At 73.7% G+C, this 56,917-nt stretch carries 47 protein-coding genes (1 of these 47 running past the window's edge); 25 read left to right on the top strand and 22 right to left on the bottom strand.

The annotated features are described in order from the left end of the window. Positions 1 to 1,067: the 5' portion of a FecCD family ABC transporter permease gene (locus SNOUR_RS17075; RefSeq protein ID WP_067347947.1), read on the bottom strand. It extends 31 nt beyond the left edge of the window; the window shows 1,067 of its 1,098 coding nt (coding positions 1-1,067); its start codon is at positions 1,065 to 1,067; its stop codon lies beyond the left edge, outside the window. Continuing rightward, entirely contained in the window at positions 1,064 to 2,074 is a 1,011-nt protein-coding gene (locus SNOUR_RS17070; RefSeq protein ID WP_067347944.1) for a FecCD family ABC transporter permease, read from the bottom strand. Before SNOUR_RS17070 ends, SNOUR_RS17075 begins: the two co-directional genes overlap by 4 nt. Before the next feature lie 149 nt (positions 2,075 to 2,223). Here SNOUR_RS17070 and SNOUR_RS17065 point away from each other — a divergent pair, with 149 nt between their 5' ends. Then, a complete protein-coding gene (locus SNOUR_RS17065) occupies positions 2,224 to 2,898 on the top strand; it encodes an HAD family hydrolase (RefSeq protein WP_067347942.1) in 675 nt (224 codons plus the stop codon). Here SNOUR_RS17065 and SNOUR_RS17060 read toward each other — a convergent pair. Next, positions 2,847 to 3,080, bottom strand: coding sequence for a hypothetical protein (locus SNOUR_RS17060; protein WP_067347939.1), 234 nt, complete (start codon positions 3,078 to 3,080; stop codon positions 2,847 to 2,849). The genes SNOUR_RS17065 and SNOUR_RS17060 overlap by 52 nt on opposite strands. A gap of 240 nt (positions 3,081 to 3,320) precedes the next feature. Here SNOUR_RS17060 and SNOUR_RS17055 point away from each other — a divergent pair, with 240 nt between their 5' ends. Beyond that, positions 3,321 to 3,704, top strand: coding sequence for a cold-shock protein (locus tag SNOUR_RS17055; RefSeq protein WP_067347936.1), 384 nt, complete (start codon positions 3,321 to 3,323; stop codon positions 3,702 to 3,704). A 52-nt stretch (positions 3,705 to 3,756) separates the two neighbouring features. Here the strand turns inward: SNOUR_RS17055 and SNOUR_RS17050 are convergent, their stop codons facing one another. The 4 genes from SNOUR_RS17050 to SNOUR_RS17035 form a co-directional block, all read right to left on the bottom strand. Beyond that, positions 3,757 to 4,608: a 1,4-dihydroxy-6-naphtoate synthase gene (locus tag SNOUR_RS17050; RefSeq protein WP_067347934.1), complete on the bottom strand. Its 852-nt coding sequence runs from the start codon at positions 4,606 to 4,608 to the stop codon at positions 3,757 to 3,759. After that, positions 4,605 to 5,405 carry a futalosine hydrolase gene (locus SNOUR_RS17045; RefSeq protein ID WP_067347932.1) on the bottom strand — a complete coding sequence of 267 codons (801 nt, stop codon included), beginning with the start codon at positions 5,403 to 5,405 and terminating at the stop codon, positions 4,605 to 4,607. Before SNOUR_RS17045 ends, SNOUR_RS17050 begins: the two co-directional genes overlap by 4 nt. 53 nt (positions 5,406 to 5,458) lie before the next feature. Beyond that, positions 5,459 to 5,965, bottom strand: coding sequence for a hypothetical protein (locus SNOUR_RS17040; protein ID WP_039633738.1), 507 nt, complete (start codon positions 5,963 to 5,965; stop codon positions 5,459 to 5,461). 93 nt (positions 5,966 to 6,058) lie between these two features. Next, complete coding sequence (locus tag SNOUR_RS17035) at positions 6,059 to 7,438, bottom strand: MFS transporter (protein ID WP_067358413.1); 1,380 nt, start codon at positions 7,436 to 7,438, stop codon at positions 6,059 to 6,061. 404 nt (positions 7,439 to 7,842) lie between these two features. Here SNOUR_RS17035 and SNOUR_RS17030 point away from each other — a divergent pair, with 404 nt between their 5' ends. Further along, positions 7,843 to 8,748 carry a DUF3027 domain-containing protein gene (locus SNOUR_RS17030; protein ID WP_067347929.1) on the top strand — a complete coding sequence of 302 codons (906 nt, stop codon included), beginning with the start codon at positions 7,843 to 7,845 and terminating at the stop codon, positions 8,746 to 8,748. Positions 8,749 to 9,165: 417 nt separating this feature from the next. Beyond that, the gene (locus SNOUR_RS17025; RefSeq protein WP_067347927.1) at positions 9,166 to 12,408 is read left to right on the top strand and encodes a sacsin N-terminal ATP-binding-like domain-containing protein; all 3,243 of its coding nucleotides are present in this window, start codon (positions 9,166 to 9,168) and stop codon (positions 12,406 to 12,408) included. A 194-nt stretch (positions 12,409 to 12,602) separates the two neighbouring features. Here SNOUR_RS17025 and SNOUR_RS17020 read toward each other — a convergent pair whose 3' ends face one another. Further along, positions 12,603 to 13,562: a helix-turn-helix domain-containing protein gene (locus SNOUR_RS17020; protein ID WP_067358412.1), complete on the bottom strand. Its 960-nt coding sequence runs from the start codon at positions 13,560 to 13,562 to the stop codon at positions 12,603 to 12,605. 198 nt (positions 13,563 to 13,760) lie between these two features. Here SNOUR_RS17020 and SNOUR_RS17015 point away from each other — a divergent pair, with 198 nt between their 5' ends. Beyond that, a complete protein-coding gene (locus tag SNOUR_RS17015) occupies positions 13,761 to 14,663 on the top strand; it encodes an NAD(P)-dependent oxidoreductase (RefSeq protein WP_067347924.1) in 903 nt (300 codons plus the stop codon). Positions 14,664 to 14,679: 16 nt separating this feature from the next. Here SNOUR_RS17015 and SNOUR_RS17010 read toward each other — a convergent pair whose 3' ends face one another. Both SNOUR_RS17010 and SNOUR_RS17005 read right to left on the bottom strand, forming a co-directional pair. Then, positions 14,680 to 17,148 carry a cation-translocating P-type ATPase gene (locus SNOUR_RS17010; protein WP_079142732.1) on the bottom strand — a complete coding sequence of 823 codons (2,469 nt, stop codon included), beginning with the start codon at positions 17,146 to 17,148 and terminating at the stop codon, positions 14,680 to 14,682. A gap of 159 nt (positions 17,149 to 17,307) precedes the next feature. Continuing rightward, complete coding sequence (locus tag SNOUR_RS17005) at positions 17,308 to 17,571, bottom strand: DUF2530 domain-containing protein (RefSeq protein WP_067347921.1); 264 nt, start codon at positions 17,569 to 17,571, stop codon at positions 17,308 to 17,310. Between the two features lie 321 nt (positions 17,572 to 17,892). Here SNOUR_RS17005 and SNOUR_RS17000 point away from each other — a divergent pair, with 321 nt between their 5' ends. Then, complete coding sequence (locus SNOUR_RS17000; protein WP_067347918.1) at positions 17,893 to 19,365, top strand: NCS2 family permease; 1,473 nt, start codon at positions 17,893 to 17,895, stop codon at positions 19,363 to 19,365. 17 nt (positions 19,366 to 19,382) lie between these two features. Here SNOUR_RS17000 and SNOUR_RS16995 read toward each other — a convergent pair whose 3' ends face one another. Further along, positions 19,383 to 19,583: a hypothetical protein gene (locus SNOUR_RS16995; protein ID WP_067347916.1), complete on the bottom strand. Its 201-nt coding sequence runs from the start codon at positions 19,581 to 19,583 to the stop codon at positions 19,383 to 19,385. Between the two features lie 141 nt (positions 19,584 to 19,724). Between SNOUR_RS16995 and SNOUR_RS16990 the strand changes: the two genes are divergently transcribed. The 3 genes from SNOUR_RS16990 to thpR all read left to right on the top strand — a co-directional run bounded on the left by SNOUR_RS16990 (position 19,725) and on the right by thpR (position 22,278). Beyond that, complete coding sequence (locus SNOUR_RS16990) at positions 19,725 to 20,162, top strand: MarR family winged helix-turn-helix transcriptional regulator (RefSeq protein WP_067347913.1); 438 nt, start codon at positions 19,725 to 19,727, stop codon at positions 20,160 to 20,162. Between the two features lie 28 nt (positions 20,163 to 20,190). Beyond that, positions 20,191 to 21,636 carry an MFS transporter gene (locus SNOUR_RS16985; RefSeq protein WP_067347911.1) on the top strand — a complete coding sequence of 482 codons (1,446 nt, stop codon included), beginning with the start codon at positions 20,191 to 20,193 and terminating at the stop codon, positions 21,634 to 21,636. A gap of 75 nt (positions 21,637 to 21,711) precedes the next feature. Next, positions 21,712 to 22,278, top strand: a complete 567-nt coding sequence (thpR, locus tag SNOUR_RS16980; RefSeq protein WP_067347908.1) for an RNA 2',3'-cyclic phosphodiesterase — start codon at positions 21,712 to 21,714, stop codon at positions 22,276 to 22,278. Between the two features lie 189 nt (positions 22,279 to 22,467). Here the strand turns inward: thpR and SNOUR_RS16975 are convergent, their stop codons facing one another. Both SNOUR_RS16975 and SNOUR_RS16970 read right to left on the bottom strand, forming a co-directional pair. After that, positions 22,468 to 23,469: an aldo/keto reductase gene (locus tag SNOUR_RS16975; protein WP_067347907.1), complete on the bottom strand. Its 1,002-nt coding sequence runs from the start codon at positions 23,467 to 23,469 to the stop codon at positions 22,468 to 22,470. A 42-nt stretch (positions 23,470 to 23,511) separates the two neighbouring features. Next, the gene (locus SNOUR_RS16970) at positions 23,512 to 24,192 is read right to left on the bottom strand and encodes a GDSL-type esterase/lipase family protein (RefSeq protein ID WP_067347904.1); all 681 of its coding nucleotides are present in this window, start codon (positions 24,190 to 24,192) and stop codon (positions 23,512 to 23,514) included. Positions 24,193 to 24,293: 101 nt separating this feature from the next. Here SNOUR_RS16970 and SNOUR_RS16965 point away from each other — a divergent pair, with 101 nt between their 5' ends. Then, on the top strand, positions 24,294 to 25,346 hold the full coding sequence (locus tag SNOUR_RS16965; protein ID WP_067347902.1) for an esterase-like activity of phytase family protein: 1,053 nt from the start codon (positions 24,294 to 24,296) through the stop codon (positions 25,344 to 25,346). 16 nt (positions 25,347 to 25,362) lie between these two features. Here the strand turns inward: SNOUR_RS16965 and SNOUR_RS16960 are convergent, their stop codons facing one another. The 3 genes from SNOUR_RS16960 to SNOUR_RS16950 all read right to left on the bottom strand — a co-directional run bounded on the left by SNOUR_RS16960 (position 25,363) and on the right by SNOUR_RS16950 (position 28,238). Continuing rightward, a complete protein-coding gene (locus tag SNOUR_RS16960; RefSeq protein ID WP_039633716.1) occupies positions 25,363 to 25,779 on the bottom strand; it encodes a PPOX class F420-dependent oxidoreductase in 417 nt (138 codons plus the stop codon). A gap of 204 nt (positions 25,780 to 25,983) precedes the next feature. Then, positions 25,984 to 27,102, bottom strand: coding sequence for a phosphoserine transaminase (gene serC, locus SNOUR_RS16955; RefSeq protein ID WP_067347900.1), 1,119 nt, complete (start codon positions 27,100 to 27,102; stop codon positions 25,984 to 25,986). Positions 27,103 to 27,218: 116 nt separating this feature from the next. Further along, positions 27,219 to 28,238: a helix-turn-helix transcriptional regulator gene (locus SNOUR_RS16950; RefSeq protein ID WP_067347897.1), complete on the bottom strand. Its 1,020-nt coding sequence runs from the start codon at positions 28,236 to 28,238 to the stop codon at positions 27,219 to 27,221. 95 nt (positions 28,239 to 28,333) lie between these two features. Between SNOUR_RS16950 and SNOUR_RS16945 the strand changes: the two genes are divergently transcribed. Next, positions 28,334 to 29,851 carry an FAD-binding oxidoreductase gene (locus SNOUR_RS16945; RefSeq protein ID WP_174717878.1) on the top strand — a complete coding sequence of 506 codons (1,518 nt, stop codon included), beginning with the start codon at positions 28,334 to 28,336 and terminating at the stop codon, positions 29,849 to 29,851. A gap of 94 nt (positions 29,852 to 29,945) precedes the next feature. On the opposite strand, the gene SNOUR_RS16940 is transcribed toward SNOUR_RS16945, so the two are convergent. Continuing rightward, a complete protein-coding gene (locus tag SNOUR_RS16940; protein ID WP_067347894.1) occupies positions 29,946 to 30,146 on the bottom strand; it encodes a hypothetical protein in 201 nt (66 codons plus the stop codon). Between the two features lie 84 nt (positions 30,147 to 30,230). Between SNOUR_RS16940 and SNOUR_RS16935 the strand changes: the two genes are divergently transcribed. Then, on the top strand, positions 30,231 to 33,332 hold the full coding sequence (locus SNOUR_RS16935) for an FAD-binding and (Fe-S)-binding domain-containing protein (RefSeq protein WP_312632603.1): 3,102 nt from the start codon (positions 30,231 to 30,233) through the stop codon (positions 33,330 to 33,332). A gap of 19 nt (positions 33,333 to 33,351) precedes the next feature. On the opposite strand, the gene SNOUR_RS16930 is transcribed toward SNOUR_RS16935, so the two are convergent. After that, on the bottom strand, positions 33,352 to 34,203 hold the full coding sequence (locus tag SNOUR_RS16930; RefSeq protein WP_067347892.1) for a LysR family transcriptional regulator: 852 nt from the start codon (positions 34,201 to 34,203) through the stop codon (positions 33,352 to 33,354). A gap of 197 nt (positions 34,204 to 34,400) precedes the next feature. Between SNOUR_RS16930 and SNOUR_RS16925 the strand changes: the two genes are divergently transcribed. Beyond that, a complete protein-coding gene (locus SNOUR_RS16925) occupies positions 34,401 to 35,297 on the top strand; it encodes an EamA family transporter (protein WP_376738589.1) in 897 nt (298 codons plus the stop codon). A 669-nt stretch (positions 35,298 to 35,966) separates the two neighbouring features. Here the strand turns inward: SNOUR_RS16925 and SNOUR_RS16920 are convergent. Continuing rightward, on the bottom strand, positions 35,967 to 36,206 hold the full coding sequence (locus SNOUR_RS16920) for a hypothetical protein (protein ID WP_067347890.1): 240 nt from the start codon (positions 36,204 to 36,206) through the stop codon (positions 35,967 to 35,969). Between the two features lie 725 nt (positions 36,207 to 36,931). Here SNOUR_RS16920 and SNOUR_RS16910 point away from each other — a divergent pair. After that, entirely contained in the window at positions 36,932 to 38,272 is a 1,341-nt protein-coding gene (locus SNOUR_RS16910) for an NsdA family TPR-like regulatory protein (RefSeq protein ID WP_079142729.1), read from the top strand. Between the two features lie 61 nt (positions 38,273 to 38,333). On the opposite strand, the gene SNOUR_RS16905 is transcribed toward SNOUR_RS16910, so the two are convergent. Next, complete coding sequence (locus tag SNOUR_RS16905; protein ID WP_067347886.1) at positions 38,334 to 39,344, bottom strand: ETX/MTX2 family pore-forming toxin; 1,011 nt, start codon at positions 39,342 to 39,344, stop codon at positions 38,334 to 38,336. Positions 39,345 to 39,660: 316 nt separating this feature from the next. Here SNOUR_RS16905 and SNOUR_RS16900 point away from each other — a divergent pair, with 316 nt between their 5' ends. The 8 genes from SNOUR_RS16900 (at position 39,661) to SNOUR_RS16865 (ending at position 50,153) form a co-directional block, all read left to right on the top strand. Beyond that, the gene (locus SNOUR_RS16900) at positions 39,661 to 40,473 is read left to right on the top strand and encodes a TIGR03084 family metal-binding protein (RefSeq protein ID WP_067347883.1); all 813 of its coding nucleotides are present in this window, start codon (positions 39,661 to 39,663) and stop codon (positions 40,471 to 40,473) included. After that, positions 40,470 to 42,179 (top strand): acyclic terpene utilization AtuA family protein, encoded by a 1,710-nt coding sequence (locus tag SNOUR_RS16895; protein ID WP_067347881.1) that lies wholly within the window; start codon positions 40,470 to 40,472, stop codon positions 42,177 to 42,179. Before SNOUR_RS16900 ends, SNOUR_RS16895 begins: the two co-directional genes overlap by 4 nt. Next, positions 42,176 to 43,774: an acyl-CoA carboxylase subunit beta gene (locus SNOUR_RS16890; protein WP_067347879.1), complete on the top strand. Its 1,599-nt coding sequence runs from the start codon at positions 42,176 to 42,178 to the stop codon at positions 43,772 to 43,774. Before SNOUR_RS16895 ends, SNOUR_RS16890 begins: the two co-directional genes overlap by 4 nt. Positions 43,775 to 43,788: 14 nt before the next feature. Next, positions 43,789 to 45,768 carry an ATP-binding protein gene (locus tag SNOUR_RS16885; RefSeq protein ID WP_079142728.1) on the top strand — a complete coding sequence of 660 codons (1,980 nt, stop codon included), beginning with the start codon at positions 43,789 to 43,791 and terminating at the stop codon, positions 45,766 to 45,768. A gap of 81 nt (positions 45,769 to 45,849) precedes the next feature. Beyond that, on the top strand, positions 45,850 to 47,025 hold the full coding sequence (locus SNOUR_RS16880; protein WP_174717877.1) for an acyl-CoA dehydrogenase family protein: 1,176 nt from the start codon (positions 45,850 to 45,852) through the stop codon (positions 47,023 to 47,025). Between the two features lie 121 nt (positions 47,026 to 47,146). Next, entirely contained in the window at positions 47,147 to 48,793 is a 1,647-nt protein-coding gene (locus SNOUR_RS16875; protein WP_067347876.1) for a 4-coumarate--CoA ligase family protein, read from the top strand. Next, complete coding sequence (locus SNOUR_RS16870; RefSeq protein WP_067347873.1) at positions 48,790 to 49,542, top strand: enoyl-CoA hydratase family protein; 753 nt, start codon at positions 48,790 to 48,792, stop codon at positions 49,540 to 49,542. The genes SNOUR_RS16875 and SNOUR_RS16870 overlap by 4 nt, the downstream gene beginning before the upstream one ends. Continuing rightward, a complete protein-coding gene (locus tag SNOUR_RS16865) occupies positions 49,530 to 50,153 on the top strand; it encodes a TetR/AcrR family transcriptional regulator (protein ID WP_067347871.1) in 624 nt (207 codons plus the stop codon). The genes SNOUR_RS16870 and SNOUR_RS16865 overlap by 13 nt, the downstream gene beginning before the upstream one ends. A 595-nt stretch (positions 50,154 to 50,748) precedes the next feature. Here SNOUR_RS16865 and SNOUR_RS16860 read toward each other — a convergent pair. Further along, complete coding sequence (locus tag SNOUR_RS16860; protein WP_067347869.1) at positions 50,749 to 51,852, bottom strand: citrate synthase 2; 1,104 nt, start codon at positions 51,850 to 51,852, stop codon at positions 50,749 to 50,751. Positions 51,853 to 52,320: 468 nt separating this feature from the next. Here SNOUR_RS16860 and pdxH point away from each other — a divergent pair, with 468 nt between their 5' ends. Both pdxH and SNOUR_RS16850 read left to right on the top strand, forming a co-directional pair. Beyond that, a complete protein-coding gene (gene pdxH, locus SNOUR_RS16855) occupies positions 52,321 to 52,956 on the top strand; it encodes a pyridoxamine 5'-phosphate oxidase (RefSeq protein ID WP_067358398.1) in 636 nt (211 codons plus the stop codon). A gap of 494 nt (positions 52,957 to 53,450) precedes the next feature. Beyond that, positions 53,451 to 54,911: a PAS domain-containing protein gene (locus SNOUR_RS16850; RefSeq protein ID WP_067347866.1), complete on the top strand. Its 1,461-nt coding sequence runs from the start codon at positions 53,451 to 53,453 to the stop codon at positions 54,909 to 54,911. Between the two features lie 59 nt (positions 54,912 to 54,970). Here the strand turns inward: SNOUR_RS16850 and SNOUR_RS16845 are convergent, their stop codons facing one another. Next, complete coding sequence (locus SNOUR_RS16845; protein ID WP_067347863.1) at positions 54,971 to 55,738, bottom strand: SIS domain-containing protein; 768 nt, start codon at positions 55,736 to 55,738, stop codon at positions 54,971 to 54,973. Positions 55,739 to 55,995: 257 nt separating this feature from the next. Here SNOUR_RS16845 and SNOUR_RS16840 point away from each other — a divergent pair, with 257 nt between their 5' ends. Next, positions 55,996 to 56,688 (top strand): iron-dependent transcriptional repressor DtxR, encoded by a 693-nt coding sequence (locus tag SNOUR_RS16840; RefSeq protein WP_039633666.1) that lies wholly within the window; start codon positions 55,996 to 55,998, stop codon positions 56,686 to 56,688. Positions 56,689 to 56,917 lie beyond the last annotated feature (229 nt).

Raw genomic sequence — 56,917 nt, 5'->3', positions numbered from 1 at the left:
GCCCGGTGGCCCCTGACGATCAGCCAGATCAGATACGGGGCGCCGACCGCGGCGGTCAGCACGCCCACCGGCAGCTCGGTCGGCGCGAGCAGCTTGCGGGCGAGCAGGTCGCCGAGGACGACGATGACGGCGCCCAGCAGGGCGGAGTTCAGCAGCGGGATCTGCGCGGTCCGGGTCAGCCGGCGGGCGATCTGCGGGGCGAGCAGGGCGACGAAGTCCACCGGCCCGGCGGCGCCGGTCGCCATCGACGCCAGCACCACGCCGACCGCCACCAGCCCCAGCCGGGTGCGGCCCAGCCGGATGCCCAGCGCGGTCGCGGTGTCGTCGTCCAGGGACACCGTGCGCTGGGCGCGGGCCGCCCACAGGACGGCCGGCAGCAGCACCAGCAGCGCCCACCCCAGGGGCGCCGCCTCCGCCCAGCCGCGTCCGTTGAGCGAGCCGGTCATCCAGACCTGGGCCTGCTGGGCCACCAGGTAGTCGCCCTTGGTGAGGAACAGCTGGGTGACCGAGCGCAGCGCCACCGCGAAGCCGATGCCGATCAGTACGAAGCGGGTGGCGTGCAGCCCGCCGCGCCAGGCGAAGACGTAGACCAGGACGGCGGCCAGCACCCCGCCGGCGACCGAGACGTAGGGCAGGACCGCGAACGAGGTGACGCCGAAGGTCATCGCGCCGACCGTCACCGCCCCGGCGCCCTGGGTGACGCCGATGATGTCCGGGCTGGCCAGCGGATTGCGGGCGACGGTCTGGATCAGCCCGCCGGCGACCCCGAAGGCCGCGCCGACCAGCAGCCCGACCACCATCCGGGGCAGCCGCAGCGTCCCCACGACGAGTTCCTGCGCGGACGGCCGGCCCGTCAGCACCTTGAGCACCTCGGAGGGCGCCACCCAGCTCTCGCCGGCACACAGGTACGCCACGGACACCACGGCCAGGAGGACCGCGAGCACGGCGGCGACCACGGTGGCGCGCCGGTGCAGCAGGAAGGAGCCGCGGCCGGCCCGGACCAGCGCGTACCCGGCGGGGCGGACCGCGCCGGGGCGGGTGGCGGGGGAGATCCCGGGGGCCGTCATGCCGCCACCGCCCGCCGCCGGACCAGGGTCACCAGGAACGGCACGCCGATCAGCGCGGTCATCACGCCCGCCGGGACCTCCGACGGCGGGAAGAGCACCCGCCCGACGGTGTCCGAGACCAGCACGACGACCGGGCCGAGCAGTGCGGCCATCGGCAGCGCCCAGCGGTGGTCGCCGCCCACCAGGGCGCGGGCCAGGTGCGGGACGGCCAGGCCGACGAAGGCGATCGGGCCGGCCGCGGCCACCCCCGCGCCGGTCAGCACGGTCGCGCCGAGCCCGCCCACGATCCGCACCGCGGCGACGTTCTGGCCCAGTCCCCGGGCGACGTCCTCGCCGAGCGCCAGGGCGTCCAGTCCACGCGCCACCGACAGCACCAGCACCGCGCCGACCAGCAGGAACGGCCAGATCTGGGCGGCCACCGCGGCATCCCGGCCGGTGAGCGAACCCACCTGCCAGAAGCGGAACTCGTCCAGCGCCGCGGCCCTGGTGGTGAGGACCGCCATCGACACCGACACCAGCAGCGCGTTGATCGCGGCGCCGGAGAGCGCCAGCTTGACCGGGGTGGCGCCGCCCCGGCCGCGGGTGGCGACGCCGTAGACGACGACGGCGGCGATCCCCGCGCCGGCGAACGCGAACCAGACGTAGCCGGTGAGGGTGTGCACCCCGGCGAAGGCGATGGCACAGACCACGGCGGCCGCGGCGCCCTGGCTGATGCCGAGGATGCCGGGGTCGGCGATCGGGTTGCGGGTGATGCCCTGCATGACCGTGCCGGCCATCGCCAGCGCGGCGCCCACCATCAGCCCGATCAGGGTGCGCGGCAGCCGCAGGTACCGCACGACCTGCGCGGCGTCGTCGGTGCCGCCGTGGACGAGGGCGTCGAGCACCGCGGACGGCGCGAACGCGCGGCTGCCGACGGCGAGCGAGAGGACCACCGCGAGCAACAGCGCCAGCACCGCCACCGCGGTCAGGCCGAGCCGTCGGCTCCGTTTCCGTTGCGTCACGGGCATGGCATCACGGGCGTCGGGTCCATTCGCGCGGTCTGGAGCTGTCGGACGGGCGACCGCGGGCACCCGGTGGGGCCCGCGGTTAGGTAAGGCAAGGCTAACGCTACGTCCTGGTCGCCGCGGTCCGCGGGGGCGTGGGCACAATGGCAGGCATGGCTGCGCATCCCCTGACCGTCGGGTTCGACCTCGACATGACGCTGATCGACTCCCGCCCGGGCATCAAGGCCGCCTACGAGGCGCTCGCCGCCCGCACCGGTACGTACATCGACGCGGACGCCGCGGTGACCCGGCTCGGGCCGCCGCTGGAGCAGGAGATCCGCCGGTGGTTCCCCGAGGAGCGGGTGGCCGAGATCAGCGACGTCTACCGGGAGCTGTACCCCGCGCACGCCGTCGCCGGCACCCTGGCGATGCCCGGCGCGCGGGAGGCGGTCGACGCGGTGCACGCGGCCGGCGGCCGGGCCGTCGTCGTCACCGCCAAGTACGAGCCCAACGCGAAGCTGCACCTGGCCCACCTGGGCATCGCCGCGGACGCGGTCATCGGCTCACTGTGGGCGGAGGCCAAGGCCGAGGCGCTGCGCGAGCACGGCGCGCGCGTCTACGTCGGCGACCACACCGGCGACGTGCGCGGCGCGAGGGCCGCGGGCGCGCTGTCCGTCGCGGTCGCCACCGGCCCGTGCGGCGCCGACGAACTCCGCGCGGCCGGCGCCCAGGTCCTGCTCGACGACCTGACCGCTTTCCCGTCGTGGCTGGATCGTTACGTAGCGGATCCGGATCGTTACCCGGCGGGTGGCGTCGACGGGGATGGCGCGAGGGCCGCCTCCGCCTGACGGCGTTGGGCGACCACGGAACGCAGCACTCCGTAGCCCGCGATCAGGAAACCGGCGCCCATCAGCATGGACACCCAGTAGAACTCCCACGGCAACGGCTTCGTGCCGAGGAACAGCGGTAGCACCGTGACGAGAGTGGCCAGTGCGCCAACTAGGAACACGATCGCGCCGATTCGGACCATCAGATCCCCGGCCTGGGGCGTTTCATCAGACACCTGACCAGGGTAAGTCCGGGCGAGAGGCGCCGAGGATCCCCCTGGCGACGTCTTGTCACCGGGCCCCGGACCATTAGCCTTGGGGGAGGCGGGCTCGGTGGCCCGCTGCACTGTTATCCGGACCAATTTTCTCAACGCCGCGGCTCCACACGCTGCCTGCCGCGGACCAGCCCGCATTTCCCGACGAGTACGAGGACGAGGACAGACGTGCCTACCGGCAAGGTCAAGTGGTTCAACAGCGAGAAGGGCTTCGGCTTTCTCTCCCGCGACGACGGCGGTGACGTCTTCGTACATTCGTCGGTGCTGCCCGACGGCGTGGAGGCGCTCAAGCCCGGCCAGCGCGTCGAATTCGGTGTCGTCGCAGGCCAGCGCGGAGACCAGGCACTGAGCGTCATCCTCCTCGATCCGACCCCCTCGCTCGCCGCGGCCCAGCGGCGCAAGCCCGACGAGCTCGCCTCGATCGTGCAGGACCTCACCACGCTCCTGGAGAACGTCACCCAGCAGCTGGAGCGCGGGCGTTACCCCGACAAGGCGCACGGCGGCAAGATCGCCGGCATGCTGCGGGCGGTCGCCGACCAGCTCGACGTCTGAGCCGGACCGCCCGCGCTCCCGAAGCGGCCGCGGGCGGCCGCACCGACATCCTTCAGAGGAACTTCAGCGCATCGCGGCCGAGGGGCGGAACGAGCCCCTCGGCCGCGGCGCGGGTGAGCAGCCCGCGCACCGCGGCGTAGCCGTCCTCGCCGAGGTCGGCGGTGAACTCGGTGACGTACAGCCCGATGTGCTGGTCGGTCACCTTCGGGTCCATCTCCTGGGCGTGCTCCAGGACGTACGGACGGGAGACCTCCGGGTCGTCCCAGGCCATCCGGACCGACGTGCGGACCGCCTCCGCCAGCCGGCGCAGCACCGGCTCGCCCAGCGACCGCTTGGCGATGATCGCGCCCAGCGGGATCGGCAGACCGGTGGTCAGCTCCCAGTGCTCGCCCATGTCCGCCAGGCAGTGCAGCCCGTAGTCCTGGTACGTGAAACGGGCCTCGTGGATCACCAGGCCGGCATCGACCTTGCCGTCCCGCACGGCCGGCATGATCTCGTCGAACGGCAGCACCACGACCTCGCCGACCCCGCCCGGCACCGCCTCCGCCAGCCACAGCCGGAACAGCAGGTACGCGGTGGACCGCTCGCTGGGCACCGCGACCGTCTTGCCCGCCAGGTCCGCCGCCGCCCCGGGCCGACGGGTCAGCACCAGCGGGCCGCAGCCGCGCCCCAGCGCCCCGCCGCAGGGCAGCAGCGTGTACTCCTCCAGCACCCACGGCAGGACCGCGTAGGACACCTTCAGCACGTCCAGCTCGCCGCGCTCGGCCAGGCCGTTGGTGACGTCGATGTCGGCGAGGGTGACCGCCAGCTCCGGCGCGTCCGGGACCCGGCCGTGCACCAGGGCGTCGAAGACGAAGGTGTCGTTCGGGCACGGGGAGTAGGCGATGGACAGCGGCCGGGTCACGGGGTCCTCCGGAGGGTGTGGGGTGGCGATGCCGGAGCCCCGGGCGACGTCGCCGCTGGGGCGCCCGCCAGGGCTCCGGGGAACGTGCGGAAGGCGTCGGTCAGCGCGGCGAGGGCAGGACCGATCCGCCAGGCGGCGCGGTCCCGGGGGCCCACCGTGTTGGAGATCGTGCGCAGCTCCAGCACGGGCAAGCCGTGCGCGGCGGCCGCCTCGGCGACGCCGAACCCCTCCATCGCCTCGGCCAGCACCCCCGGGTGACGTGCCGCCAGCTCGGCGGCACGGGCGGCGCTGCCGGTGACCGTGGAGACCGTGACGACCGGTCCGACCGCCCCGCCGGTCGCCGCCGCGACGGCCGCGACCAGCGCCGGGTCGGGCAGGTGCACCGTGGTCCCGAAGCCGAGTTCGGTGACCGGGACGAAGCCGTCGGGGGTCTCGGCGCCCAGGTCGGCGGCGACGATCGCGTCCGCGACGACCACCGAGCCCAGGGGCGCGCCGGACGGGTGGCCGGGGGAGGAGCCGGGACCGGGGGCGAAGCCGCCGCCGATGCCGGCCGAGACGACCAGGTCGTACGGGGTGCCGGCGAGGGCGGCGGCGGTGAGCGCGGTGGCGGTGCCGGCGGCCGCGGCGGCCGGGCCGACGCCGGCCGCCAGGACGTCCGGGGCCGGCACCCCGTACGACCTGGTGGGCGCCTGGTGCAGCGTGTGGCCGCCGGGCAGCGGGCGGTGCGCGTAGCCGTCCCCGGCGGCGCACACCGCGTCGCGCTCCGCGGCCACCGCGGTGACCACCAGCGCCCGCATCAGACGCCCCGCACCGTGTGCCGCCGGTCCCCGGCCCCCGCGCGCAGCGCCGCTCAGTCCTTCAGCTTCAGGTTGACGTGCCACAGGGCCGTCGGGCCCTCGCCCTGGGCCTTGCCGGCCTCGGCGACCAGCAGGGTGACCTCGGGGAGGTAACCGCTCTGGCCGGTCATCGGGTTGGTCTGCTTGAAGATCTCGTCCACGCTGAACGAGCGGTAGGTCTCGGTGGTGGGCTGCATGAAGGGCTGCCCGCCGACGACGAACCAGCCGGACTTGGCCACCTTCGGGTCGACGCCCACCCGGATCTTCTCGCCCGGCTGCACCGTGAGGGTGTCGGCGCCCTTCTTGGAGATGCAGTCCTTGACGGTCTTCTGGTCGAGGGACTTGCCGTTGCCGTCACATCCGGGGGTCACCTCCGCCGTCACCGTCTTCGAGCCGACGGTCACGGTGGCCAGCGAGGTCGGCTGCTGGCAGGCGGAGAGGGTGAGCAGGCCCAGGGTCATGGCACCGAGGGCAGCGGCGGCGCGGCGGCCCTTGCCCCGGGAGATCAACGCAGCGGTCATACGGGGCAGGCTATCGGGCGTCCCGGCGCGCGCCACGCGCGGGTGCGGCGCGCCGCGACCCGGCCCGCCGCACGGGGTGGCCCGCGCGTCCCGTCACACCACCCGCGGGGCCGGCCGGCCGCCGCTCCGGGCCGCGTCGAGCAGCCCCCGCACGGCCAGTGCGGCGCCCAGCGCCACCAGGCCGGCGGCCGCCGTCATGCCCAGCGTGCCGATCAGCGGCAGCGCGATCCCGAGCGCGCCGCCCACCACCCACGCCAGCTGGAGCACCGTCTCGGACCGGGCGAACGCCGAGGTCCGCACCGCCTCCGGCACGTCCCGCTGGATCATCGCGTCCAGCGACAGCTTGGCCAGCGCCTGGCACAGCCCCGCGGTGGCCGCCGCCGCGGTCACCACCACGGGCGCCAGCACCTCGTAGAACAGCGCCGCCAGCACCGTCGCGCCCAGTGCCAGACCCAGTATCGCGGCGACGATCCGCTCCGGTCCGCGCGCCTTCAGCCCGGCGCCGACCGCCGTGCCCAGCGCGTTCCCGGTCCCGGCGGCCACCGCGACCAGTCCCAGTGACGCCGCCGCCCCCAGCCCGCCCAACGGGTGCTCGCGCAGCAGGAACGCCAGGAAGAAGGTGAGGAAGCCGGAGAGCGAGCGCAGCGCCGCGTTCGCCTGGAGGCCGTGCAGGACGGACGGGCCGACCGTGCGCAGCCCCGGCCGCCGTCCGCCCGGCCCGGTGGGGAACGTGCCGTCCCGGGACGCCAGCCGGGCCCGGGCCTCGCCCTTGCCCGAGTCCACCGTGTGCGGCAGCGAGAACGACAGGAACGCCCCGGTCAGGAACACCGCGCACGCCCCGTACAGCGGCCAGGCGGGCCCGATCAGGTGCAGCCCGGCCCCCACCGGCGCGGCCACCCCGGTCGCCAGCAGCCCCGCCAGCGTCACCCGGGAATTGGCCTTCACCAGTGAGACCCGCGGTGGCAGCAGCCGCGGCACCACCGCGCTGCGCACCACCCCGTACGCCTTCGACGACACCAGCACCCCCAGCGCCGCCGGATACAGCTCCAGCCCGCCGCCGGCCACCGCCCCCGACATGGTCAGCGCCAGCACCGCCCGGGCCAGCATCGAGCCGGCCATCGCCGCCCGGCGGCCGTGCGGCAACCGGTCCAGCAGCGGCCCCACCACCGGCGCCAGCAGCGCGAACGGCGCCATGGTGACCGCCAGGTACAGGGCCACCCGCCCCCGTGCCTGATGCGTCGGCACCGAGAAGAACACCGTGGAGGCCAGCGCGACCGTGATCATCACGTCACCCGCGGCGTTCACCGCGTGCAACTCGATCAGCTTCGCCAGTCCCGATTCGCCCGCGCCCTGTGCGTGGGTGGCGCGCCGCACGCCCCGGGCCGCGGCGGCCAGCGGCCGGTGCAGCGCGCGCCCGGCCGCCCGGCCCGCCCGGCGGACCTTCGACGTCCTCGACGCCCTGACGGCTGCCACCTGGTCATACTGCCCCAACTCGCCCCATCTAGGGCGGTTTCTCCTCCTGGGCGGGCGGGGCGCATCGGCCTCCTGGCGGTCACCGCGATACCCCCGCCCGACCGCGATCGGTGAGATTTGCTGCTCCCGCCGAGGGGTCGTGCAGCGTTGAAGGGGTAGCGTGTCCAGAGCGCCACCGGCGGTCTGTTTCGGCCGCGTACCTCATTTCCCTGCGATCGCGCAGAATAGGACGTAAGAGGTGCGCTCGACCGAACGAACCAGTTGGGCGCGGACGTCGACGCGGTCCCCAGGTCCGCTCCGCCCGCCCCGGCCCCCGCAGGTCGTCCAGACAGGACCAGGACAGCCCCGGCTGGCGCACTCGTGAGACGGCGTGGAAGAGAGAATCGATTCTTGTGAGTGCTGCGATGCGAAGCCGTACCCCTGACCGCCTGTGCGCCGAGGCGGTCGACCTCGCCCGCGCGGCGGCCGAAGAGGTCGCCACGCCCGGCATGGTCGGTGAGCACATCGATGCCGTCGCCGAGGCGGACCGCGTCGTCACCCATCTCTTCGACTGCAGGGAGCCCGGCTACCGCGGTTGGCGCTGGGCGGTGACGGTCGCCCGCGCCTCCCGCGGCAAGATCGTCACCCTCGACGAGTCGGTCCTGCTGCCCGGCCCCGACGCGCTGCTGGCACCCGAGTGGGTGCCCTGGAGCGAACGGCTGCGCCCCGGCGACATGGGCCCCGGCGACCTGCTGCCCACCGAGGCCGACGACCTGCGGCTGGAGCCCGGGTTCAGCGGTGAGGACACTCCGCCGCCGAACTCGCCGGTAGCCGAGGGCATGGCCGCCGACGTCGCCGACACCGAGGAAGCGGACGTCGTCCCCGGTTCGCCCGCGATCCAGCCGGCGCCCGCCCGCGGCGGCATCGGCGCGGTCGCCGAGGAACTGGGCATGGCCCGCGCCCGGGTCCTGTCCCGCTACGGCCTGCACGCCGCCGCCGACCGCTGGGAAGAAGCCTTCGGCCCCAAGACCCCGATGGCCCAGGCGGCCCCCGCCAGCTGCGTGAGCTGCGGCTTCCTGACGCCGATTGCCGGCTCGCTGCGGCAGGCGTTCGGGGTCTGCGCGAACGAGTTCTCGCCGGCGGACGGCCGCGTCGTCTCGCTGTCGTACGGCTGCGGCGCGCACTCGGAGGCCGCCGTGATGCCGAAGCCGCCGAAGCCGGCGGAGCCGGTGCTCGACGAGACCGTGGTCGAGCCGGTGGCCATCCGGCCGGCGGCCGACGGGGGGTCCGTGGAGGACGGCGGGCCGGCGGAGGAGTTGGGTCACAGCTAGGGCCCATCGGACAGGCCCTAGGGGTTGTGGTGGGGCGGGTTCGCCGCTTCGCCTTCGCCTGCTGTTGCTTGTGGTGGGTTTCGGGGGCCTGTGGGGCGGGCCTACGGGGGTGGTTGTCGGACTGCTGCGCTTACGTCCGACAACCACCCCCTCCGGCCCGCCCCGCAGGCCCCCTCCCGTGCGTCGGACCGCTCCCGCCCGGTGGGGGTGGGGAATGCAGGGCCGTCGTGGTGGCCCCGCACCCGGCACCCACCACGGGCAGCAGCGGCGGCAGCCCCCGCACACCCCTCCGCCGAAGGCGGAAGGCGGAAGAACCACGACGGCAAGGCCGACAACGTGGGGTCGCCCCCGCCGTCAGGCGTAGCGGTACCGTCGGGACAGACACGTCTGATGAGGGAGACGAGAAACGTGGCAGGTATGCCGTGGGTGCGGGGCGCCGACGAGGGTGCCGACCCATTCGGTACGGCCCGGTTGCGGCGCGGCGTGCTCGATGCCTGGGCCGCCTCGCCGGCCCGGTTCCGGGAGGACGCCAACACCGAGGAGGACCTCGCGCTCGGCGGCTACCGCGACCGCCTCGCCGTGGAGCTGGCGCAGAACGCGGCGGACGCGGCGGCCCGGGCCGGCGTCCCCGGCCGGCTGCGGCTGACCCTGCACGCGGCCGACGGCGACGCGCCCGCGGTGCTCGTCGCCTCCAACACCGGTGCCCCGTTGGACGCCACCGGCGTCGAATCGCTCTCCACGCTGCGCGCCTCCGCGAAGCGGGAGACCAGCGTGGCGGTCGGCGCGGTGGGCCGGTTCGGCGTCGGGTTCGCCGCGGTGCTGGCGGTCAGCGACGAACCGGCGCTGGTGGGCCGCACCGGCGGCGTCCGCTGGTCGCTCGCCGAGGCCCGGGAGCTGGCCGAGGCGGTGGCCGCGCACAGCCCGGGGCTGGGCGGCGAACTCCGCCGCCGCGAGGGCCACGTACCGCTGCTGCGGCTGCCGCTGCCCGCTGCGGGCACCGCGCCGGAGGGCTACGACACCGCGGTGGTGCTGCCGCTGCGCGACGGTGCCGCGCAGGACCTCGCCGAGCGGCTGTTGGCCGGGATCGACGCGGCGCTGCTGCTGACCCTGCCGGGGTTGGCCGAGGTCGTGGTGGAGACGCCGGAGGGCGCCCGGACGCTGACGCGACGTCAGGACGAGACGTATGTCCTGATCGAGGACAGCCGGCGGGGGGCAACCCGGTGGCGGGTGGCGACCGACGGCGGCCCGTTGGACCCGGCGCTGCTGGCGGACCGGCCGGTCGAGGAGCGGCTGCGGCCGTTCTGGTCGGTGACCTGGGCGGTGCCGGTGGACGAGGCGGGGGCGCCGGCGCGGCCGGGCACCGCGCCGGTGCTGCACGCGCCGACCCCGACCGACGAACCGCTCGGGCTGCCCGCGCTGCTCATCGCGTCGTTCCCGCTGGAGCCGACCCGGCGTCATGTCGCGCCCGGACCGCTCGCGGACTTCCTGGTGGGCCGGGCGGCCGCCGGGTACGCGGGGCTGCTCGGCGACTGGCAGCCGGTGTCGGCCGGCACCCTGGACCTCGTCCCGGGGCCGCTGGGCAAGGGCTGGCTGGACGGCGAACTGCGGCGCCAGGTGGTGGAGTTGCTGCCGCGGGTGCGGTTCCTGCCGAGCGCGGCGGCCGACGGTGGGGCGGCGGAGACCGCCGCGTGGGCCGAGGGCGACGGCGAGGGCGAGGACGGGGAGCGCTACGTCCTGCGGCCGGTGGACGCGGAGTTGGTGGAGGGCGCCGGCGCGGCGACCGTCGGGGTGCTGGCCGAGCTGTTCCCCAGTCTGCTGCCGGCCGGTCTGGAACGGCGTTCGGAGCTGCGGGCGTTGGGTGTGGCCCGGGTGCCGCTCACCGAGATGATCGACCGGCTGGCGGGCGTGGAGCGGTCGCCGGAGTGGTGGTGGCGGCTCTACGACGCGCTGGCCGGCACCGACCCGGACCGGCTCAGCGGCCTGCCGGTGCCGCTGGTGGGCACCGGGCGGACCACGATCGGACCGCGCCAGGTGCTGCTGCCGCTGCCCGACGGCGGCCCGGACGCCGGCGGCGAGGCCGCCGACCGGCACCGCACCCTGACCCGGCTCGGGCTCAAGGTCGCCCATCCCGATGCGGTGCACCCGCTCCTGGAGAAGCTCGGGGCCACGCCCGCCGCCCCCCGCGCCGTGCTGACGACCCCTCAGGTACGGGCGGCGGTCGCCCATTCGCTCGACGCCGATGAGGACGCCTACGACGTCTTCGAGGACGAGCTGGCGCCGGGCGCCGGGGTGCCGTTGGGCGCCGAGGAGCTGGCCGAGACGGTCCTCGGGCTGGTCCGGGACGCCAATCTGGCGCCCGGCGACGAGCCCTGGCTGGCCGCGCTGGCGCTGCCCGACGAGGACGGCGAGCTGGCGCCGGCGGGTGAACTGGTCTTCCCCGGCAGTGACTTCGAACGGGTCATCCGCGAGGGTGAACTCGCGGCCTGTGAGGCGGAGTTGGCGGAGCGGTGGGGGGAGCAGCCGCTCACCGCGGTGGGGGTGCTGGCCACCTTCGCGCTGGTCCGGGCCGCGGACGTGGTGCTCGATCCGGACGAACTGGAGCCGCGCGACGGGGACTTCCCCGAGCCCGACGACGCGGGCCTGCTGGACGCGGTCGACGTGTGGTGCGAGGACATCCTCGACACCCTCCCGGAGGCCCCGGTGCCGCCGGTCGTCACCGAACTGGTCGCGGTCCGCGACCTCGACCTGGTCGCCGACGACGCCTGGCCGCGGGTCCTGGAGATGCTCTCCCGGCCGCCGCTGCGGGACGCCCTGACCGCGCCGGTGCGGGTGCTGCTGCCCGACGGCACCACGGAGTCGGTGCGGCCGTACACCGCCTGGTGGCTGCGCGGCCACCCGGTGCTGGACGGGCGCCGCCCCGCCGGGCTGCGCGCCGCGGGCGGCGACCCGCTGCTGGCCGGGCTGTACGAGGCGGCGGACGCGGGCCGGGTCGACGCCCAGGTGCTGCGCGCCCTCGGCGTCCGCACCTCGGTCGGCGCGCTGCTCGACGAGCCCGGCGGCGCGGCCGAACTGCTGACCCGGCTCGCCGACCCCGAGCTGCCCGTGGGGATCTCCCAACTCCACGCGCTGTACGGGATGTTGACCGAGCTGGATCCGGATCAGGTGACGCTGCCCGACGAGCTGCGGGCGGTCGTGGACGGCGAGATCCAGGTGGCGGACGCGGCGGACGTGCTGGTCGCGGACGCCCCGGACCTGATGCCGCTGGCGGCCGGTCGTGCGCTGCTGCCGGTGCGGCCGGCCCGCGCCGCGGAGCTGGCAGAGCTGTTCCAGGTCGGTCGGCTGAGCGAGGCGGTCGCCGCGGAGGTCCGCTCCGACGGCGCGGCGCACGACGTCCCGGAGGCGGTCCGCGCGCTGCTCGGCCCGGCCGCCCCGGACGCCTACGTCGAACACGAGGAACTGCTGGTCGAGGGCGCCGACGGCGGCGTCGAACTGGACTGGCGGTGGACCCCGGACGGCACGCTGCACGCCGCGACGCTGGAGGGCGTGGCGGCCGGCCTGGCATGGGCGGCCGGCCAGTGGCCGCGCCGCTTCGAGGTCGCGGCGCTGCTGGAGGACCCGGAGCGGGGCGACGAGCTGGCCCGGGCGCGGTGGTTCGACTGAGCCCGGTGCCCCGCCGGGCGTGAGGGAGGCAGGGCGGAGGCGGTCGTCGGACATGGTGTCCGGTGGCCGCCTCCGGTCGTTCCGGCGCGCGCCGGGCGCCTCCCTCCCGGTGCCACCGTCGGATCCGGCAGCGTCTCCGGCGGCTGGGACACGCCCATCTCGGCCTCGGCCTCGGCCGGCAGCGCGCCGACGGTTCAACGGCCGGGGAAGGAACGGCGGTACTCCCCCGGGGAGACGCCGAGGTGCCGCAGGAAGTGGTGGCGGAGGTTGTTGGCCGTCCCCAGGCCGCTCAGCGCGGCGACCTTCTCGATGGGCAGGCCGGTGGATTCCAGCAGCGACTGGGCGCGTGCCAGCCGCTGGTTGAGCAGCCACTGCAGCGGGGTGGTGCCGGTCGCGGCCTGGAGGCGCCGGTAGAGGGTCCGGGGGCTCAGCGCCGCCCGGCGGGCCAGGTCGTCGACGGTCAGCGGCCGGTCCAAGCGGGCGCGCGCCCAGTCCAGTACCGGGGCCAGGCCCTCGTCGTCGGCGGCGGGGACCGACAGGTCGATGAACTGGGCCTGGCCGCCGGGTCGGTGGGCCGGCACGACCATCCGGCGGGCGAGCTGGTTGGCGACCTTGGCGCCCAGGTCCCGGCGGACGAGGTGGAGGCACAGGTCGAGCCCGGCGGTGAGCCCGGCACTGGTCAGGACGTCGCCCTCGTCCACATAGAGGACCGCGTCGTCGACCGTCACCTCCGGGTAGCGGGCGGCGAGTTGGGCGGTGTGCTGCCAGTGGGCGGTGGCCCGCCGCCCGTCGAGCAGTCCCGCCTCGGCGAGCGCGAAGGCGCCGGTGCACAGCGACACCACGCGCGCGCCGGCCCGGTGGGCCCGGCGCAGGGCGGCGACCAGCGGCACGGGTAGCGGAACGCCGTCCTCCACGCAGGCGTCGGGGACGGAGGGGACGATGACGGTGGCGGCGCCGGCCAGGTCGTCGAGCCCGTGCGGGGTGTGCAGGGTCAGCCCGGCCGGCGCGGGTCCGGTCCCGTCGTCGTAGGTGCACAGCCGCAGGTCGTACCAGGGGTCGGCCAGGTCCGGCTGGGGCTTCCCGAAGACCGTGCACGGGATGCTCAGTTCGTAGAGGTCCCAGGAGGGGAGGCCGATGCCGGCGGGGACGACCACGGCGACGGTCCCCGGGCCGGCGGGGCGGGCGGCCGGCCCGGGGCCGGTGGGACGTACGGGGTTCATGAGGGGAGCGTACGGGCCGGCGGGGTGGCAGGAATTTGGTGCCGGGCGTCATTCCCGTCACTGTCGCCGACGGCCCCACGGCTGCGAACGTTCCGGTACGTGATCTTGACGCAGGAACAAGGGAGTTGTGGGATGCGCACGCAAAATGACCGACCGGCCGTGACCGTCGTCGGACTGGGTTCGATGGGCTCGGCACTGGCCGGCGCGCTGCTGGACCGGGGACACCCGACCACCGTCTGGAACCGTTCCCCGGGCCGGGCCGAGGCACTGGCCGCGCGGGGCGCACGGGTGGCCGGGAGCGTCGCCGAGGCGGTCGCGGCCAGTCCGCTGACCCTGGTGTGCGTCCTGGACTACCCGGCGGTGCACGCCGTCCTCGACCCGGTCGCCGGGAAACTCGCCGGCAGGCAGCTGGTCAACCTCACCTCCGGAGCGCCCGAGCAGGCCGACGAGGCCGCGGCCTGGGCCGCCGGGCACGGCATCGGCTACCTCGACGGCGCCGTGATGACCACCCCGCCCGGGGTCGGCAGCCCGGAGATGATGTTCCTCTACAGCGGCGAACGCGCGGTCTTCGACGCCCACCGCGCCACCCTGGAGGCCCTGGGCGACCCGCTCCACCTGGGCACCGACCCCGGGCTCGCGTCCCTCTACGACGCCGCGCTGCTGGGCCTGATGTGGTCCACCCTGACCGGCTGGCTGCACGGCACCGCCCTGGTCGGCGCCGGGCCGACCGCGGCGACCGGGCAGGCCGCGGCCACCGCCTTCACCCCGGTCGCCACCCGCTGGCTGACCGCGGTGACCGGCTTCATGAACACCTACGCGCCCCAGGTCGACGCCGGCCGCTACCCGGGCGACGACGCCACCGTCGACGTCCAGATCGCCGCGGTCGGGCACCTGCTGCACGCCGCGGCGGCGCGCGGGGTGGACACCGCGCTGCCGGAACTGCTCAAGGGACTGATGGAGCGGGCCGCCGCGGCCGGGCACGGCCCCGACAGCTACGCCAGCGTCGTCGAGGTGCTGCGCCGCCCCGCGGCCTGACCCGGCCGGCCCCCGCTCAGGCCGGGAACCGCTTCCCCACCCACCGCCAGGTGACCTCCAGCAGCAGCGCCGCCACCGCCGCGATCGCCACCGCCGTCCACGGCATCGTCGTCCCCACCAGCCGCAGCGCGAAGAAGGTCTGCAGCCACGGCGTCGCCAGGACGATCAGGAAGCCCAGCCCCATCAGCAGCACCAGGCCGATCCGCCACCAGGTGTACGGGCGGGCGATGATCCCCAGGACGTACAGGGCGGCCAGGAAGAGGGTCAGGGTGGCGGCGCTGGTCTGCGCGGAGAGGGCGTCCGGGCCGGAGTAGTAGGCGCGGGCCAGCAGATAGGTGGTGAACGCCGCGAGGCCGGTGATGAGGCCGGAGGGGATGGCGTAGCGCATCACCCGGCGGACGAAGTGCGGGCGGGCGCGCTCCTTGTTGGGCGCCAGCGCCAGGAAGAAGGCGGGGACGCCGATGGTCAGCGTCGACAGCAGCGTCAGGTGCCGGGGCAGGTACGGGTAGGGGATCTGGCAGCAGGCCACCAAGATGGCCAGCAGCACCGAGTAGACGGTCTTGGTGAGGAAGAGGGTCGCGACCCGGGTGATGTTGCCGATCACCCGGCGGCCCTCCGCCACCACCGACGGCAGGGTCGCGAAGCTGTTGTTCAGCAGCACGATCTGGGCCACCGCCCGGGTCGCCTCGGAGCCGGAGCCCATGGCGACGCCGATGTCGGCGTCCTTGAGCGCCAGCACGTCGTTGACGCCGTCGCCGGTCATCGCCACGTGGTGACCGCGGGACTGCAGCGCGCCGACCATGTCCCGCTTCTGTTGGGGCGTGACCCGGCCGAAGACGGCGCCCTCTTCGAGGGCCCGGGCCATCGCGTCGGGGTCGTCGTGCGGCAGGTGCCGGGCGTCCACCGGCGCGTCGGCACCGGGCAGCCCCAGTTTGCCGGCGACCGCGCCCACCGACACCGCGTTGTCGCCGGAGATCACCTTGGCCTGGACGCCCTGTTCGGCGAAGTAGCGCAGGGTCTCGGGGGCGTCCGGGCGCAGCCGCTGCTCCAGGACGACCAGGGCGGCCGGCCGCACCTCGTGGGCGACGTCGGGGTGGTCCAGCGGCCGGGTGGCGCCGGCCAGCAGCAGGACGCGCAGGCCCTGGGAGTTGAGCCGGTCGATCTCGGGCAGCGCCGGGTCGTCGTCGGGGAGCAGCACGTCCGGCGCACCCAGCAGCCAGGACGAGCGCTGCCCGTCGGGCTCCTCGAAGGCCGCTCCGCTGTACTTGCGGGCGGAGGAGAAGGGCAGGGTGCCGGTGCACCGCCAGGAGTCGGGGGCCGGGTAGGCGTCGACGACGGCCTGGAGGGAGGCGTTGGGGCGCGGGTCGGAGGCACCGAAGGCGCCGAGCACCTGCCGCAGGCGGGTCGTTTCGTGGCCGCTCTGCGGCCGCGGAGCACTGTCGCCTTGCGGCCGCGGAGCGCCGTCGCCCAGGGGGCGCAGTTCGCTGACGTCCATGCCGCCCTCGGTCAGCGTGCCGGTCTTGTCCAGGCAGACCACGTCCACCCGGGCCAGCCCCTCGATCGCCGGCAGCTCCTGCACCAGGCACTGCTGGCGGCCGAGCCGGACGACGCCGATGGCGAAGGCGACCGAGGTCAGCAGCACCAGCCCCTCGGGGATCATCGGCACGATCCCGGCGACCATCCGCCGGACCGCGGCGTCGACCGGCAGCCCCAGGGTCAGCAGATGACTGCAGATCAGCCCCAGCGCGGTCGGGATCATCATCCAGGTCACGTACTTGAGGATCTGGCTGATGCCGGAGCGCAGTTCGGAGTGGACCAGGGTGAACCGGCTGGCCTCCTCGGCGAGCTGCGTCGCGTACGCCGCCCGGCCGACCTTGGTCGCGGTGAACGCGCCGCCGCCCGCGACGACGAAGCTGCCGGACATCACCGGGTCGCCCGGCTTCTTCAGCACCGGGTCCGCCTCGCCGGTCAGCAGCGACTCGTCGATCTCCAGGCCGTCGGTCTCCAGCACCTCGCCGTCGACGATCACCTTGTCGCCCGGGCCGAGCTCGATGACGTCGTCGAGGACCACCTCGGAGGTGGGGATCTCGGCGGCCCTCCCGTCGCGGCGGACGGTCGGCCGGGCCTCGCCGATCAGGGCCAGGCTGTCCAGGGTCTTCTTGGCGCGCAGTTCCTGGAGGATGCCGATGCCGGTGTTGGCGATGATGACGAAGCCGAACAGGCCGTCCTGGATCGGCCCGACGATCAGGATGATCACGAAGAGTACGCCGATGATGGCGTTGAACCGGGTGAAGACGTTGCCGCGGACGATGTCCGCGGTCGAGCGGGAGGATCGCGCCGGGACGTCGTTGACCTCGCCCCTGGCCACTCGTTCGGCGACCTCGGCGGCGGTCAGGCCGCGCCGCGCCACCTCCAGGTCGGCCTCGCCGGCGCGCCGCCCGCCGGGCTCCGGTTGCTCGACTTCGGTCTGCGCCGGGTCCGTCATGCCGTAGACGTTACGGGCGAATTGCGTGCTTCACCCGCTGGCGGTCGACAGAAGCGGTATAGGTGTTCTGTCCGGTTTCGCGGCAACCCTGGGCGGGCGGACGGCGTCCGGTCGCGCCCCGGGGGAGGTGTGGGGGTGCGTCGGAAGGCGGCGGGCGCGTCAGGAGGCGTCGGTCGCCGCGGCCGCCGCCCGCTTGATCGCGGCGTCCCGCTTGCGCACGTACCAGATGCCCAGCAGGCCGAGCCCGCCGCCGGCCAGGCAGGTCCACACGAGCCAGGTGCGGTCGTGGTCGGCGTACCAGCCGTAGAAGGGCAGCTGGGCGAGGAAGAGCACGAACCAGATGACGGTGCCGCCGGTGATCGTGCCGACGACGGGACCTTCGAGGGGCGCCGGGGCCGCGCGCAGTTCGGACTTCTTCCACATGGGGCTCAGCTTACGGGGCCGGGGGCGGCGTCGTTCCGGGCCCGCCCCCGAGGGCGATCCCGCGGCCCCATAAGGGTCTACGCGCGGAGATAGCGATCAACGAATTGTTTATTCATACTGAACCTTTCCGGAACTGACTGGTTCGGATCGTTGATTCCTCCAATCTGATCCCTTCAGACTGTTCCAGTTCATTGGTTGCTCTCCCGCCGCCTGTGCGTGTCCCGGCCTCGGGCGCACCCGGTGGATCATGGCCGGACCTGATCCACCGGGCGCCGTCCCGAGATCCCGCGCCTGCCCCGGCCCGTACGACTGAGGTCCCGCATGTCGCCCTCGACCACCACGCCGGTCGACGCCCTGAAGAGTCCTGGCCCCCAGCCGCCCAAGAACGGCCTCGACCGCTTCTTCAAGATCTCCGAGCGGGGGTCGACGGTCGGCCGCGAACTGCGCGGCGGACTGGCCACGTTCTTCGCGATGGCCTACATCATCGTGCTGAACCCGATCATCCTCGGTGCCGGCGTCGACAAATACGGCCACCACCTCGACAACGGCCAGCTGGTCACCGCCACCGCCCTGATGGCCGGTCTGGGCACGATCCTGATGGGCCTGATGGGCAACGTCCCGATCGCCATCGCCGCCGGCCTGGGCATCAACGCCGTGGTCTCGCTCCAGCTCGCGCCCAAGATGAGCTGGCCGGACGCGATGGGCATGGTGGTGCTCGCCGGCCTGGTGCTGATGATCCTGGTGGCCTCCGGGCTCCGGCAGCGGGTCATGGACGCCATCCCGGGCGGGCTGCGGCGGGCCATCGCGATCGGCATCGGCCTGTTCATCTCGCTGGTCGGCCTGGTCGACGCGGGCTTCGTCAGCCGCAACCCGGACGCCGCGCACACCACCGTCCCGCTCAGCCTGGGCCAGGGCGGTCAGCTCAAGGGCTGGCCGGTGCTGGTCTTCGTGCTCGGCCTGGCGCTGATGTTCGTGCTGACCGTGCGCAAGACCAAGGGCGCGATCCTGATCGGGATGGTCACCATGGCCGTCGTCGCGATCATCATCAACGCGGTGGCGAACATCCCGGACGCGTCCTGGGGGCTGGCCGTCCCGAACGTCCCGGACAAGATCGTCGGCGCGCCCGACTTCGGGCTGATCGGGCACATCAGCCTCTTCGGCGGCTTCAAGGAAGTCGGCGTGCTGACCGGCTGCCTGTTCGTCTTCACCGTCCTGCTGTCCGGCTTCTTCGACGCGATGGGCACCATCATCGGCGTCGGCGAGGAGGCCGGTCTGCTGGACAACGAGACCGGCAACCTGCCGAACATGGGCCGGATCCTGATGGCGGACGGCATCGCGGTCGCCGGCGGCGGCTTCGGCTCGGCCTCCGCCAACACCTGCTTCGTGGAGTCCACCGCCGGCGTCGGCGAGGGCGCCCGCACGGGCCTGGCCAACCTGGTCACCGGCGGACTGTTCCTGCTCGCGCTGATCTTCACGCCGCTGGCGACGGTCGTCCCCTCGCAGGCCGCCACGCCCGCGCTGCTGGTCGTCGGCTTCCTGATCATGGCCTCGAACGTCCGGGACATCGACTGGAGCGACTTCACCGTCGCGATCCCGGCGTTCCTGACCATCGCCACCATGCCGTTCACCTACAGCATCACCAACGGCATCGGCATCGGAGTGCTGGCCTTCATCCTGCTGCGGGCGGCCACCGGCCGCGTCAAGGAGATCCCGTGGCTGCTGAACGCGGTCGGGCTCTGCTTCCTGGTCTACTTCCTGCTCAACCCGATCGAGCAGGTGCTCGGGGTCAAGTAGCGGGAGGGCCGGCCCCGTTAGGAGGGCCCGGGCGCCGGCCCCCAGCCGTGCAGCCGCTCGGTCGCGTCGACCGAGCTCGACAACCGTTCATCGAAGTCCTCGCGGATGAGCGTCCGGACGACATAGTCCTGGACGCTCATTCCGCGTTTTGCGGCGTGCTGCCCAAGGCGCTCCAGCAGCTCCCCGTCCACGCGCAGGCTGAGCACTCTCGATCCCATACCGACACGGTCCCTGCACGGTGCGGTCAGGTGTGTCGCTTTCCGCGACGTCCTCACTCATATGGGTGATCCCGGGGTGTTCCCCGGAGGGCCCCGGACCGCCGCTTTCCTTAGAAAGGCTAATGAGCTATGCTAAAGACCATGCCGGAACTGTCCAACGGCGTCGACGCTGATGCCGTGAACGCGCTGCGGTCCGCCGTGATGCGGCTGTCGCGCCGTCTGAAACACCAGCGGGTCGACGAGTCGCTGAGCCCCACCGAGATGTCGGTGCTCGGCACCCTCGCCCGGTGCGGCCGCGCCACCCCCGGCGAACTGGCCCGCAAGGAGCACGTCCAGCCGCCGTCCATGACCCGGATCGTGGCGATGTTGGAGGCCAAGGGACTGGTCCGGCTGGAGGCGCACCCCGACGACCGCCGCCAGAAGGTGGTCACCCAGACCGAACAGGCCGAGGCGATGCTCGAGGAGAGCCGCCGCAAGCGCAACGCCTGGCTCGCCGAACTGGCCTCCGGGCTGGACGAGGACGAGTGGGCCAAGCTGCGGGACGCCGCGCCCGTACTGGAGAAACTCGCGCAGCTGTAGACCCCAGGCTTAAGGAGGCGAACCCACTTTGAGTACGGGAAACGGAGCACCCTCCGCACCCGCACCGAACTCCCACGACGACACGGTCACCGACGACGCGACCGCGACCACCCCGGGCCCCACCGAGGCCCCCGGTGTCGCCACCGGCCACGCCGCCACACCGCGCACGGGCATGTTCAGCTCCCTCCGCATACGCAACTACCGTCTCTTCGCCACCGGCCAGGTGGTCTCCAACACCGGCACCTGGATGCAGCGCATCGCTCAGGACTGGCTGGTGCTCAGCCTCACCGGCTCGTCCGGCGCGGTCGGCATCACCACCGCGCTCCAGTTCCTGCCGATGCTCCTCTTCGGCCTCTACGGCGGCGTCCTCACCGACCGCTTCGCCAAGCGCAAGCTGCTGCTGTGCACCCAGTCCGCGATGGGGCTGACCGGTCTGGCACTGGCCGGCCTCACCCTCAGCGGCCAGGTGCAGGTCTGGCACGTCTACGCCGGCGCCTTCCTCCTCGGCCTGGTCACCGTCGTCGACAACCCGGCCCGGCAGGCGTTCGTCTCCGAGATGGTCGGCCAGCGCGACCTGCGCAACGCGGTCAGCCTGAACTCCGCCAACTTCCAGTCCGCCCGGCTGATCGGGCCGGCCGTCGCCGGCGTCCTGATCACCGCCTTCGGCAGCGGCTGGGCCTTCCTCTTCAACGGCCTGTCGTTCCTCGCCCCGCTCACCGGCCTGCTGATGATGCGCGCCGCCGAACTCCACAAGGTCGACCGGGTCCCGCGCAGCAAGGGGCAGCTGCGGGAGGGCCTGGCCTACGTCCGCCGGCACCCCGAACTGATCTGGCCCATCGTCCTGGTCGGCTTCATCGGGACCTTCGGCTTCAACTTCCCGATCTGGCTGACCGCCTTCACCTACAAGGTCTTCCATGCCGGCGCCGGTACGTACGCGCTGTTCAACGGCCTGATGGCGGCCGGTTCGCTGATCGGCGCGCTGCTCGCGGCCCGCCGGGCCGGCTCCCGGCTGCGGATGCTGGTCGGCGCGGCACTGGTCTTCGGCCTGCTGGAGTGCGTGGCCGCCCTGGCGCCGGGCTTCTGGGTCTTCGCGGCGCTGCTCGCCCCGATCGGCATGGTCGGCCTGACGATCAACGTCACCGCCAACTCCAGCGTCCAGATGGCCACCGACCCGGCGATGCGCGGCCGGGTGATGAGCCTGTTCATGATGGTCTTCATGGGCGGCACGCCGCTGGGTGCGCCGCTGGTCGGCTGGGTCACCGACACCTACGGCCCCCGGGTCGGCTTCCTCGCCGGCGGGGTGGTCTCCATGGCGGCCGCGGCCCTGGTCGGCCTGTTCCTGGCCCGGTCCGGCGGACTGCGGCTCAAGATCGACCTGCGGCGCGGGCACCAGCACGTGGCGTTCGTCCCGCGGATGCGCACCGCCGGGGCGTCCGACGAGGCACCGGAGAAGAAACTGGCGGCGGCGGCCTGAGGCGGACCCGGCCTGGGCCGGACCCGACTTTGGATTCGCCGGGCACGGCGGCGGTCCGGGGGCAAGACTGGCCCCATGAGACTCTTCGTCGCCGTGCTGCCCCCGGCCCGCTCGCTCGGTCAACTAGCCGTGGAAGTGGGGCAGTTGAAGAAGCTTCCGGGCGCCGAACGGCTGCGCTGGACCGGGCACGACGGCTGGCACTTCACTCTCGCCTTCTACGGCGAGGTGCCCGAGGACGCCCTGCCCGAGCTGCACGAGCGGCTGGCCCGCGCCGCCCACCGGCACGCCCCGTACGAGCTGCGGATCGCCGGCGGCGGCCGGTTCGGCGACCGGGTGGTGTGGGCCGGGGCGGACGGCGACCGGCCCGCCATGCGGCACCTCGCGGACGCCGCCGAGGCCACCGGCCGCCGGCTCGGCCTGCGGATGGGCGAGCACCGCCCGTACACCCCGCACCTGACCCTCGCCCGGAACCGCACCGGCCGACTGGACCTCGTCCCGTACGCCACGGCCCTGTCCGACTTCGCCGGCAGCCCCTGGACGGTCGAGGAGATCGCCCTGATGCGCAGCCACCCGCCGGCGCCCGGGGCGCCGGGCGCCCAGCCGCGCTACGAACCGGTCGCGCGCTGGCCGCTGGGGCGCTGAGCCGGGCCCGGACGCCGCACCCGCCCGGGCCGGTGCGGCGCCGGGTTCCGCCCCGGTTACGCTCAAAGGGTGGATCCCAAGACCCGTAACCGGATCATGTCCGGGCTGCTCGCCGTGCTGCTGATCGTCGTCGTCGTGGCGGCGGCACTGCGCTGACCCCGCCCGCCCGGCTCCCCAGGCCCACCCGGCTCACCAGGCGAACGCCTCCGGCGACGGCCCCGGTCCGGGGAAGACCTCGTCCAGGCCCGCCAGCAGCTCCGCCGGCAGCTCCAGCTCCACCGCGCGCAGTGCGGAGGCGAGCTGGTCGGCGGTGCGCGGACCGACGATCGGGCCGGTCACCCCGGGGCGGGTGAGCAGCCACGCCAGCGCCACCTCGCCCGGCACCAGGCCGTGCTTGTCGACCAGGTCCTCGTAGGACTGGATCCGCGCCCGGATCGCCGAGTCGGCCAGGGCGTTGGCGGACCGGCCGGAGGTCGAGCGGGCCGCCCCGGTGCCCTCCCGCTCCTTGCGGAGCACGCCGCCCAGCAGCCCGCCGTGCAGCGGCGACCAGGGGATCACGCCCAGCCCGTAGCCCTGGGCGGCCGGGATGACCTCCATCTCGGCCCGCCGCTCGGCGAGGTTGTACAGGCACTGCTCGCTGACCAGGCCGTACGAACCCCGGCGCGCGGCGGCCTCGTTGGCCTGGGCGAGGTGCCAGCCGGCGTGGTTGGAGGAGCCCGCGTAGAGGATCTTCCCCTGTTGGACGAGGACGTCGATCGCCTGCCAGATCTCGTCCCAGGGCGTGTTCCGGTCGACGTGGTGGAACTGGTAGAGGTCGATGTGGTCGGTGCCCAGCCGCTTCAGGCTGGCGTCCACCGCCCGACGGATGTTGAGCGCGGAGAGCTTGTCGTCGTTGGGCCAGACCCGCTCGCCGTCCGGCCCCATGTTGCCGTACACCTTGGTGGCCAGCACGGTCTTCTCCCGCCGCCCGCCGCCGCGGGCGAACCACGAGCCGATGATCTCCTCCGTGCGGCCCTTCTCGGCGCCCCAGCCGTAGACGTTGGCGGTGTCGAAGAAGTTGATGCCCGCGTCCAGCGCGGCGTCCATGATGTGGTGGCTGTCGGTCTCGTCGGTCTGCGGCCCGAAGTTCATCGTCCCGAGGACGATGCGGCTGACCTTGAGTCCGGTCCGTCCCAGCTGCGTGTACTCCATGGTCGTCCAGCCAAGCCGTTGGAGTCCGCTCGAAGCAAGGGTTCAGTGGACGTACGGGCCGCCGATTTCCCACGCCTGGTGCATCGCGTCGGCGAACGCGCCGGCCAGCAGGTGCTCGCCCGGCGCCGACGGGTGGGTGCCGTCGTAGGTGGACCCGTCGATCCGCCAGTCCGCCGGCTCGGAGGCCAGCAGCAGCGGCGAGCCCGGGGTGGAGAGGTCGGCCACCGCCTTCGCCAGCAGCTCGTTGAAGCGCGTGCACTGGGCGCCGAAGTCCGCGTCCACCAGCGCCCGTACGTTGGGTATGACCGGCATCAGCACCGCCCGGACGTGCGGTCGGGCGGCCCGCGCCCCGGCCACGAAGCGCCGCACGTTCTCCGCGGTCTGCTCCGGGTCGGTGTAGAACCCGAGGTCGATCAGCCCCAGCGAGACCAGCAGGGTGTCGGCCCGGTGCGCGCGGACCGCGTCCTCGATCAGCGGCGCCATGTGCAGCCAGCCCTCGCCCCAGCCGGCGAGGTGGCGCCGCGCCTTCGCGGGGAAGGCCGGGTCGGCGTAGGCGACCGAGTCCGCGGCGTCGGTGGCGGGGTCGTACAGGGTGTCGCGCGGCCCGACGAGCTGGTACGGGCCGGGGTAGGTCGCGTTGAGGTGCTGCCACATCCGGTAGCGCCACGTGAAGTCGCCGGAGCTGCCGATCGTCATCGAGTCCCCGACGCACATGATCCTCATCCGGCAATGATCCGGCCAGGACGGCCGAGACCGCTACCGGCGGGTACGTGACGCTGGCCACGCCGCCCCCGGCCGCCGGGCGCCATGGGAGGCTGTGCCCCATGTGTGCCGCCGTGCGTCGCCCCAGGTGTCCCGGACGTCCGCTCCCGTACGCGGCGGGGGTGGCCGCCGCGGCGCTCGCGCTGCTGACCGCGGCCGGCGGTCCGGCCGCCGCCGACCCGGCCGGCTTCACCCTCACCGACCCGCGGATCACCGAGTCCAGCGGCCTGGCCGCCAGCCGCGCCCACCCGGGCGTCTACTGGACCCACAACGACAGCGACGACGGCCCCTACGTCTACGCCGTCGACGCCGCCACCGGCCGCACGGTCGCCACGATCACCCTGCGCGGCATCGGCACGCCCCGCGACGTCGAGGCCATCTCGGTCGGCCCGGACGGCCGGATCTACGTCGGCGACATCGGCGACAACCTCGGCGGCAGCTGGGACCACGTCTGGATCTACCGCTTCCCCGAGCCGGCGCGGCTGCGCGACGCCACCGTCACCGCCGAGCAGTTCACCGTCCGGTACGCGGACGGGCCGCGGGACGCCGAGGCGCTGATGGTGCATCCGCGGACCGGCCGGGTCTACCTGGTCAGCAAGAAGCAGGGCGGCGGGGCCGCGCTCTACGAGGGGCCGGCCCGGCTGTCCGCCGCCGGCGTCAACACCTTCCGCAAGGTCGCCCCGATCGACCTGTGGGTGACCGACGGCGCGTTCTCCCCGGACGGCACCCGGCTGGTGCTGCGCGGCTACTTCGGGGCGCGGATGTACCGCTGGCGGGACGGCCGCCCGCAGGACCTCGGCGGGGTGTCGGTGCCGCTCCAGCGGCAGGGCGAGTCGGTGAGCTTCACCCCCGACGGACGGACGCTGATGTACGGGTCGGAGGGGCGCCACAGTCAGGTCGAGCCGGTGGCGCTCAGCGGCGAACAACTCCCCGACGCGGCCCGGCGGGACGACGACGCGCCGCAGGGCGACGCGTCCGGCGGGGGCGCGACGGATGGCCGGCCGGGGGACCGGGCCGGCGGTACGGCGCCCAGTTACGGCAAGGGCGCGCTGGTGTTGGCGGGCGCGACCGCGCTGGTGCTGGCGATCCGGAGCCTGCTGCGGCGGCGCCGGTAGGGCCGTCCACCGCGACCTACGCCGACGGCGGTTCCTCGTCGATCAGCCGCAGCTCGTAGTGGAGCGTCGGCTCCCGCCGCAGCCGGTGCACGAGCGGCACCACCAGCCCGTGGATCAGCGGGTACTTGCGCGTCAACGACCGTTCCGCGCGCCGGTATTCACGGGTGGCCGGGTCCAGCAGCCGGGCCCGGGCCCGGACGGTGGGACCGGTGGGCCTGCCGCGCCAGGTCGAGGCGCAGAACTCCACCTCGGGGAAGTTCCGCATCCGCCTGACCTTCCAGGCGCTGCCGAAGGTGCGGAAGTAGGCGTGGTCGCCGTCCACCGCGAAGTTGACCGGGGTGTCGACGCCGGTGCCGTCCTTCTTGTACGTGGTCAGCAGGATCGTCCCCTGGTCTTCGAAGGGGGCGAGGCCGGGGCTGGGAGAGGTCCGCATGCCTCCATGGAGACACATCCGGACCGTTTCGTCGCGTCGCGTTACGCCTCGGCGCGCTGCGTCCGGCGCGGCGGCCGGTGCGGCGGCCGGTGGCGATGCGCCCGTTCGGGGGTGCGGCGGGCTCCGGGCCCCGGCATGCGGAAGGGCCCCGGTGGGGCGCTGCGCGCCGTGCCGGGGCCCTTCCGCGTCGGTGCGGTGGTGCCGTCAGAGCCGGCCGACCACGTAGTCGATGCAGGCCGTCAGCGCCTCGACGTCCGCCGGGTCGATCGCCGGGAACATCGCGACCCGCAGCTGGTTGCGGCCGAGCTTGCGGTACGGCTCGGTGTCGACGATGCCGTTGGCGCGCAGCGCCTTGGCGATGGCCGCCGCGTCGATGTCGGCGCTGAAGTCGATCGTGCCGATGACCTGCGAGCGCTTGGCCGGGTCGGTGACGAACGGGGTGGCGTGCTTGGAGTCCTCGGCCCAGCCGTAGAGGATGCGCGAGGAGGCGGCGGTGCGGCCGACCGCCCAGTCCAGGCCGCCCTGGCCGTTGATCCACTCCAGCTGCTCGTTGAGCAGGAAGAGGGTGGCGAGGGACGGGGTGTTGTACGTCTGGTTCTTCAGGGAGTTGTCGATCGCCGTGGGGAGCGAGAAGAACTCCGGGACGTGGCGGCCGGACGCGTGGACGGCGCGGGCGCGCTCCAGGGCGGCCGGGGAGAAGACGCCGAGCCAGAGGCCGCCGTCGGAGGCGAAGGACTTCTGCGGCGCGAAGTAGTAGACGTCGGTCTCGGTGATGTCCACCGGGAGGCCGCCGGCGCCGGAGGTCGCGTCGACCAGCACCAGGGCGCCCTCGTCGGCGCCGGCCACCCGTCGGATCGGGGCCGCGACACCGGTCGAGGTCTCGTTGTGGGTGAAGGCGTAGACGTCCACGCCGGCCTCGGCGACCGGCTCCGGGTGGGTGCCCGGGTCGGCGGAGATGACGGTGGGTTCGGCCAGCCACGGCGCCAGCTTGGCGGCCTTGGCGAACTTCGAGGAGAACTCGCCGAACGAGAGGTGCTGCGACTTGTTCGCGATCAGACCGTGCGTCGCGACGTCCCAGAAGGCGGTGGAGCCGCCGTTGCCGAGGACGACCTCGTAGCCCTCGGGGAGCTGGAAGAGGTCGCGCACGCCCTGCCGCACCTTGCCGACCAGGTTCTTGACCGGGGCCTGGCGGTGGGAGGTGCCGAGCAGGGAAGTACCGGTGGCGGCCAGCGCGTCGAGCGCCTCCGTACGCACCTTGGAGGGGCCCGCGCCGAAGCGTCCGTCGGCGGGCTTGAGGTCAGCGGGGATCTCGATATCAGCCACGGGGGCAGCCTAAAGGGTCGCACGGGGGCCCGGCGGAGCGTCCAGCCGGTGAGATGACGGGCGGTCGGAGTGTGGACGCGTGAGGTGACCGGGGCCGCACCGGCGGTCACCGCCGGCTACGGGCGGTCCGCCGCGTAGAGGTCCCCGAGTGCCGCCGCGGCGTCGGCCAGCACCCGGCGGGCCTCGGGCGGGTCCAGCACCTCCAGGGAGTCGCCGAACTGGAGCAGTTGGCGGACGGCGGGGAGCACCGGGTAGCCGAGTTCCAGGATCGCCCAGCCGTCCCCGGCCCCGTCCGCAACGTCCGCCCTGTACTCCCCGGGTGTCCCGTGCTCCCCGTCCGCCGTCCGAGGCGGTCCGGTCAGCGCGCTGCCGAGGATCCGCACCGCGAGATCCAGCCGCTCCCGGCGGATCCGGGCGGTCACCCGGACCGGTGCCGGCCGCTCCTCCACCTGGCGTCGCAACTGCGCCCAGACCTCGGCCAGTTCCGCGCCCGGCCGCCGCCGCACCGGCGCGTCGGTGACGGTCGCGGACGCCACCCGGTCGGCCCGGAACAGCTGGGGCCGACCGCGCCGGTCGGCGACCAGGTACCAGGTCCCGGCCTTGGCGACCAGCCCGTAGGGATCGACGGTGTACGTGCGCAACCGGGTCTCGCCGCCGTGCCGGTAGCGGATCCGCAGCCGCTGGTCGGTGAAGACGGCGGTCTGCAACTCGTCCAGGTCCGCCGCCGGGCGGGGCCCGCCGAGCCAGCGGTCGGGGTCCACCAGGATCCGGCGGCCGGTCAGTTCGGCGGCCGGGCGGTGCGGGGCCGGCAGCGCCGCCATCACCTTGCGCAGCGCCGAGCCCAGTGCCTCGTCCAGGCCGAGCGCCTGGTGCGCGCCCTGCGCGGCCAGGATGAACAGCGCCCGGGCCTCGTCACCGGTCAGCCCCGTGACGTCGGTCCGGAAGCCGGGCAGCAGCGCGATCCCGCCGTGCCGGCCGCGCTCGGCGTAGACCGGCACCCCGGACGCCGACAGCGCTTCGACATCCCGGTAGACGGTGCGGGTGGAGACCTCCAGGCGCGCGGCCAGTTCGCTCGCCGGAACCCGGCCGCGGGTCTGGAGCAGCAGCAGGATCGAGAGCAGTCGGTCGGCCTTCACCCCCGGTTTATATCCCGCTCCTCGGCCACGTTCTCACTATGACGGCAATCTAAATATGACGGCAGGTGTCAAGTTATTGCCCGAGAGTGCGGCGCATGACGACGACCGACGCACTCGCCACCGCCCCGCTCGACCCGACCGCCCCGCTCGACCCGACCGCCCCGCTCGACCCGACCGGCTCGCCCGCCCCGCTCACCCCGCCCGCCCCGCTCACCCCGCCCGCCCCGGACGCCGTGGCGGACCTCGCGCGGCGGGTCGCCGGCCCCGTGTTCCGCCCCGGCGACGAGGGCTACGACGCCGAGCGGTCCGGCTTCCAGGCCGGCCACCGGCACCGCCCCGCCGTCATCGTCGGCGCGACCGACGCCGCCGACGTGGCCGCCGCGGTCGCCTTCGCCCGCGCCCGGCACCTGCCGGTCGCCGTCCAGGCCACCGGGCACGGCCTCTCCGCCGCCACCGACGGCGGACTGCTGATCAGCACCCGGCGGATGACCGACGTCACCGTGGACCCCGCGACGGCCACCGCCCGGGTCGCCGCGGGCGCCGTCTGGGGCCAGGTCGTCGAGGCCGCCGCCCCGCACGGGCTCGCCCCGCTCAACGGCTCCTCGCCCGGCGTCGGCGTGGTCTCGTACACCCTCGGGGGCGGCGTCGGGGTGCTGGCCCGCACCTACGGGTTCGCCGCCGACCACGTCCGGGCCGTCGACCTGGTCACCGCCGACGCGCGCCGGGTACGGGTGACCGCCGACCGCGACCCCGACCTCTTCTGGGGGCTGCTCGGCGGTGGGCACGGCCTCGGAGTGGTCACCGGCCTGGAGTTCGGGCTGGTGCCGGTGGCGCGGCTCTACGGCGGGCAACTCGTCTTCGGCGCCGAGCGGATCGACGACGCGCTGACCGCGTACCTGCGCTGGACCGGGACCGTGCCGGACACCCTGACCTCCTCGCTCGGCCTGATCGTCTACCCCGACCTGCCGCAGCTGCCAGCCGCGCTGCGCGGACGCCATCTCCTCCAGATCCGGATCGCGTTCACCGGCGGCGCCGAGGAGGGCGAGCGCCTGGTGGCGCCGCTGCGCGCGGTCGGCCCGACGGTCGGCGACGACCTGCGCGAGATGCCCTACGAGGAGTCCCACACCATCCACCGCGACCCCAGCGACCCGCACGCCTACAACGGCGACAACGTGCTGCTCGACGGGTTGGACGCGGCGGCGCTGCACCGGGTGGCGGCGCTGGCCGGGCCGGCCGCGCCGGTGATGGTGGTGACGCAGCTGAACCACCTGGGCGGCGCGCTCGCGACCGGCCCGAAGGGCGGCGCCGGCGCCGGCGCGGTCGGCCACCGGGACGCCCGGTTCGCGCTGCGGGTGCTGTCCCCGCTGGGCGACGCCGACCCCGAGGGCGACCTGGCGACCGTCCGGAAGGTGCACGCCGAGGTGTTGGCGGCCGTGGAGCCCTGGCGGCTCGGCCGCAACGTCAACTTCCTCCTCGGCGAGCAGCGCGGGCGGGCGGACGCCGCGGAGGTGGCCCGCAGCACCCACGGCGCGGCGGCCCGGGCCCGGCTGGCGGACCTCAAGGCCGCCCACGACCCGGAGAACGTCTTCCGCTTCCACCCGTACGAGGCGTGAGCCGTGCCGTACTCCGGCGGCCTCCTGCGCCCGGCCCGCTGCGGGTACGTCTTCCGGCCGTCCGTCCGGCCGTCGCCGACCGGCCCCCGCACGACTAGCTGAAGACGGCCGCCAGGACGATCAGCGCCACGAGGAGGGCGAGCGTCTCCCACCGGGCCGCGCGGCGCAGGGTGTCCAGCGAGGGCAGACCGCCGGACGAACGGTGCGGCTGCCAGGACGCGGCATCGTCCGACGCGTGGTGGGAGACGTGGTGGGCGGTGTGGTGGGAGCCGCCCCCGGAGGTGTCGTCGCTCATGCGTCCACGTTAACCGGCGACACCGTGAGCCACGTTGTCCACAGCCCTTGATCGACCCCCGCCCTTTCCGGGCACTCTGGACTCATGGCTGATCGCAGGGAGACGGACAAGCGGAACGACGACGGATCTGGTGCGGGCGGATCGGGCACCAGTGCATCGGGCACCGGCGGCGGGCGCGGGCGGGCGACCGACCGGGCGGCCGCCGACCGGGCGGACCTGGCGCGTGAACTGGCCGCGGTGGTGCGGGGCGAGGTCTCGGCCACCGCCGGGGACCGGGCGCTGATGACGATGGACGCGTCCAACTACCGGCGGGTCCCGGACGCGGTGGTCGCGCCCCGGGACGCCGAGGACGTCGCCGCGACCCTGCGGGTCTGCCGGGAGCGCGGTGTCCCGGTGGTGCCGCGCGGCGGCGGCACCAGCATCGCCGGGCAGGCCACCGGCACCGGCGTCGTCCTGGACTTCACCCGCCATATGCGCCGGATCGTCGCGCTGGACCCCGAGGCCCGCACGGCCGTCGTCCAGCCCGGCGTCGTCCTCGACGACCTCCGGGCCGCCGCCGCCCCGCACGGGCTGACCTTCGGCCCCGACCCCTCCACCCACAGCCGCTGCACCCTCGGCGGCATGATCGGCAACAACTCCTGCGGCTCGCACTCCGTCGCCTGGGGCACCACCGCCGACAACGTCCACACCCTGGACCTGCTCACCTACGGCGGCGAGGCGGTCCGGGCCGGCCGCGGCACCGACCCCGAGGGCCGCCCCACCGGCCTCCCGCCCCGCCTGCGCGACGGCGTCCAGGCCCTGGTGGGCCGGGAGTTGGCGCTGCTGCGCACCGGCTACCCCACCGGCCTCCCGCGCCGCATCTCCGGCTACGCACTGGACGCGCTGCTCCCCGAGGCGGGCACCGACCTGGCCCGCGCCCTCACCGGCAGCGAGGGCACCCTCGGCGTCGTCACCGAGGCCGCCGTCCGACTCGTCGAGACCCCCGCGGCCCGCGCCCTGGCCGTCCTGGCCTACCCCGACGAGAGCGCCGCCGCCGAGGCCGCGCACACCCTCCTCCCGGGCTCCGCATCCAAGGGCTTCGAATGGAGCGGAGGCGGAACGCAGTGGAGCCGTCCGCTGACCGTCGAGGGGATGGCCGCCGACCTGGTCGGCAAGGACGCCGCCGGGCTGCCCGACGGCGGCGCCTGGCTGTTCGTCGAGATGGGCGGGGCGAGCCGCGCCGAGGCCGCCGCCCGCGCCGAGGCGCTGTGCCGTGCCGCGACCGCGGACGGTGCCACCGGCCACGCCCTCGTCGCCGACCCGGCCGGCCAGCGCGCCCTCTGGCGGATCCGCGAGGACGCCTCCGGCACCGCGACCCGGATGCCCGACGGCACGGAGGCATGGCCCGGCTGGGAGGACTGCGCCGTCCCGCCCGCCCGACTCGGCCCGTATCTGCGGGACTTCCGCGCCCTGCTCGCCCAGCACGGCCTGCGCGGCACCCCCTACGGCCACTTCGGCGACGGCTGCATCCACGTCCGGATCGACTTCGACCTGCTCACCCCGCCCGGCATCCGCCGCTTCAGGGACTTCTCCACCGACCTGGCCGCCCTGGTGGTGGCGCACGGCGGGTCGCTCTCCGGCGAGCACGGCGACGGCCAGGCCCGCGCCGAACTCCTCCCCGCGATGTACGGCGACGAACTGGTCGGCCTCTTCGGCGCGTTCAAGGACCTCTGGGACCCGGCCGGGGGCCTCAACCCCGGCATGCTGGTCCGCCCCGCCCGCCTCGACGACAACCTCCGCTTCGCCCCGCTGCCGAAGGGCCCGGTCCCGGTGGAGTTCGGCTACCCGCACGATCACGGCGACTTCCCGGCCGCCGTCCGCCGCTGCGTCGGCGTCGCCAAGTGCCGTACCGAAAAGCTCGGTTCGGGATCGTCCGACGTCATGTGCCCGTCGTACCGCGCCACCGGCGAGGAGCGGCACTCCACCCGCGGACGCGCCCGGCTGCTGCACGAGATGCTCGCCGGCGAGGTGATCACCGACGGCTGGCGCTCCCCGGAGGTGCGCGACGCCCTCGACCTCTGCCTCTCCTGCAAGGGCTGCCGCAGCGACTGCCCCGTGGGGGTCGACATGGCCACCTACAAGGCGGAGTTCCTGCACCACCACTACGCGGGCCGGATCCGCCCCGCCGCCCACTACGCCATGGGCCGCCTGCCGCAGTGGCTGCGCGCCGCCGCCCCCGCGGCGCCGCTCCTCAACGCCCTCGCCCGCACCCCGCTCGCCGCGGTCGCCAAGCGGCTCGCCGGGATCGCGCCGGAGCGGGAGATCCCGGCGCTGGCGGGGGAGACGTTCCGGCGCTGGTGGTGGCGCCGGCGCGCCGCCGGGGGCGCGCCGACGGGCGGCCGGACCGTCGTCCTGTGGCCCGACACCTTCACCGACCACCTGTCCCCGGAGGTGGGCCGGGCCGCCGTCCGCGTCCTGGAGGCCGCCGGACTGCGGCCCCTGCTCCCGCCCACCGCGCCCCTGGCGAAGCGCCCGTCGCTCCCGCTGCCCCGCCGCCACCGCCCCGGCCTGTGCTGCGGCCTGACCTATGTCTCCACCGGCCAGCTCACCCGGGCCCGGGCCGTCATGCGCCGCACGGTCGAGGTGCTCGGCCCCCTGGTGCGCCCCGACCGCCCCCTGGTCGTCCTCGAACCGAGCTGTGCCGCGGCGCTCCGCACGGACCTGCCGGAACTCCTCTCCGACGACCCCCGGGCCGCCCGGCTCGCCGCCTCCGTCCGCACCTTCGCCGAGGTCCTGGAGGAACTGGCCCCCGACTGGACCCCGCCCCGCCTCGACCGCCCCGTCGCCGGCCAGACCCACTGCCACCAGCACGCGGTCCTCGGCGACGCCGCCGACCGCCGACTCCGCGAACGCGCCGGCCTGACCGGTGACTTGAGCGGTGGCTGCTGCGGCCTGGCTGGCAACTTCGGCTTCGAACGCGGCCACTACGACGTCTCCGTCGCCTGCGCGGAGGACCAACTCCTCCCCGCCGTGCGCAAGGCGCCCCCGCACACCGAGATCCTCGCGGACGGCTTCTCCTGCCGGACCCAACTCGCCCAACTGGGCGAGCGCCGGGGACGGCACCTGGCGGAGGTACTGGCGGAGGCCCTGGACGCGGAGGCCCTGGAGGCGGGGGAGCCGGGGAAGGGGGGTGCGGCCGGGGAGTGAGGTGGCCGCCCAGCCCCGCCTAGCCCATGACCTCGTGGGCCAGGGCGATCAGGTCCGGGATGCTCGGGTGGCCGGGGCCGGCGCGCCGGGCGAGGACGACGGGGACGGGCGGGGCGTCGGTGAGCGGGACGTAGGCCATCGCCGGGTGCGGGTGCATGCCGGCGGTGGCGGTGGTGGTGACACCCACCGCCCGGCCGCCGGTGATGGCGGCGATCCAGTCGTCGGTGTTGCCGATGGTGATCGTCGACGAGGGGCGGGCGTCGGCGGGCCAGAGGGCGAGGGTGGTGATGCCGGAGACCGTGTTGAGGGCGATGGTGCGGGTGGCGAGGTCGGCGAGCGAGAGGGCGGGGCGGGCGGCCAGGGGGTCGTCGGCGGGCAGGCCGACCACCCGGGGCTCGGTCGTCAGCTGCTCGGTGATCAGGCCGGGGGTGTCGATGTCGCCGCGGAGGAGGGCGGCGTCCACGTCCCCGCGGGCGAGGCCGGCCGTGCGGTCGTCGATGCGGAGGAGTTCCAGCGGTGTCTCCGGGTGCTCCTCGCGCCAGCGGCGCAGCAGGGTGGTGGTGTCCGCGCCGGCCGCCGACCAGGCGTGGCCCAGCCGGAGCGGCCAGCCGGAGCGCCGGCCGTAGGTCAGCGCGCGGTCGAAGGCGGCGACCGCGAGGGCGGCCTGGTCGCGGAAGGCGAGGCCGTCCGGGGTGAGGGCCAGGTGGTGGGTGGAGCGCTCGACGAGGCGGACGTCCAGGGCGTTCTCCAGCTGGCGGAGGGTGCGGGAGACGGCGGGCTGGGTGAGGTGCAGGCGTTCGGCGGCGCGGGTCACGCTGAGGGTGTCGGCGATGGCGAGGAAGCAGCGGAAATGACGCAGCTCGATGCTCATGCGTGCGGAGCATAACAACCGGCGAAAAGGCATTTCACGTGCGGGAACGCGGGTCGTAGCGTGGTGGTGTGAATGCTTCCCCCGTGCCGTTCGGGTCGTCCGCAGAGTCCTCGTCCGCAGCGTCCTCGTCCGCAGAGTCCTCCTCCGGAGCGTTCGACTCCGGGATACCCGGGCCCGTGCCGCCCTCGCCCGAGGTGTTGTCGGCCGAGGCCCGGGCCGCGGCCCACCGGCTGGGCGATACGGGTGCGGCGCGGGCGCGGGGCCGGCTGGTGTCGGTGGGGCTGGTCATCGGCGGGATCGTCTCGCTGCAGTTCGGGTCGTCGGTCGCGGTGCTGCTGTTCCCGCGGGCCGGCGCGCTGGGTGTCGTCACGCTGCGGCTGGTCGTGGCGGCGCTGGTGCTGCTCGTCGCCTGCCGGCCGAAGGTGCGGGGCTACGGGCGGGCGGACTGGGCCACGGTCGTCGCCTTCGGTGTGGCGCTGGCCGGGATGAATTCGCTCTTCTACCAGGCGATCGACCGGATTCCGCTGGGGGCCGCGGTCACCCTGGAGTTCCTCGGACCGCTGATCCTGTCGGTGGCGACGTCGCGGCGGCTGCTGAGCGTGGTGTGGGCGGCGCTGGCGCTGGGCGGTGTGGTGCTGCTGGGGCGCGCGGGCTTCGACGGGCTGAACTTCGCCGGGGCCGGATGCGCGCTGGCCGCCGGTGGGCTGTGGGCCGCCTACATCCTGCTGTCGGCACGGACCGGGCAGCGGTTCCCGCAGGCGGACGGGCTGGCGTTGGCGATGACGGTGGCGGCGGTGCTGAGCCTGCCGCTCGGGGCGCTCACCGCCGGGACGGCGCTGCTCGACCCGGTGACGGTGGGGCTCGGCGCGGCCGTGGCGCTGATGTCGTCGGTGCTGCCGTACACGCTGGAGCTGCTGGCGCTGCGGAAGCTGCCCGCCTCGGGGTTCGCGGTGATGATGAGCCTGGAGCCGGCCGCGGCGGCCACGGCCGGGTTCCTGGTGCTGGGGCAGGCGCTGGGGTGGGTCGAGTTGGTCGCCATCGGTCTGGTGGTGGTGGCCAGCGCGGGGGCGGTGCTGAGCGGGGCGCGTCGCTGAGTCCTTTTCAGGCTTCCCACGTTGTCGGCTTCCCGAAGCCCTTGACGGGTACTTCTGTGACGGGCCTGAGAGAGCCCCGTCCGGAGCCAGCCCGGACGGGACGAGGTAACGCGTTCAGCAGGTCCGGATCACGTCGTCCGGGATCAGTCCCGCGCCGAGCCGTACGGATTGATCGGGACAGGCGTAGACGGCCACTCTTGCGGCTGATCACGGTGCCCCAGCGAGGCACATACGTGCGGGACCCGAGCTCTGAGGATTGATCACAAGGACAGCACGCAGTTCCGTCCGCGCACGCCACGGGGGTGCACGGACGGGACCTTCGGTCACCGCATCCAGGCCGGCTCCAGCGCCCGAACCTCAGAGCAGTACGCGCTCACGATCTTGAAGAACGCTTCAGGGTCGCGATCGACCATCTCTGACAGTTCGCAGTACAGCTTGTATGCCTCCTCCGGCATCTCGTACGGGCAAGTGCCCAAGCTGCACCGCCACCACACCCCCGTAGTGCTGACAAGACGACTGCCGCATCGGGGGCATGGCTGGTCTACGCAGGCTTGCTGGTCCCGCACGGGTAGCAAATCCACCAACCGTCCTGGTTCGGAGTCATCTCCTGCCCGCACCGCACGCTACCCGCGTTTCGTACAGGTCCCTGTTGCACTCCCTTACGCCCCCTCATGACGTGCCCTCCGGACGTTCCGGAGCATCACCGCTCGCCGACCGCAACGCTTCGACGTACTCGGCCACCCCACGCTGCATCTCCGCGAGTTCTTCCTCGGTCAGCGCATCGACCCACGCGGTACGGGCCTTGAGGGCATCGCGCACGGCATCGAGCTGTCGGTACGACTCCCGATACCTGACGTGCCGGTTCCACGCTTGCCCTATCCGGTCGCGCCACTGCGTCCAGGCTGTCATCGCGCCGCCTTCGGGTGCGGATGACGACGCATCTCGATGTTGCAGTCGATCACCTTCGACTCGTTCCCGGCAGCACGGGCCGCTGCCCGCTGCTTCGCCAGAGCGCCGCACACGTCGCATCCGGCCACGGGTTCAGGCTGCGGCAACGGAAACGAGTACCTCAGGTGTACCGGGCCACTCAGGCTCGGCATCAGCACCCCACCTCGACCCCGTGAATCCGACGCGGCCCCGCATCGACGCCGTACGTCGAGAGCCACGGGGCCCGGCACCGCCCCCGTTGCAACCGGCGCTCCCGGCGCTCCCGTGGGGACAGGACATACGGACGGATCAGGGCCACGTCCTCACCCCGCAGCAACCGCCGTTCGACGGGGACGCGGGGGAGGGCGACGGTCGGGATGTCCGGACACTCGGGCATGGGCGGTGCGTCGCCCGCACGATGCCGGCCCCGTGCGGGCGGTAACACCCGCAGCAGCGATGCGAAGATCCGGGCGCTATGTTTGCGCATGTCGTCAACCTCCAGAGGGTTGGTGGCCATGCCCCGGGACCGTGCGGACGGTCGCCGGGGTGTTCCGTATCTGCCGCCCCACGTCTGGTGTGGGGTGACGCTTTGACGGGCGAACTGTGCTCGCTCTAGGCAACTGGCCCGCCACACGCAGCGGTACCGTGGCAACAGGAGTGGTTTTAAAGAGCTTTAAGAGCAGACCAGTCCGAGGAGTTGAGCGCACGTGGGTACGCCCGAACCGAACAGAGGTCTTGAGCGGCTGCACCGCGAGACGGGCTGGACGCTCCGGCAGTTCGCACAGGAGGTCAACCGCATTGGCACCGAACGGCGAACTCCCGTGAAGTACCGGGAGCCGTCCGTTCATCAATGGCTCAAGGGCCATATGCCAAGGGAGGGCACCCGATCGCTGGTCTTGGAAGCCTTGGCCCGCAAGCTTGGTCGCCCAGTCACGCACCATGAGGCGGGGTTCCCACCGCCTCCCGATCACTCGCACGCCCGTCCGGGTGCCGTGGAGGGGCTTGTCGACCTCGGCAGGGGAGACATGGACCCTTCACGCCGCAGTGTCATTGAGGCCGGGCTGTTCTCCGTCGCCCTCAACGTGCCTGGTTGGTCTGACGTGGTCGGCCGAATGGAAGCCGTCCAGACGGGCCAGGTGCAGCGCGTAGGGATGCCGGAAGTCGAAATGGTCATCGCGATGACCGAGCGACTTTCCGACCTCGACGATCAGTTCGGCGGTCGCCATGCTCGGCCGATGGCTGCGGCGTTCCTCGTGAATACGGTCACCCCGTATCTCAGGGCCGATGCCCCGGACCCGGTGCGTAAGGCGATGATGTCGGCCGCATCCGACTTGTGCTACCTCACCGGGTACATGGCGGTGGACGAGGGGGTTCACGGGCTGGCCCAGCAGTACTACGTGAAGGCGCTGGAACTTGCCGGTGCGTCCGAGGACCACTTGACGTACTGCACCACGCTGCGGGGCATGAGTGTTCAGGCGGTGGACCTCGGACACGGGCGACAGGCCATGCGACTTGCCGACGCCGCCGCGTCCGCATCACCGAACGCCGGCCCGAGAATGCGTGCCTTCCTCGCTGGCCAACAGGCCCACGCGTCAGCGCAAATCGGCGACAGCAAAAGCGCCTTGACGTACATGCGCGAAGCTGAGGCGGCCATGGAAAAGGCGGAGTCCCGGGCAAAGGCGTTCGGTTCGTACGACCCGTCGTCGCTGCTGTACCACGTGAGTCAGGTGCGGTATGAACTCGGCGACACGGCCGGATCGATCAGTGCATTGGAGCAGTCGGACCGGCAACGGCATGGTGTATATCGACGCGCACGCGTCCGGCACCGGTGCACTCTGGCCGAGCGTCAGCTGGAACTGGGACACCTTGAAGCCGCCTGCGAGACCTGGAATCTCGCTCTCGACGACTACCCGAGCGTTCAGTCCGGCCGTGCGGACGATCGCGTTCGATCCATGTACACGCGAATTCGTCCCCACCTCAAAAACCATGCCGCACGGGAACTCTACGAGCGGGCGCGATCGGTTACCCCCTCTTCTTGGCTCGCCTGACGACGCAACGGCCACCCCCGTCACGGAGGTGGCCGTTCGCATGGTCGACGCGGGTGGGGGATCAGCGGCCGGCGTGGATGACCTTCTTGCCGTTCTGGTCGAGGGGGACCGGGATCGACTGGGGCGCGCTGCGCTTCGTGCGGCCGTCGAGGTCCTTCTGCACCACGTTCACGTTGACGGACACGCCCTGGCCCCCGCCGAACTTGCCGCTCGCGAAGGCGTCCACGCCGCCGCCGGTGATCTCGTAGCCGGAGGTGTCGATGATGGCGTGGGCGCGGCAGTCGCGGAAGACCTCCTCGATGGGGACGAACCAGAGCCAGTGGCGGTCCCCGTCGTGGTTGAGATCGACCTTGTCGTTGAACCAGATCGCCACGGCGCCCGTCATGCTGACGGTGGCCGTCCAGTTGATGTCGTACTTCTGGGTGCCGATGACGAGGGACGCCTCGATCGCCGACTTGGCCGGGATCTTGATCGGGAGGTCGACGCCCCAGTTCTGGATCTCCTTGTGGGCGTACTCCTGGGTGGAGGAGAGGTTGGTCTCGATGGAGGTGGTCTCGGAGACCTTGGCGACGGCCGGGATCTCGGCCGAGACCTCCATGGAGATGCCGATCTTCAGTGACTCGGTCACGGAGATGCGCAGGTCCTGCTCGGTCGTCTTGGTCTGCTTGTAGGTGACCTGCTGCTCGACCGAGGAGCCGTTGCGGTAGTTGGTGGTGACGGAGCTGACCTGACCCGGTATGGGCGTGGGGGCGCTGGGGTCGTAGGTGATGCCGCGGTATTCCGTGCCGACCTGGTACTTGTGGTAGTCGCCCAGTTCGCCGCGCTTTCCGTAGTCCGTGGACGCGGTGAAGCGGCAGCCGTTGGAGGCGGGGAACCGTTCCCGGGCCATCCACTTCCCCCACTCGTCGGTGATGTCCTGGAGCGAGCGGGCGGCCGCCTTGCGCTGCGGGGCGTTCGGCCTGCCGGGCGCCGCGAGCGCGGTGCCGGCGGTCGAGAGGGTGACGGGGACGGCCGCCGCGAGGCCGGCGACGGGTACGGCGGCGAGGAGGCGCCGTCGGGAGACATGGCTCATGAGGGTCCCAATCCGAGGGGGCGGAACGAGGGAATCGTCTTGGGAAGCCATGCAATCGGTGATCTTCCGCCGCACATAGGGACTTTGGTCCTGAGTCGTGGCGTTGCCGGGCAACCGGGGTATGCGCAGGTCGGGTCGTCTGCCCGTGGCTTCCGCGCCGGGCCGGGCACCGTGGCGCGGCATGGCAAGAAATCATGCATGCGTGCTTGATTGTTTCCCGGTGCGCTGCCACCCTCGGTTCTCGCATCACCGCAGCTGTCAACGTGCCCTGTCCGTAAGGGACATGGGCGTCCGGCGTGGATGAGGAGAGCGCGCGATGGCCGATCCGCGGGAGGTTCGGGAGGTTCGGGAGGTCCTGGCGGACCTACGGGCCGAGGGTGAGGAAGTCGACGGACTGGTGGCGGGGCTGCCGGAAGCGGAGTGGGGGCGGGCGACCCCGGCCGCCGGATGGAGCATCGCGCACCAGATCGCACACCTGCTGTGGACGGACGAGCGGGCCGTGCAGTCCGCGGTCGATCCCGAGGGGTTCGGGCGGGAGGTGGCGGCGGCGCTCGCCTCGCCGGAGACGTTCGTGGACGAGGGGGCCGAGCGCGGGGCCCGGCTGGCCCCCGCCGAGCTGCTGGCGCGGTGGCGGGCGAGCCGGGCCGAGCTGCTGGAGGTGCTGGCGGCGCAGTCCCCGGGCGCGAAGCTGCCCTGGTACGGGCCGCCGATGAGTGTGGCGTCGGTGGCCACCGGGCGGCTGATGGAGACCTGGGCGCACGGGCAGGACGTGGCGGACGCGCTGGGGGCGCGGCGGGTGCCGACCGCGCGGCTGCGGCACGTCGCCCGGATCGGGGTGCGGGCCAGGGACTACGCGTACACGGTGCACGGGCTGACGCCGCCGGCGGAGGAGTTCCGGGTCGAGCTGGTCGGGCCCGGGGGCGAGGAGTGGGCGTTCGGGCCGGCGGGGGCCGCGCAGCGGGTGAGCGGGACGGCGTGGGACTTCTGCCTGTTGGTGACGCAGCGGGCGCATCCGGACGATGTCTCCCTGGTGGCGGTGGGGGCGGACGCCGAGCGGTGGTTGGGCATCGCGCAGTCCTTCGCGGGGCCGGCGGGGGCCGGGCGGGCGCCGGGCGAGGTGCGGCGATGACGGCGCGGGGGAGCGCCGCGCCGCTGCGGATCGGGAATGCCTCGGGGTTCTACGGCGACCGGTTCGAGGCCGTGCGGGAGATGCTGACCGGCGGGCCGCTGGACGTGCTGACCGGGGACTACCTCGCCGAGCTGACGATGCTGATCCTGGGGCGGGACCGGCTGAAGGACCCGCGGCTGGGATACGCCAAGACCTTCCTGCGGCAGCTGGAGGAGGGGCTGGGGCTCGCCGTCGAGCACGGCGTGAAGATCGTGACGAATGCGGGCGGGCTCCATCCGGCGGGACTGGCCGATGCGGTACGGGAGTTGAGCGCACGGGTCGGCGTCCCGGTGCGGGTCGCGCACGTCGAGGGCGACGACCTGGTGGGGCGCGGCTGGGGCGAGGGCGTGCTCACCGCCAACGCCTACCTGGGCGGCGCGGGGATCGCGGCGTGCCTGCGGGGCGGGGCGGACGTCGTGGTCACCGGTCGGGTGGCGGACGCGGCGCTGGTCAGCGGGCCGGCCGCGGCGCACTTCGGCTGGGCGGCGGACGACCACGACCGGTTGGCGGGAGCGGTGGTCGCGGGGCACGTGCTGGAGTGCGGGACGCAGGCGACGGGCGGGAACTACGCGTTCTTCGGCGAGTTGGGTGACGTGCGGCGGCCCGGGTTCCCGCTGGCCGAGATCCACTCCGACGGCAGCGCCGTGATCACCAAGCACCCGGGGACCGGGGGCGCGGTCACGACGGGGACGGTGACCGCCCAGCTGCTCTACGAGACGGCGGGGGCGCGCTACCCGGGGCCGGACGTGACGGCGCGGCTGGACACCGTACGGCTGACGGAGGACGGACCGGACCGGGTGCGGATCGAGGGGGTGCGGGGCGAGGCGCCACCGGCGACGTTGAAGGTCGGGCTGACCCGGATGGGCGGCTGGCGCAACGAGGTGGTGTTCGTGCTCACCGGACTGGACATCGAGGCCAAGGCGCGGCTGGTGCGCGGGCAGTTGGAGGAGGCGCTGGAGCGCGCCGGGCGCCGTCCGAGGGAGGTGAGCTGGTCGCTGGCGCGGACCGACCACGGGGACGCCGGGGTGCAGGAGGAGGCGAGTGCGCTGCTGCGGCTGGTGGTGCGCGATCCGGACGCCGAGGCCGTGGGGCGGGCCGTGAGCGGGGCGGCGATCGAGCTGGCGCTGGCCAGTTACCCGGGCTTCCATGTGACGGCGCCGCCGGGCAAGGGCGCCCCGTACGGGGTGTTCGAGGCGGCGTATGCGGCGGCCGAGGACGTGCGGCAGGTGGCGGTGCTGCCGGACGGGGAGCGGGTGCGGATCCCGCCCGCGCCGGGGGCGGCGGGCGAGCCGGCCGCCGTGCCCGCGGAGCTGCCGGAGCCGTTGCCGGCGGGGCCGACCCGGCGGGCGCCCCTGGGGCTCGTCGCCGGGGCCCGCAGCGGCGACAAGGGCGGGTCGGCGAACGTCGGGGTGTGGGTCCGGACGGACCGGGCGTGGCGATGGCTCGCGCACGAGCTGACGGTGTCGAGATTCCGTCAACTCATGCCGGAGACCGAGAAGTTGACGGTGTGTCGAGAGGACCTGCCCAATCTGCGGGCGCTGAACTTCACGGTGGACGGACTGCTCGGCGAGGGCGTCGCCTCGCAGGCCCGGTTCGATCCGCAGGCCAAGGCGCTGGGGGAGTGGCTGCGCTCCCGCCATGTGGAGATACCGGAGGTGTTGCTTTGACCGTCCTGGGGAGCGCGCTGGATCCGTCCGGTGCCGAGTACGCCGAGCGGCGGGCGGCGATGCTGGAGAAGTTGGGGGAGCTGGCCGGCGAGCACGCCAAGGCGCTCGCCGGCGGCGGGGAGAAGTACGTCGCCCGGCACCGTGAGCGGGGCAAGCTGCTGGCCCGGGAGCGGATCGAGCTGCTGCTGGACCCCGATACGCCGTTCCTGGAGCTGTCGCCGCTCGCCGGGTGGGGCAGCGACTACGCGGTGGGGGCCTCGCTGGTCACCGGGATCGGGGTGATCGAGGGCGTGGAGTGCCTGATCACCGCGAACGATCCGACCGTGCGGGGCGGGGCGAGCAATCCGTGGACGCTCAAGAAGGCGCTGCGGGCCAATGAGATCGCGTTCGCCGATCGGCTGCCGGTGGTCAGCCTGGTGGAGTCGGGCGGGGCCGACCTGCCGAGCCAGAAGGAGATCTTCATCCCCGGCGGGGCGCTCTTCAAGGACCTGACGCGACTGTCCGCCGCGGGCATTCCGACGGTGGCGGTGGTCTTCGGGAACTCGACGGCCGGGGGCGCGTACGTCCCCGGGATGTCGGACCACGTGATCATGGTGAAGGAGCGGGCCAAGGTCTTCCTCGGCGGGCCGCCGCTGGTGAAGATGGCGACCGGCGAGGAGAGCGACGACGAGTCGCTGGGCGGGGCCGAGATGCACGCCCGGACCTCGGGGCTCGCGGACTACTTCGCGGTCGACGAACCGGACGCGCTGCGACAGGCGCGCCGGGTGGTGGCCCGGCTCAACTGGCGCAAGGCGCACCCCGATCCGGGCCCGGCCGCGCCGCCGAAGTACGACCAGGAGGAGCTGCTGGGGATCGTTCCGGGCGATCTCAAGGCGCCGTTCGATCCGCGCGAGGTGATCGCCCGGATCGTCGACGGGTCGGACTTCGACGAGTTCAAGCCGCTGTACGGGTCGAGCTTGGCGACGGGGTGGGCGGAGCTGCACGGCTATCCGGTCGGCATCCTCGCCAACGCGCAGGGCGTGCTGTTCAGCGCGGAGAGCCAGAAGGCCGCACAGTTCATCCAGTTGGCCAACCAGCGGGACATCCCGTTGATCTTCCTGCACAACACCACCGGCTACATGGTCGGCAAGGAGTACGAACAGGGCGGCATCATCAAGCACGGCGCGATGATGATCAACGCGGTGTCGAACTCGCGGGTGCCGCACCTCTCGGTGCTGATGGGCGCGTCGTACGGGGCCGGGCACTACGGGATGTGCGGCCGGGCCTACGACCCGCGGTTCCTGTTCGCCTGGCCGAGCGCCAAGTCGGCGGTGATGGGGCCGCAGCAGCTCGCCGGGGTGCTCTCCATCGTGGCGCGGGCCTCCGCCGCCGCGAAGGGGCAGCCGTACGACGCGGCGGGCGACGCGGCGCTGCGCGCCATGGTGGAGCAGCAGATCGAGGCCGAGTCGCTGCCGATGTTCCTGTCCGGGCGGCTGTACGACGACGGCGTCATCGACCCGCGCGACACCCGAACCGTCCTCGGCCTGTGCCTGTCCGCCGTCCACACCGCGCCGGTCGAGGGCGCGCGGGGCGGTTTCGGCGTCTTCCGGATGTGAGGGGTGAGGTTCCTGTGACAACGATCGATTCCGGGGCCGCGACCACGGCCGAGGGCGGGGAGGACTTCGTGGAGATCCGTTCGGTGCTCGTCGCCAACCGCGGCGAGATCGCCCGCCGCATCTTCCGCACCTGCCGCGAACTGGGCGTCGCCACCGTGGCGGTGTACTCCGACGCGGACGCCGAGGCCGCGCACGTACGGGAGGCGGACGTCGCGGTCCGGCTGCCCGGCGAGGCGCCCGCGCAGACCTATCTGCGCGGCGAGCTGATCGTGAAGGCGGCGCTGGCGGCCGGGGCGGACGCGGTCCACCCGGGGTACGGGTTCCTCTCCGAGAGCGGCGCGTTCGCCGCCGCGGTGGCGAACGCGGGACTGGTGTGGATCGGGCCGCCGCCGGCCGCCATCGCGGCGATGGCCTCCAAGACCCGCGCCAAGGAGCTGATGGCGGCGGCCGGGGTGCCGCTGCTGGCGCCGGTCGATCCGGCCGCGGCCACCGCAGGGGACCTTCCGCTGCTGGTGAAGGCGGCGGCCGGCGGGGGCGGGCGCGGCATGCGCGTCGTCCGCGAACTGACGTCGCTGGACGGCGAGTTGGCGTCGGCCCGGGCCGAGGCGATCGCCGCGTTCGGGGACGGCGAGGTGTTCGTCGAGCCGTACGTCGAGGGCGGGCGGCACGTCGAGGTGCAGGTCCTCGCCGACGCCCACGGCAACGTCTGGACGCTCGGCACCCGCGACTGCTCCCTCCAGCGGCGCCACCAGAAGGTCATCGAGGAGGCCCCGGCGCCCGGCCTGCCCGAGGCGCTCCGGGACACCCTGCACCGGGCCGCCGCGCAGGCCGCGCGGGCCATCGACTACCGGGGCGCGGGCACCGTCGAGTTCCTGGTGTCTCCCGCCGCCCCCGGCGAGGGGGCCGCCGCCTCCGGCCGGGCGTACTTCCTGGAGATGAACACCCGCCTCCAGGTGGAGCACCCGGTCACCGAGGAGATCTACCGGATCGACCTGGTGGCCCTGCAGATCGCCGTCGCCGAGGGCCGGCCGCTGCCGGCCGCGCTGCCCGCGCCGCACGGCCATGCCGTCGAGGCCCGGCTCTACGCGGAGGACCCCGCGGCCGACTGGCAGCCGCAGACCGGCACCGTGCACCGGATCGCCGTACCGGACGGCGTCCGGCTGGACTCCGGCGTGACCGACGGCGACACCGTCAGCGTCCACTACGACCCGATGCTGGCCAAGGTGATCGCCTGGGCGCCCACCCGCGCCGAGGCCGTGCGCAAGCTGGCCGGCGCCCTGGAACGGGCCCGCGTCCACGGCCCGGTCACCAACCGCGAGCTGCTGGTCCGCTCGCTGCGGCATCCGGAGTTCGCCGCCGCCACCGGGCTGGACACCGGGTTCTACGACCGCAACCTCGGCGCCCTGACCGCGGCGGAGGCCACCGGGGACGGGCTGTGCGCGCTGGCCGCCGCGCTCGCCGACGCCCACGGCCGCTCCCGCTTCGGGGGCTTCCGCAACGTCCCCGCCGGCCCGCAGGTCAAGAGCTTCGCCCGCGCGGGCACCACGCACGAGGTGCGCTACCGGCTCGGGCGCGAGGGACTGGACGCCGCGGACTTCCCCGGCGTCCGACTGGTCGCCCTGGCCGCGGACGAGGTGGTGCTGGACGTCGACGGGCTGCGGCGGACGTTCGCGGTCGCCCGCTACGGCGACCAGGTCCACGTCGACTCGCCCCTGGGCGCCCGCACCCTCACCGCGCTGCCCCGTTTTCCCGACCCCGCCGCCCGTACGGAGCCCGGTTCGCTGCTCGCCCCGATGCCCGGCACGGTCGTCCGGATCGCGGACGGGCTGGCCGAGGGCGACCGTGTCGAGGCCGGCCAGCCGCTGCTGTGGCTGGAGGCCATGAAGATGGAGCACAAGATCACCGCACCGGCGGCCGGCACCCTGACCGCTCTCCCCGCCCGCACGGGCCAGCAGGTCGAGGTGGGCACCCTGCTCGCCGTCGTCGCCGACTGACGCCCGGGCGCACCCGGCGCACCCGGCGCACCCGCCCCACCCGTTACCCGCAGGCACTCACTCACCGCCCCAGGAGCCGTCATGAGCAACGCCCTGAGCAACCCCGTGATCGAGTCCGAGGAACACCGCGCCCTGCGCGCCGCCGTCGCCGCCCTCGCCAAGCGCTACGGCCGGGAGTACTTCGCCACCGTCGTCGCCGAGGGCCGGCACACCGACGAGCTGTGGCAGGAGGCCGCCAAGGCCGGCTACCTCGGCGTGAACCTGCCCGAGGAGTACGGCGGCGGAGGCGCCGGCATCACCGAACTCTCCCTGGTCCTGGAGGAGTTGGGGGCAGCCGGCTGCCCGCTGCTGATGCTGGTGGTCTCGCCGGCGATCTGCGGCACGGTCATCGCCCGCTTCGGCACCGAGGAGCAGAAGCGCACCTGGCTGCCCGGACTGGCCGACGGCAGCCGCAAGATGGCCTTCGGCATCACCGAGCCGGACGCCGGATCCAACTCGCACCGCATCACCACCACCGCCCGCAAGGACGGCGGAGACTGGGTCCTCAACGGGCGGAAGATCTTCGTCTCCGGTGTGGACATCGCCGACGCGACACTGATCGTCGGCCGCACCGAGGACGCCCGCACCGGGAAGCTCAAGCCCTGCCTGTTCATCGTCCCGCGCGAGACCCCCGGCTTCGGCCGCAGCCCGGTCCCGATGGAACTGGCCGCGCCGGAGAAGCAGTTCGAGCTGACCCTGGACGACGTGCGGCTGCCCGCCGACGCCCTGGTGGGCGAAGAAGACGCCGGACTGCTCCAACTGTTCGCCGGCCTCAACCCGGAACGCATCATGACCGCCGCGTTCGCCCTCGGCATGGGCCGCTACGCGCTGGCCAGGGCCGTGGACTACGCCCGCACCCGGCAGGTCTGGAAGGAGCCGATCGGCGCCCACCAGGCCCTCGCCCACCCGCTCGCCCAGTGCCACATCGAACTGGAACTGGCCGCGCTGATGATGCGGAAGGCGGCGCTGCTCTACGACGCGGGCGACGACATGGCCGCCGGCGAGGCCGCCAACATGGCCAAGTACGCGGCGGCCGAGGCTGCGGTGCACACCGTCGACCAGGCCGTGCACACCCTGGGCGGCAACGGCCTCACCCGGGAATACGGGCTGGCGTCCCTGGTCACCGCCGCCCGGGTGGCGCGGATCGCCCCGGTCAGCCGGGAGATGATCCTCAACTTCGTCTCGCACCAGTCCCTGGGGCTGCCCAAGTCGTACTGAGGAAACGGGCGGTGCGCCGGGCCCGGCTCCCACCGGCCCGGCGTACCACGGCCCGGAACACGGGAAGGAAGGTCCACGGCGGCCCGCCGCCGCACCCACCGCCGCACCAGGGAAGGACCCCATGGCGTCCCCGACGTCCCACGACTCCCACGACTCCCACGTCTTCCGCAGCGCGTACCCCGACGTCGCCCCCGTGGAGCTGCCGATCCACGAGGCCGTCCTCGGGCGGGCGGCCGAGCACGGCGCGCGCCCCGCCCTCGTCGACGCCCTCACCGGCACCACGCTCGACTACGCCCGCCTCGACCACCTCAGCCGCCGCCTGGCCGCCGCCCTGGCCGCCTCCGGGCTCCGCAAGGGCGACGTGCTGGCCCTGCACAGCCCCAACTCGGTCCTCTTCCCGGTGGTGTTCTACGCCGCGTCGCGCTGCGGGGCGGCGGTCACCACCGTCCACCCGCTCGCCACCGAGGCCGAGTTCGCCCGCCAGCTGGCCGACTCCCGGGCGTCCCGGATCGTCACCGTGGCGGCACTGCTGGACACCGCTCGGGCCGCCGCCCGACGGGCCGGCGGCATCACCGAGATCCTCCTGTGCGACCGCGCCGACGGCCACCGCTCCGTCCTCGACCTGACCGCCGAGGACCACCCCGACCCCGCCCCGGAGATCGACCCGGCGACCGACCTGGCCGCGCTCCCGTATTCCTCCGGCACCACCGGCGCCCCCAAGGGCGTGATGCTCACCCACCGCAACATCGCCACCAACCTCGCCCAACTGGCCCCGCTGATGGCCAACGGCCCCGGCGACCGCATCCTGGCCGTGCTCCCCTTCTTCCACATCTACGGGCTCACCGCCCTGATGAACGCCCCGCTGCGCAACGGCGCCACCGTCGTCGTCCTGCCCCGCTTCGACCTCCGCCAGTTCCTCACCGCCGTCGAGCGGCACCGCATCACCGAGATCTACACCGCACCCCCGATCGTGCTGGCACTCGCCAAACACCCGATGGTCGAGGAGTTCGACCTGTCCTCCCTCCGCCGCGTGCTGTGCGCCGCCGCGCCGCTGGACGCCGGCCTGGCCGCCGCCTGCGCCCGACGGCTCGGCCTGCCCGCCGTCCTCCAGGCATACGGGATGACCGAACTCTCCCCGGCCACCCATGTGGTGCCGCCCGACACCGCCGGCCCCGCGACGACGGCGCCACGCGCCGCAGGCCCTCCCCCGGGAGCGGTCGGCACCCTGCTGCCCAGTACGGAACTGCGGATCGTCTCCCTGGAGACGGGGCGGGACCTGGGACCGGGGGAGACCGGCGAGATCCTCATCCGGGGCCCGCAGGTGATGCGCGGCTACCTGGGACGCCCCGCCGAGACCGACGCGATGATCGACCCCGACGGCTGGCTGCACACCGGCGACATCGGGCGGACCGACGCCGCCGGCTGGCTCCATGTCGTCGACCGCGTCAAGGAGTTGATCAAATACAAGGGCTACCAGGTCGCCCCCGCCGACCTGGAGGCGCTGCTGCTCGCCCACGAGGCCGTCGCGGACGCGGCCGTCATCGGTGTCACCGACGACGACGGCAACGAGATCCCCAAGGCGTTCGTGGTCCGCCGGCAGGGGGCCGCGCTCACCGCGGACGAGGTCATCGCCTACGTTGCAGAACGAGTTGCCCCGTACAAGAAGGTGCGCCGCGTGGAATTCCTGGACAGCGTCCCGCGCGCCACCACCGGAAAGATCCTCCGGCGCGAACTCCGCGCCAGGGAAAGGAGTTCGACGGTCCGATGACGTACGTGGAGCGCGCCCACGAGCGCGGAATCACCACCCTCACCCTCAACTCCCCCCACAACCGCAACGCCCTCTCCACCCGCCTGGTCGCCGAACTGCACCAGGCCCTCGCGGACGCCGCCGCCGACGACGCCGTCCGGGCCGTGCTGCTCGCCCACACCGGCGGCACGTTCTGCGCCGGCGCGGACCTCTCCGAGGCCACCACCGGCGACGCCAAGGACGGCCCCCTGGAGCTCACCCGACTGCTGCGCGCCCTCGTGGAACTGCCCAAGCCGGTGGTCGCCCGGGTGACCGGCCACGTCCGCGCCGGCGGGCTCGGACTGCTCGGCGCCTGCGACCTCTCCGTCGCCGGCCCGCAGACCACCTTCGCGTTCACCGAGGCGCGGCTCGGCCTCGCCCCCGCCGTGATCTCGATGCCGCTGCTGCCCCGTATGGACGCCCGCGCCGCCGCCCGCTACTACCTCACCGGCGAGAAGTTCGGCCCCACCGAGGCGGCCCGGATCGGCCTGGTCACCCTCGCCGCCGACGACGTCGACGCGGGCCTGGCGCCCCTGTTGGACGGCCTGCGCAAGGGCTCCCCGCAGGGCCTGGCCGAGTCCAAGAAACTCGTCACGGCGCACGTCCTGGCCGCCTTCGACCGGGACACCGACGCGCTCGCCGCCCGGTCCGCCCGGCTCTTCGGCTCCGCCGAGGCCCGCGAGGGCATGACCGCCTTCCTGGAGCGACGGGACCCGGCATGGGTGCGCTGACCCCGGCCCGCGGCGCCAAGGAGCCCCAGCAGGAGCGCAGCCGCGCCACCCGGCTCAAGCTGCTGGAGGCCGCCGTCGCCTGCCTCGCCGAACGCGGCTGGACCGGCAGCACGGTCGCCGTCGTCGCCGAACGGGCGGGCGTCTCCCGCGGCGCCGCCCAGCACCACTTCCGCACCCGCGAGGACCTGTTCACCGCCGCCGTCGAGCACGTCGCGGAGAAGCGCCAGGGCGCGCTCAAGGCCCTGGCGCACGACCTCCCGCCGGCCGGCTCCATCGCCCGCACCTGGATGATCGTCGAGGAGGTGGTCGGCCTCTACACGGGCCCGCTGTTCCGGGCCGCGCTCCACCTGTGGGTGGCCGCCTCCGACGAGGAACAACTCCGCGACCGGGTCACCGCCCTGGAGGCCCGAGTGGGCCGCGAGGCGCACCGCACGACGGTGGCGCTGCTCGCCGCCGACGAGTCCGTCCCCGGCGTCCGGGAGACCGTCCAGGGCCTCCTGGACATGGCCCGCGGCCTCGGCCTCGCGAACCTGCTGACGGACGACTCGGCACGGCGGGACCGGGTCGTGGCCCAATGGGCCAAGAACATCGACGCGGTGCTGTCCGCCTGACGGCGGGGTGGTGCGGTGTCCGCCGTGCCCGCCTGACGGCGGGGTGGTGCGGTGTCCGCTGCGCGGGGCGGTTCCGCTGCGCGGGGCTGGTCGGGTGCGGTGCCGGGTCTGTGGGGTGGGGGATGTGCGGACTGCTGCGCTTTACGTCCGCACATCCCCCACCCCACAGACCCGTCCCCTCCCGTTGATGGGTGGATTCCGGACCGTAGGGGTGCGCCTTGGTGGGTCCCTGCCGGTGGTGCGTTGGTGGAGTGTGCTGACGGCCGTCACCGGACCACTCACGTCGGCCCCCACTCACCGTCTTCATGACCCTCAACGGGAGGTGACGGGCCGGAGGGGGTGGTGTGCAGGACGTAAAGCGCAGCAGTCCTGCACACCACCCCCTCCGGCCCGTCACCGCACCCAACAGCCCCGCGCAGCGGAACCGCCCCGCGCAGCGGAACCGCCCCGCGCAGCGGAACCGCCCCGCGCAGCGGCTCGGCCCCGCGCAGCGGAACAACATCCGCCGTCAGGCGGCCCGGCGCCGCAGGCGCAAAAGCGAGCAACCCCCACGGCGGGACCGCCGACAACGTGGGAAGCCAGCCAAGCGCAGCGCTCAGCGTTGGGCGATGTCCTCATAGCCCGCGATCGACTGCGGGCTCCGCGCCGCCGGGCCCACGTATCGGGCGGACGGGCGGACCAGGCGTCCCGTCCGCTTCTGCTCCAGGACGTGGGCGCTCCAGCCCGCCGTGCGGGCGCAGGTGAACATGGAGGTGAACATGTGCGCCGGGACCTCCGCGAAGTCCAGGACGATGGCCGCCCAGAACTCCACGTTGGTGGCCAGCACCCGGTCGGGGCGGCGGTTGTGCAACTCCTCCAGGGCGGCCTTCTCCAGGGCCTCGGCGACTTCGAAGCGCGGGGCGCCCAGTTCCTTGGCGGTCCGTCGCAGCACCCGCGCCCGCGGGTCCTCGGCGCGGTAGACGCGGTGGCCGAAGCCCATCAGCCGCTCGCCGCGGTCCAGCGCCTGTCGGACGTAGGCGCCGGCGTCACCGGTCCGCTCGATCTCCTCGATCATGCCGAGGACGCGGGAGGGCGCGCCGCCGTGCAGCGGGCCGGACATGGCGCCGACGGCGCCGGACAGCGCCGCCGCCACGTCCGCGCCTGTCGAGGCGATGACCCGGGCGGTGAAGGTCGAGGCGTTCATGCCGTGCTCGGCGGCCGAGGTCCAGTAGGCGTCGACGGCCTTGACGTGCTTGGGGTCGGGCTCCCCGCGCCAGCGCTTCATGAAGCGCTCCACGACGGTCTCCGCCTTGTCGATCTCCTTCTGCGGCACCATCGGCAGGCCCTGGCCGCGCGCCGACTGGGCGACGTAGGACAGCGCCATCACGGCGGCCCGGGCGAGGTTGTCGCGGGCGGTCTGCTCGTCGATGTCGAGCAGTGGTTTCAGGCCCCATACGGGCGCCAACATGGCGAGCGCGGACTGTACATCGACCCGGATGTCACCCGAGTGCACCGGGATCGGGAAGGGCTCGGCGGGCGGCAGCCCCGGCTTGAACGCCCCGTCGACCAGCAGCCCCCAGACGTTCTCGAAGGACACGTGCCCGACGAGGTCCTCGATGTCCACCCCGCGGTAGCGGAGCGCGCCGCCCTCCTTATCGGGTTCGGCGATCTCCGTCTCGAACGCGACGACTCCCTCAAGCCCGGGAACGAAGTCGGACATCAGGCGGCTCCTCAAGATGGGGACGGCAACCGGTGACCGGCTGCCGTGCGGTCGAGTCAGGTGCGGTGCCGGTGCGGCTACGCGGCTGCGCCGGGCAGCTCGCGGTCCGTACCGGTCACCCCGGTGATGCCCCGCCGGGGCAGGGGCCACGCGACGGTTCCGCCCGCGGGAGGTCGGTCCACGGACGCGGGCCGCCACGCATGCTGCCCGCGGCGGCCTGAAGACGGACACGATAACTCCCGGTGTCCGAGGGCCACAGTGGGCCGGGCCATGATTTTGGCGGGTTCATCAGCAGCGGGGAAGCGTGACATCCGGCACACTGGGCGATTTGCCGACGGGAGGGTTACGCCCGGGCGACGAGGGGCAGACTTCCAGCCCACCGGGCTGTCTGGCGCGGGGCGGATGCTGCAAGATGAGGCCGTGCATCCCGCCGACATGCCCTCCGCCGAAACCCCCGACCCCTCGTCCATGCGTGCGCACTACCGCGCCGAGGGAATCGCCGAGTCCGACCTCGCCGCGAGCCCCTACGACCAGTTCGGACGCTGGTTCAAGGACGCGGCGGTGGCCGGCCTGCACGAGCCGAACGCCATGGTCGTCTCGACGGCGGACGCCGCCGGCCGGCCCAGCTCAAGAACCGTGCTGCTCAAGGCATTCGACGAGCGCGGCTTCGTCTTCTTCACCAACTACACCAGCCGCAAGGGCCGCGAACTGGCCGAGAACCCGCACGTCTCCCTGCTGTTCCCCTGGCACCCGCTGGCCCGCCAGGTCATCGTGATCGGGACCGCCGAGCGCATCGGCCGGGACGAGACCGCCGCCTACTTCCGCACCCGCCCGCACGGCTCCCAACTGGGTGCCTGGGCCAGCGAGCAGTCCGCGCCGATCGCCTCCCGCGACGAACTGGAGCGTGCCTATGAGGAGTTGGCGGCCCGCTACCCGGAGGGCGAGCAGGTGCCGGCGCCCCCGCACTGGGGCGGCTACCGCGTCACCCCCGAGACGGTCGAGTTCTGGCAGGGCCGTCTGAACCGCCTCCACGACCGACTGCGGTACGTCCGCGAGGGCGATCCCGAGGCGGGCCAGTGGCGGGTGGAGCGCCTCGCGCCCTAGGGGCGCTGGTGCGGTCGGCGCCGGCCGCACACGCAGACGACCCGCGGGCTGTTTCCTCCGCGCTCGGTGGCGCGAAGGGCCGGTCGGACGAACCGGCAGCCCGCGGGTCGGGTGACTGCTGTGGGATTGGGCCGGCTGCGCATCTGCAGTATGCGCGGATCCGGCGCTGCACTTCGGTGGAGCGTCGGGCGCTAGCCCGCAGCCACCTCACGCGTCCGGTGCGAAATCATCTGCCGAACCACCTCCCTTCTCGTGTACCCCACACGTTAGGAACCCGCCCGGCGCCGCACAACCGGTTTTTTCCGGGGGCGGAACTTACCGGGCGGCGATTTCCGCGAATGGGGTGTGTCCCACGTCACGTTCCAGTTGAATGACCCCACGTGGAGCACGTGCGGCCGCGTTCGTAAGGGGTGCCAGTGACTGCCTCGTCAGCTTCTTCGGCCTCGTCGGCCTCGTCGTCGAGGCGGCCTGCCTCCGGCGGCTCGCCCGGCCCGGTGGACGGGCCCGGACAGGCGGCCTCCGGGCCCCCGCGGACCGGCGTGGACACCGAGCCCGACCGACCTCCGGACGCCGACGACTCCGGGCTGCTCGCCGCCCTCCTGGACGGCATGGACGCCGCCCTGATGGCCTTCGCCGCCGACGGCACGGTCACGCACTGGAACCACGAGGCCGCCCGCATCCTCGGCTGGACGCCACAGGAGGCGGTCGGCCGCCCCGGTCTGACGGGCTGGGCGGTCCGCGCGGAGGACGCCGAGGGCGTGCAGTCCGCGCTGGCCGCCGCGATGCGCGCCCCGGGCCGTCAGGTGCACGACTTCGCCCTGCTGGCCAAGGACGGCCACCGCGTCCTGGTCCGCACCCAGTCCTCCGCGGTGCACGCCGCCGACGGGCGGGTCGCCGGGGTCTACTGCGCCTTCAGCGAGTCGCACACCCAGCTCGACCTGGAACGGGCCGTGGCGCTGAGCGAGGCGCTCTTCGAGGACGCCACCTGGGGCGTGGTGCTGATCGACGCCGACCTGCGGCCCGCGGTCGTCAACGGACACGCCGCCCGCGCCTTCGGCAGGGGCCGTACCGCGCTGTTGGGCCGCCCGCTGGGCGATGTCCTGGCGCAGGGCGTCGAGGAGCTGGAGAACGCCTTCCAGCACGTCCTGGCCGAGGGCGCGCCGCCGGCGATCGCGGAGCTGTGGGTGACGCTGCGGGACGGCGAGTGCGAACTCCCGCGCCGGTGCTGGCGCAGCGGCTTCGTCCGACTGGCCTCGCCGCTGGCCGAGGAACCCGTCCCGCTCGGCGTGGCCTGGCTCTTCCAGGACGTCACCGAACTCAAGCGCACCGAGCAGGACGGCTCCCTGCTGCGCTTCCGGGCCCATCAACTGCACCGCGCGGGCCGGGCCGCCGCCGAGTGCCCGGACCCGGCCGAGGCCGCCGCGGTCCACCTCGACTTCGCGCTGGCGGGCTTCGCCGACCACGCCCTGGTCGATCTGGCCCGCACCCCGGCCCCGGCCCCGTACGGCGCGGTGGACGCGGACGCCGCATGGGACGCGGACCCGCCCGCCCCGGACGGCGGTCCGGGCGCCCCGGCCCGGGCGCCCCGACTGGTGCGGGCGCTGGCCTCCCCGGCGGGCGCGCCCGGCCCCTCGGAGGCCGTCCCGGCGGCCGGCATCCCGGTGGCCTACGTGGCGGGCCACCCGGCGCTCCAGGCGTACGCGCGGCGCGGCTCGGTGCGGGCCAGCGCCGGTCAGGACCCGGCCGAGGGCTGGGCGGCGGCCCGCAACTGGCCGGACGGCACGGTGCACGGGCTGTGCGTGGTGCTCCGCAGTCGGGGCCGCACCCTCGGGGTCGCCACCTTCCTGCGGATGCCCGCCCGCCGCCCCTTCGACCGCGCGGACGCCGACTACGCCGAGGAGGTCGCCGCCCGCATCGCCGCCGCGCTGGACCTCGCGGGGGCGGCGGGGGCGTGAGCGGGCCGGGGAGCGTCGGCGGGCGGGCGTTCGGCTGTCCGGTGCCCGGACGGTGCCCCTCAGTGCCGGTAGAAGATCCGGTCCGCGTACTCCCGCATCACCCGGCCGTTCCACTCGTGCCCGCCGTCCACGTTGCCCGAGCGCAGCAGCGGCGGCTGCACCCCGCGCTCGGCCAGCGTGCCGGCCGCGGTCGCCACCACGGCCTGCATGATCGCGCTGGTGACGACCGTCGAGGCGGGGGCGAACGGCGCCTCGATGCCGGGCAGCGTCAGCTCCGCGTCGCCGACCGGGATCCGGCTGTCCAGCACGATGTCGCAGTGGTCCTTGAGGTATGTGCCCGAGGAGTGCCGGGACTTGGTGGCGCCCGCGTAGGCCACCGACGTCAGGCCGATGACCCTGATGCCCAGGGCCCGCGCGTTGATCGCCATCTCGACCGGCAGCGCGTTCCGCCCGGAGAGCGAGATGATCACCAGCACGTCGCCGCGCTCCAGCGGGCTGGTGTCCAGCACCGCCCCGGCCAGTCCGTCGACCCGCTCCAGCGCGCTGCCCAGCGTCGCCGGCCGGACGTCCACCCCGACGACCCCGGGGACGGAGAGCAGGTTCATGATCGCCAGGCCGCCGGCGCGGTACACGGTGTCCTGGGCCGGCAGCGAGGAGTGCCCGGCCCCGAAGGAGAAGACCCGGCCGCCCGCCGCCACGGTGTCCGCGATCAGCCGGCCGGCCGCGGTGATCCGGTCCCCCTCCGTGTCGCGGACCTGCCGCAGCAGGTCGATCGCGGCGTCGAAGTACCGCCCGGCCAGCCCCTCGCTCCGGTCGCTCTCAGCCATGGCCGCGGGCTCCTCTCGTCGCGTCTGGATGGGATCCGTGGCGGGACGGAGCCGGTTTGTCGGCGTCCTGTCGCCGCCTCGTGGATCAGTGGCCCGGATCACGTTGCGGTCTGGACCAGTGCGCTGTCAATACGCCGGGCAATGCACCCGTTGAACCCGTCGCGGAACGTCCGCAGCGTGGACGAGGACGCACCCTTGTCAGTGGGATGCGTCAGAATTGAGTCCAGGGCCACCGCACGACATATCGAGGGGCACGCATGTCCGGACTGATCGACACCACGGAGATGTATCTCCGCACCATCCTCGAACTGGAAGAGGAGGGTGTGGTCCCCATGCGCGCCCGCATCGCGGAGCGGCTGGAACAGAGCGGCCCGACGGTCAGCCAGACCGTGGCCCGCATGGAGCGAGACGGCCTGCTGACGGTGGCGGGCGACCGGCACCTGGAGCTGACGGAGGAGGGCCGCCGGCTGGCGACGCGGGTGATGCGCAAGCACCGCCTCGCCGAGTGCCTGCTGGTCGACGTCATCGGGCTGGAGTGGGAGCAGGTGCACGCCGAGGCGTGCCGCTGGGAGCACGTGATGAGCGAGGCGGTCGAGCGCCGCGTCGTGGAACTGCTGCGCCACCCCACCGAGTCCCCGTACGGCAACCCCATCCCGGGCCTGGAGGAGCTGGGCGAGAAGGCCGAGGCCGACCCGTTCCTGGACGCCGGCATGGTGAGCCTGATGGATCTGGACGCGGGCTCCGACGGCAAGACGGCCGTGGTGCGCCGGATCGGCGAGCCCATCCAGGCCGACGCCCAGCTGATGTACACGCTGCGGCGGGCCGGGGTGCAGCCGGGCGCGGTGGTCAGCGTGACGGAGTCCCCGGGCGGGGTGCTGGTCGGCAGCAGCGGCGAGGCCGCCGAGCTGGACGCCGAAATCGCCAACCACGTCTTCGTCGCCAAGCGCTGAGCCCGCGCCGCCGCGCACCGGGCCCGTCGGGGCCACGGGCCCGTCGGGGCCACGGGCCCGAGCGGCATGGGCCCGAGCGGCATGGGCCTCCGGCACATTCACTCTCTCCTCCCACAGCGCCCCATGAGCCCGCTGACCTGCGCCGACGCGGAGGGCGGCGGGCTCGTCAACTCCCGGTGCGATGAACGGTCTTGTGCGAATCCGTGCGGATCGGCCGCTCTCGTGTCAC

This window comes from Streptomyces noursei ATCC 11455, assembly GCF_001704275.1.
In the GTDB taxonomy this organism is placed as follows: Bacteria; Actinomycetota; Actinomycetes; order Streptomycetales; family Streptomycetaceae; genus Streptomyces; species Streptomyces noursei.
This window is presented reverse-complemented; position numbering and strand designations above follow the sequence as displayed.

Coding starts and splice junctions, on each gene's coding strand:
- SNOUR_RS16895 (WP_067347881.1), top strand. CDS start 40,470: ATGACGGCGCGGGGGAGCGCCGCGCCGCTGCGGATCGGGAATGCCTCG.
- SNOUR_RS16865 (WP_067347871.1), top strand. CDS start 49,530: ATGGGTGCGCTGACCCCGGCCCGCGGCGCCAAGGAGCCCCAGCAGGAG.
- SNOUR_RS17065 (WP_067347942.1), top strand. CDS start 2,224: ATGGCTGCGCATCCCCTGACCGTCGGGTTCGACCTCGACATGACGCTG.
- SNOUR_RS16870 (WP_067347873.1), top strand. CDS start 48,790: ATGACGTACGTGGAGCGCGCCCACGAGCGCGGAATCACCACCCTCACC.
- pdxH (WP_067358398.1), top strand. CDS start 52,321: ATGCGTGCGCACTACCGCGCCGAGGGAATCGCCGAGTCCGACCTCGCC.
- SNOUR_RS17045 (WP_067347932.1), bottom strand. CDS start 5,405: ATGCGGGCGCTGGTGGTCACCGCGGTGGCCGCGGAGCGCGACGCGGTG.
- SNOUR_RS17070 (WP_067347944.1), bottom strand. CDS start 2,074: ATGCCCGTGACGCAACGGAAACGGAGCCGACGGCTCGGCCTGACCGCG.
- SNOUR_RS17040 (WP_039633738.1), bottom strand. CDS start 5,965: ATGACCGCTGCGTTGATCTCCCGGGGCAAGGGCCGCCGCGCCGCCGCT.
- SNOUR_RS16990 (WP_067347913.1), top strand. CDS start 19,725: ATGCCGGAACTGTCCAACGGCGTCGACGCTGATGCCGTGAACGCGCTG.
- SNOUR_RS17005 (WP_067347921.1), bottom strand. CDS start 17,571: ATGTGGAAGAAGTCCGAACTGCGCGCGGCCCCGGCGCCCCTCGAAGGT.
- SNOUR_RS17025 (WP_067347927.1), top strand. CDS start 9,166: ATGCCGTGGGTGCGGGGCGCCGACGAGGGTGCCGACCCATTCGGTACG.
- SNOUR_RS17000 (WP_067347918.1), top strand. CDS start 17,893: ATGTCGCCCTCGACCACCACGCCGGTCGACGCCCTGAAGAGTCCTGGC.
- SNOUR_RS16975 (WP_067347907.1), bottom strand. CDS start 23,469: ATGGAGTACACGCAGCTGGGACGGACCGGACTCAAGGTCAGCCGCATC.
- SNOUR_RS16900 (WP_067347883.1), top strand. CDS start 39,661: ATGGCCGATCCGCGGGAGGTTCGGGAGGTTCGGGAGGTCCTGGCGGAC.
- SNOUR_RS16860 (WP_067347869.1), bottom strand. CDS start 51,852: ATGTCCGACTTCGTTCCCGGGCTTGAGGGAGTCGTCGCGTTCGAGACG.
- SNOUR_RS16940 (WP_067347894.1), bottom strand. CDS start 30,146: ATGAGCGACGACACCTCCGGGGGCGGCTCCCACCACACCGCCCACCAC.
- SNOUR_RS16840 (WP_039633666.1), top strand. CDS start 55,996: ATGTCCGGACTGATCGACACCACGGAGATGTATCTCCGCACCATCCTC.
- SNOUR_RS16875 (WP_067347876.1), top strand. CDS start 47,147: ATGGCGTCCCCGACGTCCCACGACTCCCACGACTCCCACGTCTTCCGC.
- SNOUR_RS16905 (WP_067347886.1), bottom strand. CDS start 39,344: ATGAGCCATGTCTCCCGACGGCGCCTCCTCGCCGCCGTACCCGTCGCC.
- thpR (WP_067347908.1), top strand. CDS start 21,712: ATGAGACTCTTCGTCGCCGTGCTGCCCCCGGCCCGCTCGCTCGGTCAA.
- SNOUR_RS17010 (WP_079142732.1), bottom strand. CDS start 17,148: ATGACGGACCCGGCGCAGACCGAAGTCGAGCAACCGGAGCCCGGCGGG.
- SNOUR_RS16965 (WP_067347902.1), top strand. CDS start 24,294: ATGTGTGCCGCCGTGCGTCGCCCCAGGTGTCCCGGACGTCCGCTCCCG.
- SNOUR_RS16935 (WP_312632603.1), top strand. CDS start 30,231: ATGGCTGATCGCAGGGAGACGGACAAGCGGAACGACGACGGATCTGGT.
- SNOUR_RS16845 (WP_067347863.1), bottom strand. CDS start 55,738: ATGGCTGAGAGCGACCGGAGCGAGGGGCTGGCCGGGCGGTACTTCGAC.
- SNOUR_RS16995 (WP_067347916.1), bottom strand. CDS start 19,583: ATGGGATCGAGAGTGCTCAGCCTGCGCGTGGACGGGGAGCTGCTGGAG.
- SNOUR_RS17030 (WP_067347929.1), top strand. CDS start 7,843: ATGCGAAGCCGTACCCCTGACCGCCTGTGCGCCGAGGCGGTCGACCTC.
- SNOUR_RS16930 (WP_067347892.1), bottom strand. CDS start 34,203: ATGAGCATCGAGCTGCGTCATTTCCGCTGCTTCCTCGCCATCGCCGAC.
- SNOUR_RS16970 (WP_067347904.1), bottom strand. CDS start 24,192: ATGAGGATCATGTGCGTCGGGGACTCGATGACGATCGGCAGCTCCGGC.
- SNOUR_RS16960 (WP_039633716.1), bottom strand. CDS start 25,779: ATGCGGACCTCTCCCAGCCCCGGCCTCGCCCCCTTCGAAGACCAGGGG.
- SNOUR_RS16945 (WP_174717878.1), top strand. CDS start 28,334: ATGACGACGACCGACGCACTCGCCACCGCCCCGCTCGACCCGACCGCC.
- SNOUR_RS17060 (WP_067347939.1), bottom strand. CDS start 3,080: ATGGTCCGAATCGGCGCGATCGTGTTCCTAGTTGGCGCACTGGCCACT.
- SNOUR_RS16880 (WP_174717877.1), top strand. CDS start 45,850: ATGAGCAACGCCCTGAGCAACCCCGTGATCGAGTCCGAGGAACACCGC.
- SNOUR_RS16920 (WP_067347890.1), bottom strand. CDS start 36,206: ATGACAGCCTGGACGCAGTGGCGCGACCGGATAGGGCAAGCGTGGAAC.
- SNOUR_RS17015 (WP_067347924.1), top strand. CDS start 13,761: ATGCGCACGCAAAATGACCGACCGGCCGTGACCGTCGTCGGACTGGGT.